The sequence below is a fragment of the Streptomyces sp. OZ13 genome (genome assembly GCF_052068155.1).
GTDB lineage: Bacteria > Actinomycetota > Actinomycetes > Streptomycetales > Streptomycetaceae > Streptomyces.
This window is the reverse complement of record NZ_JBQHCZ010000004.1, coordinates 171,359-228,031: the sequence shown is the minus strand read 5'-3', so window position 1 is coordinate 228,031 and position 56,673 is coordinate 171,359. Positions and strand designations below refer to the sequence as shown.

Sequence of the window (56,673 nt, the reverse complement as noted above, 5' to 3'; positions counted from 1 at the left end):
CCGGTACACCCGGCCCTTGTTGGTGAAGAACAGCAGCCAGTGGTGCGTTGTGGAGACGAAGAAGTGGTCGACGATGTCGTCTTCCTTGAGCTTCGTCCCGCGCACGCCCTTGCCACCGCGCTTCTGGGAGCGGTAGTCGTCGGTCTTGGTGCGCTTCACATAGCCGCCACGCGTGATCGTGACGACGATGTCCTCCTCGGCGATCAGGTCCTCGATGGACATGTCACCGTCGAAGGGCACCAGCTTGGAGCGCCGGTCGTCGCCGAACTTCTCGACGAGCGCGGCGAGTTCGTCGCTGACGATGCCGCGCTGCTTCTCCGGCGAGGCGAGGATCGCGTTGTACTCGTTGATCTTCGCCTGCAGTTCGTCGTGCTCCTGCACGATCTTCTGGCGCTCCAGGGCGGCCAGTCGGCGCAGCTGCATCTCGAGGATGGCGTTGGCCTGGATCTCGTCGATCTCGAGCAGGCCCATCAGGCCCTCTCGCGCGACGTCGACCGTGTCGCTGCGCCGGATCAGCGCGATGACCTCGTCGATCGCGTCCAGTGCCTTGAGCAGACCGCGCAGGATGTGCGCGCGCTCCTCCGCCTTGCGCAGCCGGAACTTGGTGCGCCGGACGATGACCTCGATCTGGTGCGTCACCCAGTGGCGGATGAACGCGTCGAGCGACAGGGTGCGCGGCACGCCGTCGACGAGCGCCAGCATGTTGGCGCCGAAGTTCGTCTGCAGGTCGGTGTGCTTGTACAGGTTGTTCAGCACGACCTTGGCGACGGCGTCGCGCTTCAGGACGATGACCAGGCGCTGGCCGGTGCGCGAGGACGTCTCGTCACGGACGTCGGCGATGCCGCCGATCTTGCCGTCCTTGACCAGATCGGCGATCTTCTGCGCGAGGTTGTCAGGGTTGACCTGGTAAGGAAGCTCCGTGACCACCAGGCACTGGCGGTTCTGGATCTCCTCGACCTCGACGACCGCGCGCATCGTGATGGAGCCGCGACCGGTGCGGTACGCCTCCTCGATGCCCTTGCGTCCCACGACGAGCGCGCCGGACGGGAAGTCCGGGCCCTTGATCCGCTCGATGAGCGCGTCGAGCAGCTCCTCGTGCGGAGCCTCCGGGTGCTCCAGCGCCCACTGCGCGCCGGCCGCGACCTCGCGCAGGTTGTGCGGCGGGATGTTGGTCGCCATACCGACCGCGATGCCGGCCGAGCCGTTGACCAGGAGGTTCGGGAAGCGCGCCGGCAGGACCGTCGGCTCCTGGTTGCGGCCGTCGTAGTTGTCCTGGAAGTCGACGGTCTCCTCGTCGATGTCCCGGAGCATCTCCATCGACTGCGGCATGAGCTTGCACTCGGTGTACCGCATGGCGGCGGCCGGGTCGTTGCCCGGGGAGCCGAAGTTGCCGTTGGAGTCCACCAGCGGCATGCGCATCGACCACGGCTGGGCCAGGCGGACCAGGGCGTCGTAGATCGAGGAGTCGCCGTGCGGGTGGTAGGTGCCCATGACGTCGCCGACGACGCGGGCGCACTTGTAGAAGCCCTTCTCGGGCCGGTAGCCACCGTCGTACATCGCGTACAGCACACGGCGGTGGACGGGCTTGAGCCCGTCCCTCACGTCCGGCAGCGCACGCGAGACGATGACGGACATCGCGTAGTCGAGATACGAGCGCTGCATCTCGGTCTCGAGCCCCACGGGCTCCACGCGCATGCCCACGCCCGGAACGATGGGCTCCTCTTCGGGCGTCACTGTCGTGTTCTCGTCGGCCATTGCTGGTCTTCAGTCCTTTCGTACGGTCAGCTGAGACCGACTCAGATGTCGAGGAAGCGAACGTCCTTGGCGTTGCGCTGGATGAACGAGCGCCGCGCCTCCACGTCCTCACCCATGAGCACCGAGAACAGGTCGTCGGCCTGGGCCGCGTCGTCCAGCGTGACCTGGCCGAGCACTCGGTGGTCCTGGTCCATGGTGGTGATGCGCAGTTCCTCGGCGTTCATCTCGCCGAGACCCTTGAAGCGCTGGATGGAGTCTTCCCTGATCCGCTTGCCGCTCCGCTTGCCCAGCTCGACCAGGGCGTCGCGCTCGCGGTCGGAGTAGGCGTACTCGAAGTCGTCCCGGCCCCACTTGATCTTGTACAGCGGCGGGCGCGAGAGGAAGACGTGGCCCGCTTCGACGAGCGGCCGCATGAAGCGGAACAGGAACGTCAGGAGCAGGGTGTTGATGTGCTGGCCGTCGACGTCGGCGTCCGCCATCAGAATGATCTTGTGATAGCGGAGCTTCTCGATGTCGAAGTCCTCGTGGACACCGGTGCCGAAGGCCGAGATCAGCGCCTGCACCTCGGTGTTCTGGAGGATCTTGTCGATCCGCGCCTTCTCGACGTTCAGGATCTTGCCGCGGATGGGCAGGATGGCCTGGTACATCGGGTTACGGCCGGACTTGGCCGAGCCGCCGGCGGAGTCACCCTCGACGATGAAGATCTCGCATTTCGTCGGGTCGTTGGACTGGCAGTCGCTCAGCTTGCCCGGCAGCGACGCCGACTCCAGCAGACCCTTGCGGCGCGTCAGGTCACGCGCCTTACGGGCCGCGACGCGGGCAGTCTGCGCCTGGATGCCCTTGCGGATGATGTCCGCGGCCTCGTTCGGATTGCGGTCGAACCAGTCGGTCAGGGTCTCGTGGACGACCTTCTGCACGAAGGTCTTGGCCTCCGTGTTGCCCAGCTTGGTCTTCGTCTGACCCTCGAACTGCGGCTCGCCCAGCTTGACCGAGATGATCGCGGTCAGGCCCTCGCGGATGTCCTCGCCGGAGAGGTTGTCGTCCTTCTCGCGCAGCAGCTTCTTCTCGCGTGCGTACCGGTTGACCAGGCCCGTGAGTGCGGAGCGGAAGCCCTCTTCATGGGTACCGCCCTCGTGCGTGTGGATCGTGTTCGCGAAGGAGTAGACCCCCTCCGTGTACTGCGAGTTCCACTGCATCGCGATCTCGACGGCGAGCAGCCGCTCCTTGTCCTCGGCCTCGATGTCGATGACCGTGGGGTGGATCAGCTCGCCCTTGCGGGAGTTCAGGTACTTCACGAAGTCGACGATGCCGCCCTCGTAGTGGTACTTGACCGTACGGGCCGGCTGCTCGAGGTCCTCCGGCTCCTGACCCGTCTCCGCGCCCGCGGTGGCCTTGGCCGACTCGCGCTCATCGGTCAGTGTCAGGGTCAGGCCCTTGTTGAGGAAGGCCATCTCCTGGAAACGGCGCGAGAGCGTCTCGAAGGAGTACTCCGTCGTCTCGAAGATGTCGCCGTCGGCCCAGAACGTGACCGAGGTCCCGGTCTCGGTGGTGGCCTCGTGCCGCTCCAGCGGCGCGGTGGGGACGCCCGACTTGTACTCCTGCGTCCAGCGGTAACCGTCCGTCCAGATCTCGACGGCGAGCTTGTAGGACAGCGCGTTCACCACGGAGACACCGACGCCGTGCAGACCGCCGGAGACGGCGTAGCCGCCGCCGCCGAACTTGCCGCCCGCGTGCAGCACGGTGAGCACGACCTCGACGGCCGGCTTCTTCTCGACGGGGTGGATGCCCACCGGGATGCCACGGCCGTTGTCGATGACGCGTACGCCGCCGTCGGCGAGGATCGTGACGTCGATGGTGTCGGCGTGGCCGGCCATCGCCTCGTCGACGGAGTTGTCGACGACCTCTTGGACGAGGTGGTGGAGTCCACGCTCACCGGTCGAGCCGATGTACATGCCGGGGCGCTTGCGGACCGCGTCCAGACCCTCGAGGACGGTGATCGCGCTGGCGTCGTACGAGGCTGTGACCTCGCCGTTCCCACCGGCAGGGGTGGACGGAGTGTTCTCGTTGGGGTTGCCGGAATCGGCCACGAAGCGCCCTTTCTGGCACAGCACGAGCCGTTCACCGGCAAGGCGGGAGCGGCTGCGTCGTTCGGCATCTAATCGACGTGTCCCGCAACAGAAGCGGGACTGTCGACCAGTCTACCGGTATCGCTGACACTAATGGCGGTTTGCCGGTAGCTGAGTCCGCCTGTGGCGCCCTGAACCATCACCGTCCGACTCCCCATATCCGGGAAGGGGCTCCAAGAGGCTCACACGGGCTTTGAGCGCTTCGGGCTGTCAACCTCTCGCTACCGTGAGGGACACCTCATCCGTGCCACCGGGTTCCTTGTGCCGCAAGGGCATCCGCGGTGACGGCCGGACATCAGCCGTACGTGTCCCCGGGGCCCGTGCTGCCCGGAGCCCGCAAGGGTCCGAACCGGCGCGCGGGGCCTCCCGGACCGAGCACCTTGATCGCGCGGACGGTCCCGTGCCCCAGGTCCTCGTTGAGCCTTGCCACCAGGCGCGGAGCCAGCAGCCGCAGCTGGGTGGCCCACGCCGTCGAGTCGCACTGAACGGTCAGCAGGCGCTCGTCCGGCGCCTCGTCGTACCGCAGCGGGACACAGTGATTGGCCAGGTCGTCGCCCACGATCTGCGGCCAGCGGCCCATCACCCCGCCCACGGCGGCCGGCGTCTCCCAGCCCCGCTCGGTGATCAGCCGGTTGATCGCCGCACCCAGCGGCAGCGGATCGCGCCCGTCGGCCCGGGCGCCGGACCGCAGCCCACCGCCCCGTCTGGCCTGCTTCTTCTGCTGCGCCGCCGCGCCACGGGCCTTGGCCTGCTCCTTCGCGGCGCGCAACGCCACGCGTGCCAGATCGACACCGGAGGACTCTCCGGCGCCCGAGGCTTCCGCCTCTGCCGGCCTTTCCCCGCTCTCGCCGGTCATACGCGCTGCACCGTCCCGCCCGAGACCTCGTAGCGGGCACCCGCCAGCACTGCCGGTACGTCGTCGTCCACGGCCGCGGTCACCAGCACCTGCTCGCCGGGGGCCACCAGCTCGGCCAGCCGCTCCCGGCGCCGGGCGTCGAGCTCCGCGAAGACGTCGTCGAGGACCAGCACGGGTTCGTTGCCCTCGGCCCGCAGCAGGTCGTACGAGGCCAGCCGCAGCGCCAGCGCGTACGACCAGGACTCTCCGTGACTCGCGTACCCCTTGGCGGGCAGTTGCCCCAGTTTCAGGACCAGTTCGTCACGGTGAGGACCGACCAGGGTCACGCCCCGCTCGATCTCCTGCTTGCGCACCTCCGCCAGCGCCGCCGTCAGCTGCTCGTACAGCGCTTCGCGGCCCTGAGCCTCGTCCATGGGGCCGGCCGAGGACCGGTACTCGAGCGCGACGGGACCGCCTCCTGGCGCGAGCGCCTCGTACGCCTTGTCCGCAAGCGGCTGCAGGGCGGCGATCAGGTCGAGCCGCTGAGCGGTCACCTCGGCGCCCGCGCGAGCCAGATGCTGGTCCCAGACGTCGAGGGTGGACAGGTCCATGCCACGGCCGCCGTGTCGCCGCGCCATGGCCGCCGACTTCAGCAGGGTGTTGCGCTGCTTCAGCACACGCTCGTAGTCGGAGCGCACAGCCGCCATGCGCGGCGAGCGCGCTGTGACCAGCTCGTCGAGGAACCGCCGGCGCTCGCCGGGATCGCCCTTCACCAGCGACAGGTCCTCCGGGGCGAAGAGCACGGTACGTACTATCCCCAGCACGTCACGAGGCCTGACCTGCGACGACCTGTTGATCCGGGCGCGGTTCGCCCGGCCGGGATTGAGTTCGAGCTCGACGAGCTGCGATCGCTCCCCCTGGGTCACGGCGGCCCGGATGACGGCCCGCTCGGCCCCCATCCGTACCAGCGGCGCATCCGAGGAGACGCGGTGGCTGGCCAGCGTGGCGAGATAGCCGACGGCCTCGACGAGATTCGTCTTGCCCTGCCCGTTCGCCCCCACGAAAGCGGTGACGCCCGGATCGAGAGGGACCTCGACCCGGGCGTACGAGCGGAAGTCGGCCAGCGACAGATGCGTGACGTGCATGGTGTGCGCCGACCTTCCCCCGGCATGGCTGTGCACCACTGGTGCACAGCCTGTGGACTACTTCTTGCTCTCCACCGCGTGGCCGCCGAACTGGTTGCGCAGTGCGGCGATCATCTTCATCTGCGGGGAGTCGTCCTGACGGGACGCGAAACGGGCGAACAGCGACGCGGTGATCGCAGGCAGCGGGACGGCGTTGTCGATGGCGGCTTCCACCGTCCACCGGCCCTCGCCGGAGTCCTGTGCATAACCGCGCAGCTGCTCGAGGTGCTCGTCCTCGTCCAGCGCGTTGACCGCGAGGTCGAGCAGCCAGGAACGGATGACCGTGCCCTCCTGCCAGGAACGGAAGACCTCGCGCACATCGGTGACCGAGTCGACCTTCTCCAGGAGCTCCCAGCCCTCGGCGTAGGCCTGCATCATCGCGTACTCGATGCCGTTGTGAACCATCTTGGCGAAGTGGCCCGCGCCGACCCTGCCCGCGTGGACCGAACCGAACTCGCCCTCCGGCTTGAGGGCGTCGAAGATCGGCTGCACCTTCGCGACGTTCTCGGCGTCTCCGCCGTACATCAGCGCATAGCCGTTCTCCAGGCCCCACACACCGCCGGACACACCACAGTCGACGAAGCCGATGCCCTTCAGGCCCAGCTCGACGGCGTGCTTCTCGTCGTCGGTCCAGCGGGAGTTGCCGCCGTCGACGACCACATCACCCGGGGAGAGCAGCTCGGCCAGCTCGTCGATCGTGGACTGCGTGGCGGCGCCTGCCGGGACCATGACCCAGACGACCCGCGGGCCCTTGAGCTTGCCCACAAGCTCCTCGAGGCTGTGGACATCAGCGACGTCAGGGTTGCGGTCGTACCCGATGACGGTGTGGCCGGCGCGGCGAATGCGCTCGCGCATGTTGCCGCCCATCTTGCCGAGACCGACGAGACCGAGCTCCATCAGATGATTCCTCAATCGTTGTGTGCAGTACCTACCCGTGTCCGAGCCTACGCCCGGACACGGGTGCACACCTGTGGGGTCAAGCGCTCAAAAGCCGCTGATCAGCCGCTCAGCCGCACGGGCATGATCAGGTACTTGTAGGCCTCGTCCGCCTCGGCGTCCACGGCCGGCCGGCCGCTCAGCAGCGCCGGCTTGGTGGAGGTGGTGAACGAGAGCTGGGCGACGGGCGAGTCGATCGCGCTCAGGCCGTCCAGCAGGAAGGTCGGGTTGAAGGCGATCGAGATGTCGTCGCCCTCGAGCTGCGCGTCGACCCGCTCCACAGCCTGTGCGTCGTCGCTGGAGCCCGCCTCCAGGATCAGGACGCCCTGCTCGAAGCTGAGCCGCACCGGGGTGTTGCGCTCGGCCACGAGCGCCACGCGCTTGACGGCCTCGACGAACGGCGCGGTCTCGATGACGGCAACCGAGTTGAACTCGGTCGGGAAGAGCGTCCGGTACTTCGGCAGGTCGCCCTCGAGCAGGCGCGTCGTGGTCCGGCGCCCCGCGCCCTCGAAACCGATCAGACCCTCACCGGCGCCGGAGCCCGACAGCGCCAGGGTGACGGTGTCACCGCTGGTGAGTGCCTTCGCCGTGTCCAGCAGCGTCTTGGCGGGCACCAGGGCGACCGCGGAGGCGTCCGGGTTCTCGGGCTTCCAGAGGAACTCGCGGACGGCGAAGCGGTAACGGTCGGTCGACGCCAGCGTGACGGTGTCGCCCTCGATCTCGATGCGCACACCGGTCAGGACGGGCAGGGTGTCGTCGCGACCGGCGGCGATGGCGACCTGGGCAGCGGCCGAGGCGAATACCTCACCGGGCACGGTGCCGGTCGCGGTCGGCATCTGCGGCAGTGCCGGGTACTCCTCCACAGGCAGGGTGTGGAGTGTGAATCGGGACGAGCCGCAGACCACGGTCGCTCGTACACCGTCTGTGGAAATCTCCACCGGACGGTTGGGGAGGGCGCGGCAGATGTCGGCGAGAAGACGGCCGGAGACCAGGACGGTGCCGTCCTCGTCCACCTCGGCCTCGACCGACACACGGGCCGAGACCTCGTAGTCGAAGCTCGAAAAGCTGACGGCGCCGTCCTCCGCCTTCAGGAGAAGGCCCGCAAGAACGGGCGCCGGCGGCCGGGCCGGGAGGCTACGGGCCACCCACGCCACCGCCTCCGCGAGTACATCGCGCTCCACCCGGATCTTCACCGGAACCGCCTCCTGCTGTTGCTGGCTCGCCCTGCTGGCCTTCTCGTCGGCTTGATGCCGGGGACCAGTCTGACGCACGACGCCGACAGTCGGTGCGGGTCGGGGTCAAGTCGTGGCAAGAGCTGCCCGGCGGTCCGGGCTCGAGTTGTGCACAGGGCCTTCTTCGAAGCGAATTCCCCGGTAACTCTAGGTGGGAGTAGTAGTAGGGGCTGTGGAAACGGTGGATAACGTCGTTTACCCAGGTCAGGCCCGCTTTTTTGTCCACCGCGCCTGTGGGCGGGGACCGTGGACAACTCGGCGCTTCTGTGGACACGCGAAAGTTCTGCACACCCGATGCACAGGCCCCAGGGACTTCTCCCCAGTCCCGTCCCCAGCTTTACCCCGGTTCCCCACAGGCCAACCGACCTCGTTGGTGTGACGGCTTTCACTCAACGCGGTGAGCGGGTGTGTTTCGTTGCCGAACAGTGGACAGGGGTGTGGAGAAGCTGTGGGCAACGGGCCGTTGCCTGTGGGGCGGCGGTGGACAACGACGATCACAGCCTGTGGATGTTTTCTGTGTCCACAGTCTGTGGAACCTGGTTTGCCACAAATCCCCAAGGGGCTGACCTGGGCCGACGGCCCGGTGATCCGTATGCCTGTGGACCGGTCGTGGACAACTTCCTGGTCCCCAGGTTGTGGACGGAAGAATCCTGGCTCCACTGTGGAGAACGGCTCGACGCCGGCTCGAAATCGAACAGAGCGGTGCGGGCGAAACGGCTGAGGGCGCCCCGGGAACCGTCCCGGAGCGCCCTCAGGAGCCGTCGTGGCCGGCTTGTCAGCCGTTCTTGATGCGGTTGGTGAGCTCGGTGACCTGGTTGTAGATGGACCGCCGCTCCGCCATGAGGGCCCGGATCTTCCGGTCCGCGTGCATCACCGTCGTATGGTCCCGGCCACCGAACTGTGCGCCGATCTTCGGCAGCGACAGATCCGTCAGCTCCCTGCACAGGTACATGGCGATCTGCCTCGCCGTCACGAGCACCCGGCTGCGGGAGGAACCGCAGAGGTCCTCGACCGTGAGCCCGAAGTAGTCCGCGGTGGCCGCCATGATGGCGCTCGCGGTGATCTCGGGAGCCGCGTCCTCTCCGCCGGGGATCAGATCCTTCAGCACGATCTCGGTGAGCCCCAGGTCCACCGGCTGCCGGTTGAGGGACGCGAACGCCGTCACGCGGATCAGCGCGCCCTCGAGCTCACGGATGTTGCGTGAGATGCGGGAGGCGATGAACTCCAGTACCTCCGGAGGGGCGTTCAGCTGCTCCTGGACAGCCTTCTTCCGGAGGATCGCGATGCGCGTCTCGAGCTCTGGGGGCTGCACGTCCGTGGTCAGGCCCCACTCGAACCGGTTGCGCAGCCGGTCCTCCAGCGTCATCAGTTGCTTGGGCGGCCGGTCGGAGGACAGCACGATCTGCTTGTTGGCGTTGTGGAGGGTGTTGAAGGTGTGGAAGAACTCCTCCTGTGTCGACTCCTTGCTCGCGAGGAACTGGATGTCGTCGACGAGGAGGATGTCCACGTCCCGGTAGCGCTTGCGGAAGGTGTCGCCCTTGCCGTCCCGGATCGAGTTGATGAACTCGTTGGTGAACTCCTCCGAACTCACGTACCGGACGCGGGTCCCCGGGTAGAGGCTGCGCGCGTAGTGCCCGATCGCGTGCAGCAGGTGCGTCTTGCCGAGTCCCGACTCCCCATAGATGAAGAGGGGGTTGTACGCCTTGGCCGGAGCCTCGGCGACAGCGACGGCTGCGGCGTGTGCGAACCGGTTGGAGGCGCCGATGACGAAGGTGTCGAACAGGTACTTGGGATTGAGGCGGGCGTGCGGCTCGCCCGGACCCGGCGCCGGTGCCGGCTGTGCGCCGAGCGGCCCGGGAGCTCCCGAGGGGCCGCGGTGCGGAGCCTGCGGCTCCTGCATCGAGTGGCGCTCCGGACGTGAGTCGTACTGCCGGCGCTCCGGCGGCTGCGGCGACCGGTAGTCGTGGTCAGGCTGCCGCTGGGGCGGGGAGGCGTAGGGGTCACGGTCCTGGAAGCCCCCGAGCCGCGGCTGCTGCCACGACAGGTCCTCCTGGGTACGCGGCCAGGAGCCCGGCTCGGGCCGCTGCTGGTACTCGGGGTAGGCGGGCCTGGCCGTCGGCAGACCGTCGTCGGAGGAGCGGTGGCCGTAGGTGTCGTACGGATCTCCGGGCCGGGGCTCGTCGTGCTGGGGCCCTTGGTACCGGGGCTGCTGCTGCGGAGGGCCTTGGGGGATCGGCCCCTCGCCGACGGAATCGTCGACGGTGATCGCGATTCGGATGGGACGGCCGCACTCACGGCTCAGCGTCTCGCTGATGAGGGGAGCGAGCCGGCCTTCAAGGACACGCTTGCCCCATTCATTGGGGACCGCGAGCAGTGCGGTGTCGGCGACCAGAGCGAGCGGCTGGCAGCGCTCGATCCACTGTTTGTCCTTCGGCTCGACGCCCTGCTGGCCCTCATCGAGGAGCTGCTCCAGCACTCGTGGCCACACTGCGGCAAGATCGGCAGGTACGTCAGCCACAAGGCACGCTCTCTCACAGGTCCCACGAATGTGTGGTTCTCGGGACGGGATGGGAAGACAGGCAGGAAAAGAATCCAAGTTCAGCCACGGTAGTCAGGGCGACCCGCGTGGTTCAAGTTGTTGTCCACAGCCTGTGCATAGTGGACCACGCCATAGGGTCGGTTTGACCGGATGGCGTAGCCGCGCGTACCGTGACCAGGTCGAGTTGTCGATGGCTGCTGCCGCCTGCCTCCGATGGGCAAAGATCACGATCTGTGATTGTGAAGCGGTGCACACGGGCGTAATCGCGAGCTTCTCGTGGGCGCACGGTGACAGCCAGGCGATGTCCCGCCGTCTACGAATCATTTCTGGAGCCCCCGAGTGAGCAAGCGCACCTTCCAGCCGAACAACCGTCGTCGCGCGAAGACCCACGGTTTCCGCCTGCGCATGCGTACCCGTGCCGGCCGCGCCATCCTGGCGAACCGCCGTGGCAAGGGTCGCGCCAACCTGTCCGCCTGATCGCGTACAGGTCATGACGTGCTGCCTACCGAGAATCGGCTGAGGCGGCGCGAGGACTTCGCGACTGCGGTACGGCGGGGACGCAGGGCAGGCCGCCCGCTTCTTGTCGTCCACCTTCGCAGCGGCACAACGGACCCGCACGCGCCTGGGGAGAGCGCCTCCCCGACGTGTGCGGGTTTCGTCGTGAGCAAAGCTGTGGGCGGTGCTGTGGTCCGCAACAAGGTCAAGCGGAGACTGCGCCATCTCATACGCGATCGGCTCTCCGAGCTGCCCCCCGGTAGCCTGGTGGTCGTACGGGCGCTGCCCGGCGCGGGTGACGCCGAACATGCACAGCTGGCCCGAGACCTGGACGCCGCTCTTCAGCGGTTGCTGGGAGGGGGCGCGCGATGAAGTACCCGCTGCTGGCTCTGATCAAGATCTATCAGTGGACGATCAGCCCGCTGCTGGGGCCCGTCTGCAGGTACTACCCGTCGTGTTCCCACTACGGATACACGGCCATCGACCGGCACGGCGCGGTCAAGGGCACGGTGCTGACCGCCTGGCGCATCCTGCGGTGCAATCCGTGGTCGCCGGGCGGGGTGGACCACGTGCCCCAGCGCAAGCGCCCACGGTGGCACGAAATGCTGCGTGATGCCTTGCGCGGCGACAGCAAGGGCGGGGACGCCGCCGTTGATCTGCCTGCCCCGGGATCGGCCTCCGCATCCCAGGGCCCGGCCGCAGAGACCTCGCCCAATGCTCAAGGAGCCTGATTAGTGGACACGATTGCCAGTCTGTTCAGTTTTATCACCACGCCTGTCTCGTGGATCATCGTTCAGTTCCACAGTCTCTACGGGGCGATCTTCGGCCCTGACACGGGATGGGCCTGGGGACTGTCCATCGTGTCGCTGGTGATCCTGATCCGGATCTGTCTGATCCCGCTCTTCGTGAAGCAGATCAAGTCGACCCGGAACATGCAGGCGCTCCAGCCGAAGATGAAGGCGATCCAGGAGCGCTACAAGAACGACCGACAGCGTCAGTCAGAAGAGATGATGAAGCTGTACAAGGAGACGGGCACCAACCCGCTCTCCTCGTGCCTTCCCATCCTGGCCCAGTCGCCGTTCTTCTTCGCGCTGTACCACGTGCTCAGCAAGATCGCCTCGGGTGACGAGATCGGGGTGCTCAACAAGGACCTCGTGAACAGCGCGCGTGAGGCGCACATTTTCGGTGCTCCCATCGCTGCGAAGTTCATGGACGACCCGGCGAAGGTCGAGGCACTCAACGCCTCCCTGACCGACGTCCGCATCGTCACCGCCATCATGATCATTCTGATGTCGGCCTCGCAGTTCTACACCCAGCGTCAGCTGATGCAGAAGAACGTCGACCTCACGGTCAAGACGCCGTACATGCAGCAGCAGAAGATGCTGATGTACATCTTCCCGCTGATCTTCGCCGTCATGGGCATCAACTTCCCCGTCGGTGTCCTCGTCTACTGGCTGACCACCAACGTGTGGACCATGGGCCAGCAGATGTACGTGATCAACCAGAACCCCACCCCGGGCAGCAAGGCCCAGGACCACTATCTGCAGCGGCTGCTCAAGAGCGTCACCGCCCACGGCGAGGTCCGCTCGCGGCGCAAGCGCAGTGTCATCCAGGCGATCGTGGCCAAGGGGACGGACCGCAACGACAACGAGCGCCGGTTCATCTCCGGTCTCGCCAAGGCCGGCCTGGCCGCGCAGGCGGACGGCACGGTGACCAAGAGCGAGGCGGCCGTGGCCGAGGCCGAGGGCGGTCCCGCACAGAGGCGTCAGCAGCCCAAGCGCCAGAGCAAGTCCAAGCGCCAGACCGCGACGGCCCAGCCGGGTGCCGCCAAGGGTTCCGACGCCGCAGGCGCCACTGCCAAGACCTCCCTGGAAAAGGACAAGCCGGCGGAGGGCCGCTCCAGGGCCGGTTCGTCCCAGGGCGACGCCAAGCAGGGCGCCGGCGGCGGCAAGGCCACCGGTTCCGCACGCCAGCCCAAGTCCGGACAGCGCAAGGGCCCGCAGCGGCCCAAGCACCCGTCGTCCAAGAAGTAAGAAGGAGCATCCGTGACGGAAGGCACCATCTCCGCCGCCGAGGGTGGCGACACCCTGACCCGCCTCGAGCAGGAAGGGGAGATCGCGGCCGACTACCTCGAGGGCCTGCTCGACATCGCAGACCTCGACGGTGACATCGACATGGATGTCGAGGCGGACCGTGCTGCAGTTTCGATCATCAGCGACACTGCCAGCCGCGACCTCCAGAAGCTCGTCGGCAAGGACGGTGAGGTTCTGGAGGCCCTTCAGGAGCTGACGCGTCTGGCCGTGCACCGGGAGACGGGCGACCGTAGCCGACTGATGCTCGACATCGCCGGCTTCCGGGCGAACAAGCGCACCGAACTGGCCGAGCTGGGCGCGAAGGCCGCCGCCGAGGTCAAGAGCAGCGGTGAGCCGGTGAAGCTCGACCCGATGACGCCCTTCGAGCGCAAGGTCGTCCATGACGCCGTCGCGGCGGCGGGGCTGCGCAGCGAGTCCGAGGGCGAGGAGCCTCAGCGCTTCGTCGTCGTGCTCCCTGCCTGACCGCTTTGTTCTGTCGGCCCCGTCTGTTCGCAGGCGGGGCCGATCTTTGTCAGCCTGTTAATCAGCCACCACAGTCCGCATTGCGGCAGTGCGGTACGGAAGGACGGTCCCCGTGACGGAGGCAGCACAGCTTCCCCAGGCGCCCGAGGCGGCACGGAAGGTGTTCGGAGAGCACTTTCCCGAAGCCGTGCGGTACGCGGAGCTGCTCGCGGACGCCGGGGTCAAGCGCGGTCTGATCGGGCCACGCGAAGTGCCGCGGCTGTGGGAGCGGCATCTGCTGAACTGCGCCGTCCTCTCGGAAGTGGTGCCGGAGGGCGTGACGGTGTGCGACGTCGGCTCCGGTGCGGGACTTCCCGGGATCCCGCTGGCGCTGGTGCGACCGGATCTGAAGATCACCCTTCTGGAACCGTTGCTCCGCAGGACGAACTTCCTGCAGGAAGTCGTGGAGCTGCTCGGCCTGGACCACGTGACCGTGGTGCGGGGACGGGCCGAGGAGGTCCTCGGGAAGGTTCCTCCGGTGCACGTGGTCACGGCGCGGGCCGTCGCCCCGCTGGACCGGCTCGCCGGCTGGGGTGTCCCTCTGCTGCGGCCCTACGGCGAGATGCTGGCTCTCAAGGGCGACACCGCCGAGGAAGAGATCCAGGGAGCGCGTGCGGCGCTCAGCAAGCTGGGTGTCGTGGAGACCTCGGTCCTTCATGTCGGTGAAGGCCTCGTCGATCCGCTGTCCACGGTTGTGCGGGTCGAGGTCGGGGAGAGCCCCGGTGGTGTGAGGTTCGCCGCAAAGCGGGCGAAAGCTGCTCGCACCAGTCGTACGCGCCGTCGTCGCTGAGCCATACACGTTGCCATACGTACTGATTTCGGAGTGTCGTCCCGGTCTGGTCATGCGGCTTGGGCATCGTGTTTCACGTGAAACGTCGCTCACTGCTGCAGGGAATCATCAGCCGCGGCCGTGCGGCCGCCCCGACCAAGGGTCGTAGGCCCCTCTTGAGGGCTACAGAGTTGTCCACAGAGGTGGATTCCTCCACAGATCCACGGGGCTCGCTGGTTCGCGACCCCGAAAGCATGGCAGGCTCTGCTCATTGCGAGCCTGATGTCGAGGAGAGTGAATCCTTGCGGTCCGACGCCAACATCGCGGGACCGATGACCGATCCGGTCCCCGGTCCCCGTACCGAGTCCGCGGGGGACGATGTTTCACGTGAAACACCGCCCCCCATGGATGACACCCCCATCGGCCGTGCTGCTCAGCTGGCCGTGGAGGCGCTGGGGCGTGCCGGTGAGGGTCTGCCCCGACCTGAGCAGACACGCATCATGGTCGTTGCCAACCAGAAGGGCGGCGTAGGCAAGACGACCACCACGGTCAATCTCGCTGCTTCGCTCGCCTTGCACGGCGCGCGCGTGCTGGTGATCGACCTGGATCCGCAGGGAAATGCCTCCACGGCTCTGGGGATCGATCATCATGCGGAAGTTCCCTCGATCTATGACGTCCTGGTGGAGAGCAGGCCTCTCGCCGAAGTGGTCCAGCCGGTCCCGGACGTCGAAGGACTCTTCTGCGCCCCGGCCACCATCGATCTCGCCGGTGCGGAGATCGAGCTGGTGTCGCTGGTGGCGCGGGAGAGCAGACTGCAGCGGGCGATCCAGGCCTATGAGCAACCGCTGGATTACATCCTCATCGACTGTCCGCCCTCGCTGGGCCTGCTGACGGTCAACGCGCTGGTCGCCGGCGCTGAGGTACTGATCCCCATCCAGTGCGAGTACTACGCGCTGGAGGGGCTGGGCCAGTTGTTGCGCAACGTGGACCTGGTGCGCGGCCATCTCAACCCGGCACTGCATGTCTCGACCATCCTGCTCACGATGTACGACGGCAGGACACGGCTGGCCTCGCAGGTCGCGGACGAGGTGCGCAGTCACTTCGGCGAAGAGGTGCTGCGTACGAGCATCCCGCGTTCGGTGCGCATTTCGGAGGCCCCGAGCTATGGGCAGACAGTGCTGACCTACGATCCGGGGTCCAGCGGTTCCCTGTCGTATCTCGAAGCCGCGCGTGAGATCGCGCTGCGTGGGGTCGGCGTGCAGTACGACCCGCACCATGCCCAGGTGGGCCAGAACAGTCAGCAGAACATGTCGGAGGGGATCCAGTGAGCGAGCGACGTAGAGGATTGGGGCGTGGGCTCGGTGCGCTGATTCCTGCCGCTCCGCAGGAGAAGCAGCCGACTGCGTCGGGATCGGAGTCGGCCCAGGGACCGTCCCCTGTACTGACCGCGGAACGGGGGGTGGCGGCGGCAAAGGTCGCCACGCTGCCCGCAGCGGTGGTCACACCGCAGGCGGGCGCTCCCGCCCACGAAGGGGAGGCCGCAAGCACGTCGGCGAGCGCTCCGGCTGGTGCGCACTTCGCCGAGGTACCGCTCGGTGCGATCACGCCCAACCCGCGTCAGCCGCGGGAAGTCTTCGACGAGGACGCCCTCGCGGAGCTGGTCACGTCCATCAAGGAAGTGGGGCTCCTTCAGCCGGTTGTCGTGCGGCAGTTGGGCCCGGACCGCTATGAGCTCATCATGGGTGAGCGTCGCTGGCGGGCCTGCAGGGAGGCCGGTCTCGAGCGGATTCCGGCGATCGTCCGGGACACCGATGACGAGAAGCTGCTCCTGGATGCCCTTCTGGAGAACTTGCACCGGGCGCAGTTGAACCCGCTGGAAGAGGCCGCGGCCTACGACCAGCTGTTGAAGGACTTCAACTGCACCCACGATCAGCTGGCGGACCGCATCGGGCGTTCTCGCCCGCAGGTGTCCAACACGCTTCGCCTGCTCCGGCTTTCCCCGCCCGTCCAGCGCCGGGTCGCGGCTGGAGTGCTCTCCGCCGGGCACGCCCGAGCCCTGCTCTCCGTGGACGACTCTGAGGAGCAGGACCGGCTGGCGCACCGGATCGTCGCCGAGGGTCTGTCGGTCAGGGCCGTCGAAGAGATCGTGACGCTGCTGAACTCGAACCCCAAGACCGCGCCCAAGCCGAAGGGTCCCCGTGCCGGCACGCGGCTGTCCCCGGCGCTCACGGACCTTGCCTCTCGGCTCTCCGACCGCTTCGAGACGCGAGTGAAGGTCGACCTCGGTCAGAAGAAGGGGAAGATCGTTGTCGAGTTCGCCTCGATGGACGACCTTGAGCGTATTCTCGGCACACTGGCCCCCGGCGAAGGACGCGTGCTGGAAAAGGGACTCGGCGAGGGCCCTGCCGAGGACGACGAGTCCTGAGCCTTCTGCTCGGCAGTGGCGGAGTCGTCTGAAGGGGCGGGTGGTGTTCCGGAGCGCGGAACACCACCCGCCCCTTCGGCTTGGCGCGGTATCCGTGCCGGGGTCGGGTGGATACGATGCGTTCTGGTATGACGCATCCTCCTTGAGCCACTTCGGAAAGAGGGCAAGGCCATGCGATCGGTGAGCTGCGGCCAACTGGTGACGGCAGGCCTGGGTCTCGGGGCGGTGAGCGGCTTTGTCAGCAGCTTCCTCCTCGAGCGGAACAGGCTGGCAGATGCTCGCAGCGCGGCACACGAGGGAAGTGAGGAAAAGCCTCCATGGGGCGTCGGCTCGTACCGCTCACGCTGGACAACCTTTCGGACCTTCCCAAGCGTTGTCGTGCGTGCGTCTTCTGGGAACTTGACCCGGTCAGCGGTGAAGCCGCAGTAAAGGCCGGCACTCCTGAGCTCGAGAAGGAGGCCTGGATCTCGGCCGTACTCCTCGAGTGGGGGTCCTGTGGTCGCGTGGTCTACGTGGACGAGGTTCCGGTGGGCTTCGTTGTCTATGCCCCGCCTGCCTACGTACCGCGCTCCACTGCCTTCCCGACGAGTCCTGTGGCGGCCGACGCGGTCCAGTTGATGACCGCGTGGGTCATGCCCGGCTATCAGGGGCAGGGCCTTGGGCGGGTCATTGTCCAGACGGTCGCCAAGGACCTGCTCCGCCGGGGGTTCCGCGCGATCGAGGCATTCGGTAATGCCCGGTGGCAGGAGCCGGCCTGTGTCCTGCCGGCCGACCATCTCCTCGCGGTCGGCTTCAAGACGGTCCGACCACATCCCACATATCCGCGCCTGCGGTTGGAGCTGCGCACGACACTCTCCTGGAAGGAAGATGTGGAGCTGGCTTTGGACCGTCTGCTGGGAGCCGTACAGAAGGAGCCGGCGCTCCGGCCTCTCTGACTGCGCACGCGAAAATGGGCCCACCCCCAGGGGGATGGGCCCATTCGTGTTTCACGTGAAACAGCGGAGGCGTTTCTACTCTCCGATGAAGCTCTCAAGGTCACGGACGATCGCGGCCTTCGGCTTGGCGCCGACGATGGTCTTGGCAACCTCGCCGTTCTGGTAGACGTTCAGCGTCGGGATCGACATGACGCCGTACTTGGCTGCGGTGGCCGGGTTCTCGTCGATGTTGAGCTTCACGACCTGGATCTTGTCGCCGTGCTCGGCCGCGATGGCTTCGAGGGACGGCGCGATCTGGCGGCAAGGACCGCACCACGCGGCCCAGAAGTCCACGAGCACGGGCTTGTCGCTCTTGAGGACGTCCTCCTCGAAGGAGTCATCAGTCACGTTCTTCAGGGCGCCGGCCACGGCGGCCTCCTTACTTCTCTGCGGGGTGTGGGGTGGGGTGGTCCAGAGGTGGGTCAGACCACGGGGGTCTTCTCCGGCTCGGCTGCCTTCTCGCTGTCCGAAAGAGCGGCGAGGAAGCGCTCGGCGTCCAGGGCGGCGGCGCAGCCGGTCCCGGCGGCCGTGATGGCCTGACGGTAGGTGTGGTCGACCACGTCACCGGCGGCGAACACTCCGGTGACATTGGTGCGGGTCGACGGGGCGTCGACCTTCAGGTAGCCCTCGCCGTCCAGTTCGAGCTGTCCCTTGAACAGCTCGGTCCGGGGGTCGTGGCCCACAGCGATGAACAGACCCGTCACCGCGAGCGGGGACTTCTCGCCCGTCTTGGTGTTGTTTAGGGTCAGACCCGAGAGCTTCTGGTCACCGTGGATCTCGACGACCTCGCTGTCCCAGGCGAAAGAGATCTTCGGGTCGGCGAAGGCTCGCTCCTGCATGGCCTTGGAGGCCCGCAGGGTGTCACGTCGGTGGATGATCGTGACCGACTTGGCGAAGCGGGAGAGGAAGGTGGCTTCCTCCATCGCCGTGTCGCCACCGCCGACGACGGCGATGTCCTGGTCCTTGAAGAAGAAGCCGTCACAGGTCGCGCACCAGGAGACACCGCGGCCGGAGAGCACGTCCTCGCTGGGAAGGCCGAGCTTGCGGTGCTGGGAGCCGGTGGTGACGATCACGGCCTTCGCGCGGTGAACGGTGCCGGCCGTGTCGGTCACGGTCTTGATGTCGCCGGTGAGGTCGACGGACACGATGTCGTCGGGCACGAGCTCGGCCCCGAAGCGTTCGGCCTGGGCACGCATGTTGTCCATGAGGTCGGGCCCCATGATGCCGTCGCGGAAGCCCGGGAAGTTCTCCACCTCGGTCGTGTTCATCAGCGCACCGCCGGCGGTGACAGCTCCCTCGAACACCAGCGGCTGAAGCGATGCCCGCGCGGTGTAGAGCGCGGCTGTATAGCCCGCGGGCCCGGAGCCGATGATGATCACGTTACGGACGTCGCTCACGGGTTTGTTCCTCGTCTCTGCAGACTGCCTACTGCCTACGGGGCGGCTTCATGGACTCTCACCCCACCCAACGGATCCTACGGGGCGTGCATTCCCAAGAAGCCGGAGCGGCACAGACGATGTCTCAAGGGCGGGGATAGGACTCCGTGAGGAGCAGCTCTCCGGGCGAGTTCGCCGCGTCCTCCACGCATGCCGCATCGACGACGTAGGCCTGGACCTGAGTGCTGTCCTTCGCGTGTGTCATCAGGACGAGGAAGGCGTTGACACCTTCGTAAGTGCCCCGCTCAGCGGCGATGGGGCCGTCTGTGCGGCCGGTCCCCTGCTGAATGCAGGCAGGCACCGCGGCGTCCGACGCGTCCTTGGGCGACATCGTGGTGGGATCGCTCTGGAGGGAGGGTGCCTTCTCGATCCTGGGCTCTGCCTCATGTGTCGGTGCGGCCGCCAGCAGGGACTGGACCCGACTTCCGAGGGCGCTGCCGGAGAACTCCGCGCTGTCCCGCGCCGCGGAGCTCACACTCGTCTCCTTCTTGGCAGCCGAGGCGTCGTTGGCGGTATTCGTCTGGGCCGACTGGAGGAACATCACCCCGACACCTACTGCTGCAGCCCCGAACACGGCGCCCAGGAGGGCACCGCGTCGACGACGTGCCCGGCCGGTCCGCCCCGGACCGGTGGCCGCGCGGGGGTGCCCTGCCGGCCGGGCGGATGGCGAAGCAGTCACTGCTGCCGGCGAGCGGGGCACTGTTTCACGTGAAACATGCTCTCGATCTTCAGGTGCCGTGGCTTGGAGCAGAGCCTCTGCGGCCAGCGCCGCATCGATTCGGCCGGCGATGTCGGCGGGCATCCGTGGAGGACCCGGCAGGGTGCCCAGCAGGCCACGGATCTCTTCCAGAGACGTCTGCACGTCGGCGCACAGCGGACAGTCGTCGAGGTGAAGGCGCACCTCGGCCGTGCGTGCGGGCGGGAGAAGGCCTTCGATGAGGTCGGAGATTTCCGAGACGTGCGGGTGCCCAGTCGTGTCGGTCGATGTCACGCGCGCCCACCTCCGCCCTTCACTGCCGCAGGGTCACTCGGCCCTGTCTCTCTTGGTCCCGACGCCGGTGGGACGGATGTCCCCGGCGTCCGGTTCCTTCCCATGGTGAGGTCGGTGTTATCCCCGGCCTGACCACGCAGATGCGTGAGCATGGGCAGGAGACGTGCGCGGCCCCGGGCACATCGGCTCTTCACCGTTCCCGTGGGGACATCCAGCAGACGGGCGGCTTCGGCGACCGGATACCCCTGCATGTCCACGAGCACCAGCGCCGCACGCTGATCGACAGGGAGTTTCGCCAGGGCGGCCAGCAGCTCCCGGTGGAGGTCGTGACGCTCGGCGGGAGCCTCTGCCGACTCGTGGGGCTCCAGGAGCTGCTCCAGACGCTCCGTGTCGTCCACGGGCGAGGTCTTACGGGAGGCGGCCTTCCGCGCGCGGTCCAGGCAGGCGTTGACCGTGATGCGGTGCAGCCATGTCGTGACGGCCGACTGACCTCGGAAGGTGTGTGCCGCGCGGAAGGCCGAAACGAGTGCGTCCTGGACCGCGTCGGCGGCCTCCTCACGGTCCCCCAATGTGCGCAGCGCCACGGCCCACAGCCTGTCGCGATGGCGACGCACGAGCTCGCCGAAGGCGTCGGGGTCCCCGTCGACGTGGCGTGCCAGCAGATCCTGGTCGCTTACGTCTCCGAGTGTCGCGTCGTCCAACGGTGAGCCCCCTCCCATGCCTCCGTGTCAGCCGGTGAAGGCGACGTCCGTGATGCCCTGCTTGTAGCCGGGGTCGCTGTACTCGTCCTGTGGCGAGTACGGCATCGCCGTCATCCAGATCAGCACGTACCGGCTATTCACCGGCTCCTTGGCGGTCACCTTCAGAGTGGAATCGCTGGTACGACCGGTTGCGATCTGCTGCATGGAGCCGACCGGCCCGGACGGATTCAGCGAATCAACGGCATAGACGCTGATGGTGGTGTGGTCGCCGCCGTAGCGCAACGCTATGGACGCGCCGGCGATGTCTTTGTCGGAACCGAGGTCGTAGACGATGCCGACGCCCTGCTTCACGGACGGCACCAGGTCCGGTCCGTCGAAGTAGCTCCGGCTCCGCCAATAGGTGGTGCTGTCCGAGTCATGAGTGGCCCCGACGTTGTTCGCGTTCTGCGGCGACCCGTCCGGTGCGTACTCCTGGGCGTCCTGGATGGCGAGAGGCACGGGTGCGTCGGGCTTGTCGCCGCCCTGGTTCGTGGTCTCGGTCTCCGAGGTCTTCGGCTCCTCCGAGCCGTTGCGGTTGTCCAGCAGCTTGTCGGCGACTTGCCAGCTACCGAGTCCGAGAGCGGCAATGAGGAGTGCCGATACGGCCCACTTGAGGGCCTTGCCCGTGCGGGTCTGCAGGGGCGGCGGCGGCGTCGGCGTCGGCTGGGTGGTGCCGGCTCCCGGCATGGCAGCGGGCCGGGCGTAGTTGCCCTGCTGATAAGTGGTGCGCTGGTACTCGGGCGGTGCCGTGAAGGCCGGCTCCGGCGGGCGGATGCGCGGCATTGCAGCGACGGCCTTGGCCAGTTCGTCCGGTGTCGTGCACGGCGGTTCCTGGCGGGACGCGGTGGCGCCGTCGTTGACCAGGGCCCGCATGGCCAGCTCGGACAGACCGCGGTGGACGCCGGCCCGCACCTGGTCGGGAGCGACCAGACCGACTCCCTTGGGGAGGCCGGTGAGGCCGTACGCGTCGTTCTCGTAGGGCCAGCGCTGCGTCAGTGCCGCGTACAGGAGGGCACCGATGGCCTCGGTGTCGGTGCGCTGGGGGCCGTCGACGGAGATACCGCGCAGGGCGGCGTTCACCGCCAGTCCGCGGATCCGGTACTGCCCCGTCGAAGTGCGCAGCACAGCCCCGGGAGTGAGCCTCAGGTGAGCGAGTCCCTCCCGGTGTGCGGCGGCCATCGCCTGGGAGACCTGGTCGACGAGCTGGTACGCGTCGTGCGGCTCGAACGGGCCGGCGGCCAGGAGGGCGGTCAGCTCGACGGCGTCGGGCAGCCATTCGTGCACGACGTATACGAGGTCGTTCTCCTCGACCGCGTCGAGGACCTGGACGAACCGGGGGTCGCCGAGGAGGGCCGAGGACCTGGCGGCCGCCAGAACCGAGCGTGCTCGGGGGTGGTCGGCCGGCAGGATGTGCACGCCGACCGCGCGCCGGAGCTTCTCATCGACGGCGCGCCAACTGCTGAAACCGTCCAGACGGGTGACGCACTCCTCGAGCCGATAGCGTCTGGCGAGCTTGTGGCCGCTGTGCAGTTCGGGCGTCGAGTAGGACGGTTCCCCGCCCTGCCGTTCGCCGTCCCTGTCGAGCACGGCCTTTTCCGCCGCGCCTTGAGAGCCCGCTGCCGGAGACTCTGCCGCCTGGGTGTCTGCCGCCCCGTCGGTCGTGGCCTTGCCCGCCTTCGCGGTCAGCGGTTCGTCCCCGCCGTTGTCGGCCACGTCGACGGCAGCCGTGCTACGTTCCGCCACCGTCGTTCCTGCCTCCCCATCCGTTGCGCCATGTCCAACAGCCATGCCAATTGTGCCCACAGTCCGACGCTATGCACGACACACGGCGTCCGACGATGGTTGTGCGGAACCGGCCCGAAGCCGGTCGTCGGCGTACTTGTGACGACTTCTAGCGGCCGAGCCGGCCACGGACCATGCCGACCATGGCGTTGAGTTCCTCGATCCGCATCCGCTTCGCAGCCACGAAGAAGACGCCCAGCAGTGCGATGCCACCGGCCACGAGCGCGACCACGGAGCCCCCCGCGCCGCTGCCGAGTCCCGTCAGGATGCCGTAGGCCACGGCGCCGCCGACCACCGCCGCGGGGACGGACGCCATGGACAGCCGGGCATAGGTGCGCATGACGTGAGCGCCGTCCAGGTCGCCGCCGAGACGGTTCTTGAGCCTCCGCCAGGCGACGCCGACACCGACGGCGTAGGCGAGGCCGTAGGAGGCGGCCATGCCGACAACGGCCCACTGGGCGGGCAGCAGCACGTAACAGAGGGCGGAGGCACCGGCGTTGACGACGGCGACGATGACGGTGTTGTAGAAGGGCGTCCGGGTGTCCTCGTAGGCGTAGAAGCCACGCAGCACCACGTACTGCACGGAGTACGGGATGAGTCCGAGTCCGAAGGCCATGAGGATGAAGCCCATGCCCCGGGCCGCCTCGGTACCGGTGGAGGCGAAGAGCAGCGTCGACATGGGCAGGCCGAGCGCGAGGAACGCGAACGACACGGGAACGATGGCGACGGCGGAGTTGCGCAGGCCCTGGGAGATGTCGTCGCGGACGGCACCGGGATCGTTGTCGTGGGCCGCACGGGAGATGCGCGGCAGCAGGGCGGCCATGACGGAGACGGTGATGATGGCCTGCGGCATGCCCCAGATCAGCTGGGCGTTGGTGTAGGCGATGAAGCCCGCGCCCTGCTTTCCGGACGCCTCACCCGCGGCCGTGGCGAGCTGGGTGACGACCAGAACGCCCGCCTGGTTGGCCAGGACGAAGAGGACGGTCCACTTGGCCAGCTTCACGGTCTTGCCGAGCCCGTGCCCCTTCCAGTCGAACCGGGGACGGAAGCGGAAGCCTGTCTCCCGCAGGTACGGGATCATCGCCAGAGCCTGGACGACGAGACCGAGCAGCGTCCCGATGCCAAGCAGCCGGACGCCCTCAGCGGGAATCGTCTGCACGCCCATCTGGGATTCGGCGGAAGTGCCGTACACCCAGATGAACAGCCCGAAGGTGGTGATCATGACGATGTTGTTCAGGACCGGAGTCCACATCATCGCGCCGAACCTGCCGCGGGCGTTGAGGATCTGCCCCATGACGACATGGACGCCCATGAAGAAGATCGTGGGCAGGCAGTAGCGGGCGAACGTGACCGCGACGCTGTTGGCCGCCTGATCGCTCGCGATCGTGTCCGACATCAGCCGGATCAGCAGCGGTGCCGCGAAGACGACGACCGCGACGATCGCGCCGAGCGCCACCATCACCAGCGTGAGCAGACGGTTGGCGTAGGCCTCGCCGCCGTCATCGTCGTTCTTCATCGCGCGGACCAGCTGCGGAACGAAGACGGAGTTGAGCCCGCCGCCGACCGTGAGGATGTAGATCATCGTCGGCAGCGTGTAGGCGACGGTGAACGTGTCGCCGAGGAGCGCGGCGCCGAGGGCTGCGGTGATCACGAGACTGCGTACGAAGCCCGTGAGGCGGGAGACCAGGGTTCCGGCCGCCATCACGGCACTCGACTTCAGAAGTCCCGTAGCCCGGCCCGCCGGCTTCTTCGGGGCAGGCGGCGCCGGCACCGGTTCGGAGGCGGGCGGTGGCACCGAGGACTGCTGGTCCTTGAAGAGATGAGCGAAAGCGTCAGGCTCCGGCTTCTCCTTGCCGGCCCGCGTGACCAGGTCGTCGACCCCGGTGAACTGTGTGGTCCGCGCGTCGTCGCCGTACGGGAGGTGGCGGGAAGGGCCCTCGGGCTCCGGTGGCGGAGTCTGTGCCCAGATGCGGGGGTCCGGGGCGTACTGGGGCGTCGCCGGCTGCTGGTAGAGCGGCTGCGGCTCCTGGTAGGTGCCCGGGGGCGGCGGCGGGTGCGCGGAGCGGTCGTAGAACGCCTCGTTCACCGGGTCCTGGGCGGAGAGGTCCTGAGCCTGGAAGGGATCCGGGGCGTAGGCGTCCTGGACATAGGGGTCCTGCGCATACGGGTCCGACGAGGGCTGCTGGGGCGGGAAGGAGCCCGCAGGGTCACCGCCCGCGCCCTGACCACGGTCACCGTCGTACGGCGCGTTCATGACTACCCCACCTCATCGTCCCCGGCCGACCGGCCACGACATCGCTCAACGGTCCACTTTCTCACCAGCGCCGGACGGGTTGCCGCTTTCCGGTCCGGTGTCAGGGGCGAGGTCACTCGGCTGCCCTGGATCCGAGCCGCTGCCGCCACCCTCAGTGTCCGGCGTATCCGACGTCCCGGGGTCTCCGGCATCGGCGGTCTCCGCGGCGGCAGCGCGCTTGCGCTGGGTGTACATCCTGATGCCTGCGAGGACGAGCAGGAGAACACCGCCCGCGAGGACGAGCATGACGGTCGGAGTGATCTCGGAGACCCTCACCGTGAACGACATCTCGGGGCCGTACGGTGTGCCGTCCTTCGTGAAGAGCTGGGCGGTCATCTGGACCTGACCGTTGGCATTGGCGGCGGCCGGGAACTTCACGGACTGGCTGTGGCCTCCCTCGACCTTGATCGGCTGCTCCGCCATGCCCTCGTCCCCATCGAAGTGGAGACGGTTCGGGTTGTTGGACTTCAGCCGCAGCACAAGGTCGTCGATGCCCTGGACCAGCTGGTTCTGCACCGTGACCGGGATGGTCGCACTGCGACCGGACAGGGTCACATCCGACTTCTCGATCAGCCGGACCTCTTCGGTGAGGTTCCGCAGATACGACTGGACCTCGTCGCGGTAGCGCTGAGCCGCTTCAGGCTTGCCCCGCCACGCCGTCGACAGCTCACGGTCGATCGCCCTGCCGAAGGGGGCTTCGACCCGGTCGGCGAAGGTGAGGACGACCTTGAACTTGTCCAGTGTGCTCTGCGTCTCGCTGATGTCCTCGAATGCCTCGACCGGCAGCTCCTGCCGGCGCAGCCCGGCGGGGTACTGGGAGGCACTGGGCACCTTGGTGTTCGCGTCGGCGTCCGGTTCGGCGGACGCCGCCGCCACCAGATCCAGCGGCTGTGTCCAGCGCTTGGGCTCGAGAGCACGCAGGGCGCGGGCCATGGACTGGGCCTGGGCCACTGTGGGCACGCGCTGCGGAGCGACCACGATGCTCCGCTGCTTCTCGGGGTCCTGGAGGGCGAGGGCCAGCGACTGTGCCAGGAATTTCTGTACCGCGAGCGTGGAGTCGCCGGCGTCCGTCATGTCGCCCTGGAAGGCGGTCGACAGGCGGGTGTCGGCGACCACGGCCGTGGTGCCGCCACCGATGGGACGGGCTGCGGTGGGGGTGTACGACAGATTGTCCTGGAGGCTGTCGCTCCGGGCGATCACCTTGTGTGCACCGGCCGAGGTGGCCACGTCCACGATCGACGAGTCGATCGCGCCGTCCACCGGCCAGGCGAAATCGACGGAGGGCTTCACATGGAGAATCGTCTCCACTGTGATCTCCGCCACTTGTGTGGCCGGCTGCAGATGGCTGAGCGAACCGGAGACCGACTTGCCCGTGTGCGCCAGCGAGGCGAGGTCCGGGTCCGCGAACGGGAGAGCAACGACCTTCTTGCCCTGTACTGCGTCTTCGACAGAGCTCAGCCATCGCTTGGCGACGGCCTGGTTCCTGCCGGCCACCGTGGAGTCCCCGCTCTTGACCCGGTAGCTCCGTGTCATGGCGTCGACGGTGGCCAGAAGGTCCGGGTCGATGACCCAGGTGACCGGCAGCTCCTTGCCGAGTGACACCAACTGGTCGAGCCGCCCGCCGGGAGCGAGTTCGGCCGCCAGCGCCTCGTCCTCGAAGACGGGGGTCTGCTGTTCGTCCGAGCCGGTTTCCGACGTGAGGTGGGTCGAGGAGATCAGCGGCCAGAGATAGGTGAGTCGTGTCTTCTTCTCCATGGCCCCCGGCTGCCAGGGAAGGAAGGTCCGCTCGATGCCGAGGACACGCTCGAAGGACTGGCTCGAGGTCTGACCCGTCAGGGACACACCGAGCTCGTAGACGCCGCCGTTGTCGTCGTCGAGATCGAGTTCGTCGGCGGGCACCGAGAGCTTGAAGTCGTAACTGATACCCGAGGCGAGCTTCGGAAGGTCGACGCTGTACTTGTCGTCGACCGTCGGGCCGTCCACACCGTAGGTGTAGCCGGTCCTCTCAGCGGCCCGGTCGATGCCTGTTCTGCCGGCCAGCTTGGGGCCCACCCGGAGATCGACATGTGCGCCTGTGATCGTCCGCGGGCCCTCGTTGACCACGGTCCCCGAGACCGTGATCGTGTCGTCCTTACCGGGCGCTTCCGGCGTCACCGTGTCCAGCGACACATCAACGGTCCGGGATCCGTTGGGTTCCGCGGCCTGTGCGACGGGTGCGGCCGGGCCGCACAGCAGTCCGGTCAGGAGTGGCACGCCGGTGATCAGGGAGGCTGTGCGACGCAGCCACCGGCGCGCAGGAGAACTACGCATCCCCTGGAAGTCTGCCGCCTCGGCCACGCGCTCGCCCGTCCCTCGTCGTCTGCTGTCCTTGGTGGTTCTCTGTTCTTGCGTCCACGCATGGTAACGAGGCCCGCTGTGTTCAAGTGCCGCGGAGTGCCCCACAAGATCGGAGCGGACCGGCGAGGCACCGGAAACGGGGACGACCCGGTCGGCCCGGGCACGTACCCTTTTCTGTTGTGCCGAACGCCAATGAAGACAACCCCACTGCCCTGAGCCAGGCGCAACACCGCGCGGTGAGCGAACTGCTGCGGGTGTCACCCGTCGCCGACGACCTGGCGCGCCGTTTCCAGGATGCCGGATTCAGTCTTGCCCTGGTCGGCGGGTCGGTCCGCGACGCGTTGCTCGGTCGGCTCGGCAATGACCTCGACTTTACGACGGACGCCCGTCCCGAGGATGTGCTGAAGATCGTCCGTCCATGGGCGGATTCGGTGTGGGACGTCGGTATCGCCTTCGGCACGGTCGGTGCTCAGAAGGCCGGACGCGTCGGCGACGCGGTTCAGCCCTTCCAGATCGAGGTGACGACATACCGCTCGGAGGCATACGACCGGACGTCACGTAAGCCGGAGGTCTCCTACGGCGACTCCATCGAGGAGGACCTGGTCCGGCGCGACTTCACGGTCAATGCGATGGCCGTGGCGCTGCCGGCCAAGGAATTCATCGATCCCCACGGGGGCCTGAAGGACCTTGCCGCGAAGGTCCTGCGCACGCCCGGTACACCCGAGGAGTCCTTCTCCGACGACCCGCTGCGGATGATGAGGGCCGCCCGGTTCGCCGCGCAGCTCGACTTCGAGGTGGCGCCGGACGTCGTCGCCGCCATGAAGGCGATGGCGGAGCGTATCGAGATCGTTTCCGCCGAACGGGTGCGTGACGAGTTCAACAAGCTGCTCCTGTCCGGACACCCCCGCAAGGGACTGTCGCTCCTCGTCGACACCGGCCTTGCCGCCCATGTGCTGCCCGAGCTGCCGGCGCTCCGTCTGGAGAGTGACGAGCACCATCGGCACAAGGACGTCTACGAGCACTCGCTCACCGTGCTGGACCAGGCCATCGCCCTCGAGGAGGACGAGCCCGATCTGGTGCTCCGGCTGGCCGCACTGCTGCACGACATCGGGAAGCCGAGGACTCGCCGCTTCGAGCAGGACGGCCGGGTCTCCTTCCATCACCACGAGGTGGTGGGCGCGAAGATGACCAAGAAGCGCATGACGGCGCTGAAGTACTCGAACGAGATGGTCAAGGACGTCTCGCGGCTCGTGGAACTGCACCTGCGTTTCCACGGCTATGGAACCGGCGAGTGGACCGACTCCGCTGTGCGACGGTATGTGCGCGACTCCGGACCGCTTCTGGACCGCCTCCACAAGCTGACCCGCTCCGACTGCACCACGCGGAACAAGCGGAAGGCGGCAGCCCTCTCACGCGCCTACGACGGCCTTGAGGACCGCATTGCCCAGCTTCAGGAACAGGAGGAGCTGGATGCCATCAGGCCAGACCTGAACGGCAACGAGATTCAGGAGATCCTGGGCATCGGCCCTGGCCCTGTGATCGGCAAGGCGTACGCGTTTCTCCTCGAGTTGCGGCTGGAGAACGGGCCGATGGAGCGCGACGCTGCGGTGGCGGCGCTCAAGGAGTGGTGGGCCAAGCGAGGCTGAGCGTGAAACGGCGCGATGTTTCACGTGAAACATCGCGCCATCGACACGAGCCGAGTGGGCTTGTTTCACGTGAAACAAGCCCGCGGGAGCGGCTACTTCTTGATCTCGTTCAGGCAGAGCACGAACGACTTGCCGGAGCTGCGCCGTCCGCTGGTCTGCTCGTAGTAGCCGATGTCGGCCTTGCCTTCGCAGATCGTCTGGTCCGTCGTGTCGCTGTGCACGGAGACCACCTTGTAGGCCGCCTCGGTACCGCCGCAGTCGACGACCTGCAGATCCGGGTTGATGTCGTTACCGCTGTTCTTGAGGCAGTCGCCCGCCTTCGCTGTGTCGGCATCGTCGCGGCCCATGAACCAGAACACCGCGAAAGCGATGACGGCCAGAACGCCCACGACTATCTGGAACTTCTTCTTGAGGCTGAGGCCACCGCGCGAGGGTGCAGGGGGCGGCGTCGGCGCTGTTCCCCACTGCTGCGGCTGAGTCTGTCCGTAACCCGGCTGGGGCTGCTGCATGTGCGGCTGCTGCGGGTAGCCGTACCCCGGCTGCGGCTGCTGGGGCGGCTGTCCGTAGGGGCCCTGCCCCTGCTGCGGCGGATAGGTCATGCGGGATTCCCCCTGAGAGAGTGCTCTTGTGTTTGACGCGGGCACGCTATAGCACTCGGTCGACACGGCCCCAACGCACCAGGCCTGCGGCTGCCGTTGCATAGATCCCCGCCACCATCAGGACCAGCGGAACCGACCGGCCGTCAGGGGGAAGCATCAACGCGGCGACGCCCGCCGCGCCGACGAAGGCGACGTTGAACAGCACGTCGTACAGGGAGAAGACCCGGCCGCGGAACGCGTCTTCCACGGAGGTCTGCACCACCGTGTCCGTCGCGATCTTCGCCCCCTGCGTCACGAGCCCGAGCAGGAAGGCTGCGACAAGCATCGGGCCGGGCCTGAACGGCAGTGCCAGAGAAGGCACGAGGACTGCGGCGGCCGCCGCGCAGGCGGTCATCCATCCGTACCGGCCGAGCTTCCCGATCCCCCAAGGGGTCAGGACGGCCGCCGCGAAGAAGCCGGCGCCCGAGGCGGCCAGGGCCAGGCCCAGCAGCGCAAGTCCGTCCGACTCGTCGGTGGACCAGGAGTAGCGGCAGAGCATGAGCACCATCACCGTCAGCGCTCCGTAGCAGAAACGGAGCATTGTCATCGCGGTGAGCGCGTAAGTCGCCGCAGGGCGCCGGCTCAGGTACCGAAGCCCTTCGAGCAGTCCCCGCGCCGTGGAGGCGATCGCGGCACCCAGGCGGGGCTGAACCACGTCAGGGTCCGGGCCGAGCAGGTCCCTCGCCATCCGCAGGGAAGCCAGGGCCGAGCCGAGGTACAGCGCCGCTCCGAAAAGGACGACAGCGGCGTCCGAGTCCGATGCGACCAGTCGCACAAGGAAAGCGAGACCGCCGCCGGCTGTCGCGGCAAGCGTTCCCGCGGTGGGCGAGAGGGAGTTGGCCATGACGAGGTGCTCGGAATCCACGACGCGTGGGAGCGCCGCGGAGAGCCCGGCCAGAACGAAGCGGTTGACGGCCGTGACCGACAGGGCCGAGGCGTAGAAGAGCCAGTCGGGGACGGTAGCGAGGATCAGCAATGCGGTGCAACAGGCGAGGAGTGCACGCAGCAGGTTCCCGTACAGGAACACCTGGCGGCGTTGCCACCGGTCGAGCAGCACCCCGGCAAAGGGGCCGACCAGGGAGTAGGGGAGGAGCAGGACGGCCATGGCGGACGCGATCGCGGCCGGAGAAGTCTGCTGTTCCGGGGAGAAGACCACGTATGTGGCCAGAGCGACCTGGTAGACGCCGTCGGCCGCCTGAGAGAGCAGGCGCACGGTCAGCAGCCGGCGGAAGTCGGCGAGGCGCAGGAGTACGCGCAGATCACGTACGACGGGCATGCGAGTAAGGGTCACACACGCGGAGGGTCCCCGGGTGTACGACCCGGGGACCCTCCGCGACGGCAGGTGGAAGCGCTTAGCGCTCGACCTCACCCTGGATGAACTTCTCGACGTTCTCGCGGGCCTCGTCGTCGAAGTACTGAACCGGCGGGGACTTCATGAAGTACGAGGACGCGGAGAGGATCGGGCCGCCGATGCCGCGGTCCTTGGCGATCTTCGCGGCACGCACGGCGTCGATGATGACACCGGCCGAGTTCGGGGAGTCCCAGACCTCGAGCTTGTACTCGAGGTTCAGCGGGACGTCGCCGAAGGCACGGCCCTCGAGGCGCACGTAGGCCCACTTACGGTCGTCCAGCCAGGCCACGTAGTCCGACGGCCCGATGTGGACGTTCTTCTCGCCCATGTCGCGGTCGGGGATCTGCGAGGTGACGGCCTGCGTCTTCGAGATCTTCTTGGACTCCAGGCGCTCACGCTCGAGCATGTTCTTGAAGTCCATGTTGCCGCCGACGTTCAGCTGCATCGTGCGGTCCAGGATGACGCCCCGGTCCTCGAAGAGCTTGGCCATCACGCGGTGCGTGATGGTGGCGCCGACCTGCGACTTGATGTCGTCGCCGACGATCGGAACACCGGCCTCGGTGAACTTGTCCGCCCACTCCTTGGTGCCGGCGATGAACACCGGGAGAGCGTTGACGAACGCGACCTTGGCGTCGATGGCGCACTGCGCGTAGTACTTCGCAGCATCCTCGGAACCGACGGGCAGGTAGCAGACCAGGACGTCGACCTGCTTGTCCTTGAGGGTCTGGACGATGTCGACCGGCGCCTCGGCGGACTCCTCGATGGTCTCGCGGTAGTACTTGCCGAGACCGTCGAGCGTGTGGCCACGCTGAACGGTGATGCCGGTGTTCGGCACGTCGCAGATCTTGATGGTGTTGTTCTCGCTGGCGCCGATGGCGTCCGAGAGGTCGAGGCCGACCTTCTTGGCGTCCACGTCGAAGGCGGCCACGAACTCGATGTCACGGACGTGGTAGTCGCCGAACTGGACGTGCATCAGACCCGGCACCTTGCCGGCCGGGTCGGCGTCCTTGTAGTACTCGACGCCCTGCACCAGCGAGGCGGCGCAGTTGCCCACGCCGACGATGGCTACGCGAACCGAACCCATTGGCGGTTGCTCCCTGTGTGTTATCGGTGTTCCGGATGAAACCCTGCGGTGCGCGGGGTTTCACTTGGCGGGGTCGTCGGACGGATCCGGCGGGGTGGAGTCATCGGGAGGCGTCCCTCCGGAAGACTCGGCACCCCTGTGCCGGGGCAGGCCGCCCGTCGCTCCAGATGTGTTGTCCTGCTGCGCGGTGCTCTCGGGCGAGGATCTCTGATCCCGCCCTGCCCGCTCGCTCTCGATGAGCTCGTTCAGCCAGCGCACTTCACGCTCCACGGACTCCATGCCGTGCCGCTGCAGCTCGAGGGTGTAGTCGTCGAGACGCTCGCGGGTGCGGGCCAAGGAGGCACGCATCTTCTCCAGACGCTCTTCGAGCCGGCTGCGGCGGCCTTCCAGCACCCGCATCCGCACTTCGCGCTCCGTCTGCCCGAAGAAGGCGAAACGTGCCGCGAAGTGCTCGTCCTCCCAGCTGTCGGGGCCGGTGTGGGAGAGCAGCTCCTCGAAGTGCTCCTTACCTTCCGCCGTCAACCGGTAGACGATCTTTGCGCGCCGGCCGGCGAGCGAGGCTGCGAGGGCGTCCTCGGGAGCGTTTCCCGGTTCCTCGATCAACCAGCCGTTGGCGACCAGCGTCTTGAGGCAGGGGTAGAGGGTTCCGTAGCTGAAGGCGCGGAAGATTCCCAGTGACGTGTTGAGCCGCTTGCGCAGCTCGTAACCGTGCATCGGGGCTTCGCGGAGCAGACCGAGGACGGCGAACTCGAGGATGCCGGAGCGCTTGCTCACGGTCGCCTCCTTCGCCGGTCCCGGTCCTGTATGTCGTGCTGATGTATCGACTCGATACATCAGCACGATAGAGCGGCTCGACTGTCCCGACAAGGGCGGCCATGGTGAGCGGCGTCACATCGTCAATTCATAGGGAGAGAGTTGCCTGAAATGGGGTGAACTTCAGGCCTAGGCGGGTTTTGGCCGTGCGTAGTCTGTGCGGATGCAGACCACCGGGAACCATGTGACGCCTCCATGCGTCATCGCCGTGGATGCACAGCGGATGAGCCCTTCCCAGAGCTCGTCCGTATCCATTTCGGGGGGACCGGAACTCAACTGCCGCTTCCAGGCGTCTCGCCTGCCCGAGGAGTAGTCGTTCGATGAGCGAGCACCGTCGCAAACCGCCGCAGCCACAGGGTGGCGGGCGCGCCGCGGCCAGACGCGCCGCCCAGCAGTCTTCAGGCCGCCGGGGCGTCCCACCCCGGGGCGCCACGTCGGCCTCACCTGCCGCTTCACATGGTGAGGAACGGCCCTACAGCAGTCGCGCCGAGGCGCGCCGCGCCGCGCAGCGCGGTGGCGGCCACGGAGGGCGCGGTGGCCGTCGCGGCGGAGGCGGCGGTGACGGCGGATACGACGGTGCCGGCCGCCGTGGTGGACGGCCGGGTAAGAAGAGGCTGATCGACTACCCGCGCCACGGCAAATACGGGTGGCGGCGCTGGGTCCCCTCCTGGAAGCTCGTGACCGGGCTGTTCCTCGGGTTCCTCGCCAGTCTGATGACGGCGGGCACCATCGCCTACGCCATGGTGGGCGTGCCCGAGCAGGCTTTGATCGCCGGGGCGCAGAACAACGTCTACTACTGGGACGACGGCACCCAGATGGTGGCCACCGGTGGTGAGGTCAACCGGCAGATCATCCCCATCTCGAAGATCCCCATCGAGATGCAGAACGCCGTCATCTCCGCGGAGAACAAGACCTTCCGCGAGGACTCGGGCATCGACCCGATGGGTATCGGCCGGGCCGTGTTCAACATGGCACGGGGCGAGCAGACCCAGGGTGGTTCGACGATCACCCAGCAGTATGTGAAGAACGCGCGGCTGGACAACCAGGACCAGACCCTCAGCCGTAAGTTCCAAGAGCTTTTCATCTCCATGAAGATCGACTCGGAGATGAAGAAGGAAGACATCATGGAGGGGTACCTCAACACCTCCTACTACGGCCGAGGCGCTTACGGCATCCAGGCCGCGGCCCGCACGTACTTCAACAAGGACGCCGACAAGCTCGACGTGAGCCAGTGCGCGTTCCTCGCGTCGCTCCTCAAGGGTGCGACCTACTACGACCCGGCCGGCGCCACGGCGATCGATCCGTCGGCGACGGAGGAAGCCAACACCAAGCGGATGAGGATCCGCTGGAGCTGGATCCTCGACGAGATGGTCAAGGACAAGTACCTCGACGCGGCGGAGCGTCAGAAGTACACGGACCTTCCCGCGTCGGAGTCGCCCCGAAAGAACGCCCAGCTCGGCGGCCAGATCGGTTACCTGGTGGACCTGGCCAAGGCCAACTTCCTGAACAACTACGACCAGGAAGTCGACCTGTCCAAGGGCGGATACGAGATCTACACGACCTTCAACAAGAAGCGGGTCGCTGCCCTCGAGAACGCGGTCAAGAAGGTCCGTGACGAGAACATCGACCCGAAGAAGCGCCCGGATGATGACACGCACGTCCAGTTCGGCGGCGCCTCGGTCGAGCCCGGGACGGGCAAGATCGTCGCGATCTACGGCGGTGAGGACGCCACCAAGCACTTCACCAACAACGCCGATGCCACCGGTGCCCAGGTCGGATCGACGTTCAAGCCCTTCGTCCTCGCTGCGGCCATGCGCGACGGCGTCCGCAACCCCGAGCTCCAGGAGGAGCAGGGGCCCGACGACCGCCGGATTGTCGATCCCGACAAGAGCCGGTACAGCGGCAAGAACAAGCTGAAGATCAAAAACTACGACGGTTCCGTCTGGCGCGACGAGAAGGGGAAGGAGTGGAATCAGACCAACGACGGTCAGCAGAACTACGGCAACATCAGCCTGCGCGAGGCGATGATCCACTCCGCCAACTCCCCCTACGTGCAGCTCGGCATGGACATCGGCATCCCGCAGGTGAGGGACGCCGCCATCGACGCCGGTCTGCTCGAGTCCAGCCTGAGCAAGTCGAACGTGCCCTCCTTCTCGCTCGGTATCTCCGAGCCCAGCGCCATCCGTATGGCAGGCGCCTACGGCACCTTCGCCGCCGAGGGTGAGCAGCGTGACCCGTATTCGGTGACGAAGGTCAAGCACGAGGGCCTGACCGTTTACGAGCACGAGGACAAGGCCGAGCAGGCCTTCGACAAGAACATCGCCAACAACGTGACCGATGTCCTCAGGGATGTCGTCGAGCATCCCGAAGGCACGGGTAACAACGCCCAGGTCAAGGGACGGCAGGTCGCCGGCAAGACCGGTACGACCGACTTCAACAAGTCCGCCTGGTTCGTCGGATACACGCCCCAGCTGTCGACCGCCATCGACATGTACCGCTTGGACGACAACGAGAAGAACAAGAAGCGCGAGTTCCTCGAGATGTACGACACCGGTGGACAGGACAAGATCCACGGTTCGTCGTTCCCGTCCGAGATCTTCCAGGACTACATGACGGAAGCGCTCAAGGGCACCAAGGTCCTCAACTTCCCGAAGCCGGAGCCGATCGACGGTGAGGCGGTCTGGGGCGGCGGTGCGGTCAGCCCGTCCCCGACGCCCAGCAGCAGCCCGTCCTCGTCTCCGTCCCCGTCTCCGTCCACGTCCCCCAGCCCGCCCCCGTCGAGCAGCCCCGGTCCCTCGGAGTCCTGCAACCCGTGGGAGGACTGGACCTGCGGCGTCGACGGTGGCAGCGGCAACGGCGGCGGTGACGGTGGCGGCGGCAACGGCGGCGTGACGTCGAGCCCGTCGACGTCGACCGGCACCGACGGCGGTGCCGACAGCGGCGGTGGCAACGGTAACGGTGGCGGCAACGGCGGCGGCGGCCTCTTCGGAGGCACCGACGGCGAAGGCTGACGGTCACCCGCGTCGGCCATGACGAGGCCGCCGCACCGGGAAAGGACCGGCATTCGTGCCGAGCCCCCGGGGCGGCGGCCCTCGTCGTATCCCCCTCCCTGTACGGCAGGATGTGCACCATGCCCAGCGCAGAAGAGACGAGCGTGTACGAGGAAAAGCCCGACGTACGCCCCGAGGCTCCCGACGTACGTCCCACACGGCGTGACCGGATCGCCGCGGCAGGCAGCGAGCTGATCGGTGGCCCGGCCGGGCGCTGGGCGTCGCGCAGCGAGGGCGGCCCGCTCACACCCGTGCGTGTGGTGGCGCTGGTCGCCATCGGCATGTTCGCGCTGGGCATGGTGCAGAAGCTGCCCTGTTACAACTGGGCGTGGTTCAGGGGCACCAGCTCGCAGTACACCCACGCGTGCTACTCGGACATCCCGCATCTCTTCGTGGGCCGCGGCTTCTCCGAGGGCCTGATCCCGTACTTCGACCGGCTGCCCGGCGACATGGAGTACCTCGAGTACCCCGTGCTGACGGGCCTCTTCATGCAGGTCGCCTCCTGGATCGGCCGCCTCGGTGGTGGCTCCGGCCAGGCGCCCCAGCAGATGTACTGGATGATCAACGCGGGGCTGCTGATGATCTGCGCAGCGGTCATCGCCGTCTGCGTCGCCCGCACGCACCGCCGGCGCCCCTGGGACGCGCTGCTCGTCGCTCTCGCCCCCGCCTTCGCGCTGACCGCCACCATCAACTGGGACCTGCTCGCGGTGGCTCTCACCGCCGCGGCGATGCTGATGTGGTCACGCGGCAGGGTTGTCGCTTTCGGCGTCCTGATCGGACTCGCGACCGCCGCCAAGCTGTATCCGGTGCTGCTGCTCGGCCCACTGCTCGTCCTGTGCTGGCGGGCGGGCAAGTGGCGGGAATTCATCACGGCGACGCTCGGCGCGGCGGCAGCCTGGCTCGTGGTCAATCTGCCCGTGATGCTGTTCGCGCCGGAGGGCTGGAAGAAGTTCTACACGTTCAGCCAGGAGCGCCAGGTCGACTTCGGATCGTTCTGGCTGATCATCACGCAGCGCACCGGTGAGTCCATCGACGTGGAGAACGTCAACACCTACGCCACCCTGCTGATGATCGTGGCCTGCGCGGGCATCGGCCTGCTCACGTTGCGGGCCCCGCGCCGCCCCCGCTTCGCCCAGGTCGCCTTCCTGGTCGTGGCCGCGTTCATCCTCACCAACAAGGTCTACTCGCCGCAGTACGTGCTGTGGCTGATCCCGCTCGCCGCCCTCGCCCGTCCCCGCTGGCGCGACTTCCTCATCTGGCAGGCGTGCGAGGTCATGTACTACCTGGGCATCTGGATGTACCTCGCCTACACGACCAGCCCCAAGCACCAAGGGCTGCCACAAGAGGGCTACCAGTTGGCCATCGCGCTGCATCTGCTCGGGACGCTGTACCTGTGCGCCGTGATCGTGCGCGACATCCTCATGCCGGAACGGGACGGGGTTCGTCAGGACGGCTCCGACGATCCCGGCGGGGGTGTGCTCGACGGTGCTCCGGACGCGTTCGTGCTGGGGCCGGCGGCGCATCCGCCGCGGCACGCCGCTCACGCCGAGGAAGGTCCGCGCGTGGAGTGGGGCGTTCAGGCCGGGAGCGGCCCGGAGACCGGACCGCATCCTTCCGTCTGAAACCGTCTGCGGGCCCGAGCCCGGCCGGCGGGGGACGGGGCGGCGTGCCCGTCCCCCGGACAGGGGCCTTGCTAGCGGTCCACCAGCCGGTCGAACTGCGTCGTCGTGTGCCTGAGGTGCGCCACCAGCTCGTCACCGACCTTCGGCTCCTGCGCGTCGGCGGGCACGAACAGGATCGAGACCTGCATGTGGGGCGGCTCGGCGAACCAGCGCTGCTTGCCCGCCCACACGAACGGCGACAGGTTGCGGTTGACCGTCGCCAGTCCCGCCCGTGCCACACCCTTCGCACGCGGCATCACACCGTGCAGCGCCTTGGGCGCCTCGAGGCCGACGCCGTGCGAGGTGCCGCCCGCCACCACGACGAGCCAGCCGTCCGAGGCGGCCTTCTGCTGGCGGTAGCCGAAACGATCCCCCCTGGCCACGCGGGTGACGTCGAGCACGGCGCCGCGGTACTCGGTGGCCTCGTGGTCGCCGAGCCACAGCCGCGTCCCGATCCGCGCGCGAAAGCGGGTCTGCGGGAACTGCTGCTGCAGCCGGGCCTGCTCCTGGGCGCGCAGATGACTCACGAACATCGTGTGCAGCGGCAGCCTGGCCGCACGCAGCCGGTCCATCCAGCCGATGACTTCCTCGACCGCGTCGGAACCGTCGGTCCGGTCCAGCGGCAGGTGCAGGGCGAAGCCCTCCAGCCGCACGTCCTCGATGGCGGCGTGCAGCTGGCCGAGGTCCTGCTCGGAGATGCCGTGGCGCTTCATCGAGCTCATGCACTCGATGACGACCCGGGCTCCCACCAGCGCGTGTACGCCGTCGACCGAGGAGACGGAGCGGACCACCCTGTCGGGCAGCGGCACCGGTTCCTCACCGCGCCGGAAGGGCGTGAGCACCAGGAGATCGCCGCTGAACCAGTCCTTGATCCGTGCGGCCTCGTACGTCGTGCCCACGGCGAGCATGTCGGCGCCGAAGCGTGACGCCTCCTCCGACAGCCGCTCGTGGCCGAAGCCGTAGCCATTGCCCTTGCAGACCGGGACGAGACCGGGGAACTGGTCGATCACCGACTTCTGGTGCGCCCGCCAGCGAGCGGTGTCGACGTAGAGGGAGAGCGCCATGGCCGGCCCGGAACCTTTCTGGTGGCTGCGGTGTATCAGAGATATGTACGAGACTACGGAGTCGGCCGCGGCGTCGTCAGCGACGCGACATGTAGATGTCGAGCGCCTTGTGGAGGAGCTTGTTCAGCGGGAAGTCCCACTCACCGACGTACTCGACGGCCTCGCCGCCGGTCCCGACCTTGAACTGGATCAGGCCGAAGAGGTGGTCCGTCTCGTCGAGCGAGTCGCTGATGCCCCGCAGGTCGTAGACCGTCGCGCCCATGGCGTACGCGTCGCGGAGCATCCGCCACTGCATCGCGTTCGAGGGCCGGACCTCGCGCCCGATGTTGTCCGAGGCGCCGTACGAGTACCAGACATGACCGCCGACGACCAGCATCGTCGCCGCGGACAGGTTGACCCCGTTGTGCCGCGCGAAGTACAGGCGCATGCGGTTCGGGTCCTCGTTGTTCAGCACCGTCCACATGCGCTGGAAGTACGAGAGGGGGCGCGGCCGGAAACGGTCCCGCTCAGCAGTGATCTCGTACAGCCGCTGCCATTCGGCGAGGTCCTCGTAGCGGCCCTGCACGACCTCCACGCCGGCCTTCTCGGCCTTCTTGATGTTGCGCCGCCACAACTGGTTGAAGCCCTTGAGGACATCGTCCAGCGAGCGGTTGGCCAGCGGCACCTGATAGACGTACCGGGGCTGGACGTCGCCGAAGCCGGCGCCGCCGTCCTCGCCCTGCTGCCAGCCCATCTTCCGCAGCCTGTCGGCCACTTCGAACGCGCGCGGCTCGATGTGGGTCGCTTCCACGTCGCGCAGTCGCTTCACGTCCGGGTCCTGGATACCGGCCTTGATCGCCGGCGCGTCCCACCGGCGGATCACGACCGGTGGCCCCATCTTCACCGAGAAGGCGCCCTGGTTCTTCAGGTGCGCCAGCATCGGCTGGAGCCAGTCGTCCAGGTTGGGGGCGTACCAGTTGATCACCGGGCCCTCGGGGAGGTACGCCAGGTATCGCTTGATCTTGGGGAGCTGGCGGTAGAGCACCAGGCCCGCGCCGACGAGCTCACCGTTCTTGTCGAACCAGCCGAGGTTCTCCGAGCGCCACTCCGTCTTCACGTCCGCCCACGCCGGGACCTGGCAGTGACTCGCCGAGGGCAGGGTCTGGATGTATGCCAGATGCTGCTCACGGCTGATGGTCCTCAGGGTCAGGCTCATGCGGGGCGCTCCTCGGCAGGTGTGTCCCCATGGGTCAGGGGCTCCGGCTCTCGCGCCGAAGCCTACTGGTCCGTGGCTGGGGCCCGAATGGCTGTGTGCGGGAGCGGGCCGCCGGCCGGCCCGCTCCCGTCCCCGCCCCTGGGTTCGACGCCCCCCGGCCTCAGCCGAGGACGCCACCGAAGAGTCCGCCGTGAGCCATCCCGAGGAAGAACCCCACCGCGGATGCGCCCAGCCCGACGATCAGCAGGAACCGCTCACGGGTCGTCGCGGAGATGAACTGTCCGTACGCGCCCGTCCCGATTCCGATGAGCCCCGCCCATGAGCTGAGCAGATGCAGATTGTGGAACATCGCCGAGATGAACGCGAGAGCGCCCAGTACCAGCGTCACCGCCATCAGGGTGTCCTGAAGGGGATGAGGCTTGCCGTCCGTGGCGAACAGCGAGACAGAGGAGTGACGTCGCATTGCCTGTGCCATGAGGCACCTCCTGGCTTTGCCGGAAGGCGGCGCATCGTAGCGCCGCGTCCACCCGATGTGTACAGATTGCGGCCAGGGGCCACCGGATTTCAACCGGAAGCCGGAGTGCGGGTACTCTGTACGGTCTGCACCGGTGTCTGCCCAGGGCCACGACGCGATCGCCACTCGACGAGGGGGGATTGTCAGTGGCGGCCGATACCGTTGCTCACGCATCACGACCCTCCTGCCACGGAACGACCGTGGCCGCTGAGTCCAAAGGAGGTGGGTTCCACATGCGTCACTACGAGGTGATGGTCATCCTCGACCCCGATCTCGAGGAGCGCGCTGTCTCCCCGCTGATCGAGAACTTCCTCTCCGTCGTCCGTGAGGGCAACGGAAAGGTCGAGAAGGTCGACACCTGGGGCCGTCGTCGTCTCGCTTACGAGATCAAGAAGAAGCCCGAGGGCATCTACTCGGTCATCGACCTGCAGGCCGAGCCTGCGGTCGTCAAGGAGCTCGACCGCCAGATGAACCTGAACGAGTCGGTCCTCCGGACCAAGGTCCTCCGTCCCGAGACCCACTGAGCACCTAGCTCAGAGGTCATCGGGTTTCGAGTAGCAACAAGCAGCCAGCAGCAATCCCGCCGAGAGGTTCACCCATGGCAGGCGAGACCGTCATCACGGTCGTCGGCAATCTCGTCGACGACCCCGAGCTGCGCTTCACCCCGTCCGGTGCGGCGGTCGCGAAGTTCCGTGTCGCGTCCACTCCCCGCACCTTCGACCGCCAGACCAATGAGTGGAAGGACGGCGAGAGCCTCTTCCTCACCTGCTCGGTCTGGCGTCAGGCGGCGGAGAACGTCGCCGAGTCGCTCCAGCGCGGCATGCGTGTCGTCGTACAGGGCCGGCTCAAGCAGCGGTCCTACGAGGACCGCGAGGGCGTCAAGCGCACGGTCTACGAACTGGACGTCGAGGAAGTCGGCCCCAGCCTGAAGAACGCCACGGCCAAGGTCACCAAGACCACCGGTCGCGGCGGCCAGGGCGGCTACGGCGGCGGTGCCGGCGGTCAGCAGGGCGGCGGCGGCTGGGGCGGCGGCCCCGGCGGTGGTCAGCAGCAGGGCGGCGGCGGTGCTCCCGCCGACGATCCCTGGGCCACCAGCGCGCCGTCCGGCGGCGGCCAGCAGGGCGGGGGCGGCTGGGGCGGAAGCTCCGGCGGCTCCGGGGGCTCTGGCGGCGGCTACTCGGACGAGCCGCCCTTCTAGGGCAGCTCGTACCCCACTTCTTGATCACACAGGAGATACACCATGGCGAAGCCGCCTGTGCGCAAGCCTAAGAAGAAGGTCTGCGCTTTCTGCAAGGACAAGACCGCGTACGTGGACTACAAGGACACGAACATGCTGCGGAAGTTCATTTCCGACCGCGGCAAGATCCGTGCCCGCCGCGTGACCGGCAACTGCACGCAGCACCAGCGTGACGTCGCCACGGCCGTCAAGAACAGCCGTGAGATGGCGCTGCTGCCCTACACGTCCACCGCGCGATAAGGGAAGGGTGACCGAAACATGAAGATCATCCTCACCCACGAGGTTTCTGGCCTCGGTGCCGCCGGCGACGTCGTCGACGTCAAGGACGGATACGCTCGCAACTACCTGGTCCCGCGCGGTTTCGCGATCCGCTGGACCAAGGGTGGCGAGAAGGACGTGGCGCAGATCCGCCGCGCCCGCAAGATCCACGAGATCGCGACCATCGAGCAGGCCAACTCCATCAAGGGTCAGCTCGAGGCCGTCAAGGTGCGCCTTGCCGTTCGCTCCGGCGACGCCGGCCGCCTCTTCGGCTCCGTCACCCCGGCCGACATCGCCTCGGCGATCAAGGCCGCCGGTGGTCCGGAGGTCGACAAGCGTCGCGTCGAGCTCGGTTCGCCGATCAAGACCCTGGGCTCGCACCAGGTGTCTGTGCGTCTGCACCCCGAGGTTGCCGCGCAGCTCGGCGTCGAGGTCGTCGCCGCCTAAGCGCTGACGCTCGACAGAGCAGTAGAAAGGGCCGCACCCCATCGGGGGCGGCCCTTTCGCCGTCTGTGCGGTGGCGGGTCCTTCATGGTGGCGCCGTTTCACGTGAAACGGCGTTCAGCGCGCAGCCCCCGTCACGATCCACCGGCCGGAACGTGCCCTCCACCACAGGGTCATCAACCGGACGGTCATCATCAAGGTCATCGCCCACCACAGAGTGGTCAGTCCACCTCCGAGAGTGGGAACCAGCAGGGCGACCGGGGCGAACACAGCCAGGGTGAGCAGCATGGCCGCTGCCAGATAGGGGCCGTCACCGGCGCCCATCAGGACACCGTCCAGCACGAACACCACACCGGCGATCGGCTGGGACACCGCGACGACCAGCAGCGCGGGGAGCAGCGTGTCACGGACAGCCTGATCACCAGTGAACAGGGGGACGAAGAGGGGCCGGGCGGCCACGATCAGGATCCCGAGCACCACACCCGAGACCACTCCCCACTGCACCATCCGCCGGCAGGCCTGTTTGGCGCCCTCCGCGTCACCGGCTCCCAGATAGCGGCCGATGATGGCCTGTCCGGCAATAGCGATCGCGTCCAGCGCGAAGGCCGTCAGGCTCCAGAGGGACAGCACGATCTGGTGAGCGGCGATGTCCGTGTCACCCAGCCTGGCCGCCACGGCAGTGGCGATCATGAGGACCGCTCGCAGCGAGAGCGTACGCACGAGCAGTGGTACCCCCGCCTGGGCGCTCGCCCGGATCCCCGCCGCGTCGGGCCGGAGCGAGGAACCGTGCTTACGTGCTCCTCGGACGACGACGACCAGGTATGCGGCCGCCATTCCGCACTGTGCGATCACGGTGCCCCAGGCCGATCCGGCGATACCGAAGCCGGCTCCGTAGACCAGTCCGGCGTTGAGCCCCGCGTTGGCGGCGAAACCGCCGACCGCGACATAGAGAGGGGTACGGGTGTCCTGGAGACCCCGGAGCACTCCGGTGGCCGCGAGGACGATCAGCATGGCGGGGATGCCGAGACTGGAGATGCGCAGATATGTGATCGCGTGAGGCGCGGCGGTATCGGAAGCTCCGAAAACCTCCACCAGCCATGGGGCCGCGGGAAGAGTGACCGCGATCACGGCGATACCGAGAGCCAGTGCCAGCCAGATGCCGTCCATTCCCTGCCGGATCGCCGACTGCAGGTCACCCGCCCCGACGCGGCGGGCAACCGCGGCCGTGGTCGCATAGGCCAGAAAGACGAAGACGCTCACTGCCGTCATCAACAGGGCAGCCGCGACGCCGAGACCCGCCAGTTGCGGGGTACCGAGATGGCCGACGATGGCGCTGTCGACCATGACGAACAGCGGCTCGGCGACAAGGGCGCCGAAGGCGGGAACGGCGAGCGCGATGATCTCCCGATCGTGCCGCCGCAGACGTTCCTTCGGCCCTGCCGGTAGCTGTGTCATGGGCGCCAATCTAATCTTCCACAGGTAAGTGACGCAAGCAGTAGGCAGTCCTTACCTTGGAGGGTGCTGCTCCTCGGTTCGGGCGCCGTTTGTTCTGATCTTGATCCGGTGAGGAAAGTTTTTCTCCCCCACAGGCGGTGGATGCGATAACCCCAGGTGAGAGGGGCCAAGAGGGGGAGGACGTGAACTTTTCCACAGTGCTGTCCCCCGGTCCGTGCACAGGTTGCGGAGGGTTCTCCACAGCATCTGATCCTTCGTCCACAGGGCCTGTGGATAACCAGATTGGCTGAGGCTCCCGCCGGGCCTACCGTGGACCGTCGCCCGACGTGCGGAAGCCCCTGCTTCAAACGGAGTCCGGCGACTCGATCTGTCAGTGCCGTGGCATAGAAAAGACTGCCATGGCGTAGGTCCGTGGAGCGGACGGGAGGAGGTGGCCCGGGTGAGCATTTCCGAGCCCTTGGACGACCCGTGGGCGGCCGACAGTCCGGGGGACCGTCTCCCCGCCTCCCGTCAGCGGCGCCATGAGGGGCGCGGTCGTGAGGACCAGCACGACCGCGGCAGGGAGAGCGGTGGCTGGGACGGGGGCTCCCCCGGATTCGAGCGCGTCCCGCCGCAGGACCTGGACGCTGAGCAGTCGGTTCTCGGCGGCATGCTGCTGTCCAAGGACGCGATCGCCGACGTCGTCGAGATCATCAAGGGCCACGACTTCTATCGGCCGGCCCACGAGACGGTCTACCAGGCCATCCTCGACCTGTACGCCAAGGGCGAGCCGGCCGACCCCATCACCGTGGCGGCCGAGCTGGTCAAGCGTGGCGAGATCACCCGGGTCGGCGGTGCCCCGTACCTCCACACGCTGGTCCAGTCGGTTCCGACGGCGGCCAACGCCTCGTACTACGCGGAAATCGTCCACGAGCGGGCCGTGCTGCGCAGGCTGGTGGAAGCCGGCACCAAGATCACGCAGATGGGTTACGCCGCCGACGGTGACGTCGACGAGATCGTGAACTCCGCCCAGGCCGAGATCTATGCCGTCACCGAGCAGCGCACGAGCGAGGACTACCTTCCGCTCGGCGACATCATGGAGGGCGCGCTCGACGAGATCGAGGCGATCGGTTCCCGCAGCGGCGAGATGACCGGTGTGCCGACGGGCTTCACCGACTTCGACTCCCTGACCAACGGCCTGCACCCCGGCCAGATGATCGTGATCGCCGCGCGTCCCGCGATGGGTAAGTCGACCCTGGCGCTCGACTTCGCGCGAGCCGCCTCGATCAAGAACAACCTGCCCAGCGTGATCTTCTCGCTCGAAATGGGCCGCAACGAGATCGCGATGCGACTGCTGTCCGCGGAGGCCAGAGTCGCCCTGCACCACATGCGGTCGGGCACGATGACGGACGAGGACTGGACGCGGCTGGCCCGGAGGATGCCGGACGTGTCGCAGGCGCCGCTCTACATCGACGACTCACCGAACCTCTCGATGATGGAGATCCGCGCGAAGTGCCGTCGGCTGAAGCAGCGGAACGACCTCAAACTCGTCGTCATCGACTACCTGCAGCTGATGCAGTCGGGCGGCTCGAAGCGGGCGGAGAGCCGTCAGCAGGAAGTCTCCGACATGTCCCGTAACCTCAAGCTCCTCGCGAAGGAGCTCGAGGTTCCCGTGATCGCGCTCTCCCAGCTGAACCGTGGCCCCGAGCAGCGCACGGACAAGAAACCGATGGTGTCCGACCTCCGTGAATCCGGCTCGATCGAGCAGGACGCGGACATGGTCATCCTTCTGCACCGTGAGGACGCCTACGAGAAGGAGTCCCCCCGCGCGGGCGAGGCGGACCTGATCGTGGCCAAGCACCGTAACGGCCCCACTGCGACGATCACCGTGGCCTTCCAGGGCCACTACTCGCGGTTCGTTGACATGGCGCAGACCTGATCGGCTGAAGGGCAGCGGGAGAAGGCGGCGGTTGGTGCCGGCGCTCTGAGGTAGCGTCCCGGCACATGACGGCCGACGGCGAGCGGTACCTGCAACTCCGGCCCTGGTACGGGGCGGAGGCCGCGGGCGCACCGGGGAGGCCGGAGGCCTAGCAGGGGGCGCCGGCGGCCCCGGGGGAGTCGGAGGGCCGTGACGCCGACCGGCCCGTCAGGGGCTCACTTCCCCAGGGGCTGGGTGAAGCGCAACAGGTTGCCGGCAGGGTCGCGGAATCCGCAGTCACGAACGCCGTAGGGCTGGTCCATCGGCTCCTGCAACACCTCGCCGCCCGCGGCGCTGATGCGCTCGAAGGTGGCGTCGCAGTCGTCCGTCGCGAAGATGACGCCGCGCAGCAGGCCCTTGGCCATCAACTCCGCCATGGCCTCCTTGTCGGCCGGTGAGGCGTTCGGATCGGCGACGGGCGGCTCCAGGACGATGTTCACGTCCGGTTGAGAGGGCGCGCCGACGGTCACCCAGCGCATCCCCTCGAACCCCACGTCGTTGCGTACCTCGAGGCCGAGCATGTCGCGGTAGAAGGCGATTGCCTTGTCGTGGTCGTCGACGGCGATGAAGCATTGGGACAGCCTGATGTCCATGCCGTCACGCTACGGCCGGGCGGCAGGGTTCGCTTCTCCATTCCTGACCGGCCGAGTGTGGATCTTGGCCATGCATGCCGGGATGGCGGCGCCCTGTTCGTGGTTGCGGGCCCGGTAGGCGCTCGGGGTCTCGCCGACCAGCTCGGTGAAGCGCGAGCTGAACGACCCGAGCGACGAACAGCCGACCGCGAAGCAGACCTCGGTCACCGTGAGGTCGCCGCGGCGCAGCAGTGCCTTGGCGCGCTCGATGCGGCGTGTCATCAGGTAGCTGTACGGGGTCTCGCCGTAAGCGGTGCGGAAGCTGCGGGAGAAATGCCCCGGCGACATCAGGGCGTCATGTGCGAGCGCGGGGACGTCGAGCGGCTCGGCGTAGTCGCGGTCCATCCGGTCGCGGGCCCGCCGCAGGCGTACGAGGTCGTCGAGATCTTGCCGTCTCACCTGAGCATTTTCCCACAGCACTGCGGCCGGCGATGGGTAAACGGGGACGATGCGCGGTGCCGGAGCCGGAGAAACAGGTGGCGGCCGGAGCGGCGACCGGATCGATCAGGAATCGAGAAGCGAGGGCCGTTGCCCCGTCACTAGCGTCATCGCCATGGACATCAGCATTCACTGGGCCTTCCTCCCGCACAACGACCCGGACGCCTCCCTGGCGTTCTACCGCGACACCCTCGGCTTCGAGGTCCGCAACGACGTCGGGTACGGCGACATGCGCTGGATCACGGTCGGCCCTGCCGACCAGCCGGGGACGTCCATCGTCCTGGAGCCTCCGGCCGCCGACCCGAACATCACCGACGACGAGCGCCGCGCCATCGCCGAGATGATGGCCAAGGGCAGCTACGCCCGCATCACCCTGGCCGCCGCCGACCTCGACGGCACCTTCGAGAAGGTGCGGGCCGGCGGTGCCGAGGTTGTTCAGGGACCGACCGAGCAGCCGTACGGCATCCGCGACTGCGCGTTCCGCGACCCCGCCGGCAACCTGATCCGTATCAACGAGCTCCGCTGAGCCGACCGGCGATCGCCGTCATGGCCTTGCACGGACGGGGCCGTGCGAGGCCGCGCACGACGCCGGTGGCACGCCTGGAGGCCTGCGGCACCGAGGATCGTCGACTCGGCCGCGCCGGCGAAGGAGAAACAGACATACTGCTCGAGCCGAGCAGGCGACGCCGACGGGGACCGCGAAGGCGGCCCGCCCAACAGATGGAGACACGATGAGCAAGGCCACGAGGACGGACACGCGATCGCCTGCGCTGCACGTTGCCGACAGCCACGATCTGATCCGGGTGCACGGCGCGCGCGAGAACAACCTCAAGGACGTCAGCATCGAGATCCCCAAGCGCCGTCTGACGGTGTTCACCGGTGTCTCCGGCTCGGGCAAAAGCTCGCTCGTGTTCAACACGATCGCCGCCGAATCGCAGCGGATGATCAACGAGACCTACAGTGCCTTCGTCCAGGGCTTCATGCCGACGCTGGCCCGCCCCGAGGTCGACGTACTCGACGGGCTGACGACCGTGATCACTGTCGACCAGCAGCGGCTGGGGGCCGACCCCCGCTCCACGGTGGGCACCGCCACGGACGCCAACGCGATGCTGCGCATCCTCTTCAGCAGGCTCGGGCAGCCGCACATCGGCCCGCCCAGCGCCTACGCGTTCAACGTCCCATCGGTCCGGGCGAGCGGTGCGATCACCGTCGAGCGCGGTGCCAAGAAGGCGGTGAAGGCGACCTTCACCCGCACCGGCGGCATGTGCGAGCGCTGCGAAGGCAGGGGCTCGGTCTCCGACATCGACCTCACCCAGCTCTACGACGACTCCAAGTCGATCGCCGAGGGCGCGTTCACCATCCCCGGCTGGAAGTCGGACAGCTTCTGGACCGTGCGGCTGTACGCCGAGTCGGGCTTCCTCGACCCGGAGAAGCCGATCCGGAAGTTCACCAAGAAGGAGATGCAGGACTTCCTCTACCGGGAGCCGACCAAGGTGAAGGTCGAAGGAGTGAACCTCACCTACGAGGGGCTGATCCCCAAGATCCAGAAGTCGTTCCTGTCCAAGGACAAAGAGGCGATGCAGCCGCACATCCGGGCGTTCGTGGAGCGTGCCGTCACCTTCACCACCTGCCCGGAGTGCGACGGGACCCGGCTCAGTGAGGGAGCCCGGTCGTCGAAGATCAAGGGGATCAGCATCGCCGATGCCTGCGTGATGCAGATCAGCGACCTGGCCGCATGGGTCCGCGGCCTCGACGAGCCGTCAGTGGCGCCGTTGCTGACGACGCTGGGCGGAACCCTCGACTCGTTCGTGGAGATCGGGCTGGGATACCTTTCGCTGGACCGGCCGTCGGGCACGCTGTCGGGCGGCGAGGCGCAGCGCGTCAAGATGATCCGCCACCTCGGTTCCTCTCTCACCGACGTCACCTACGTCTTCGACGAGCCGACCATCGGCCTGCACCCCCATGACATCCAGCGGATGAACGACCTGCTGCTGCGGCTCCGGGACAAGGGCAACACGGTGCTCGTCGTGGAGCACAAACCGGAGACGATCGCGATCGCCGACCACGTGGTCGACCTCGGTCCCGGCGCCGGTACGGCGGGCGGCACCGTCTGCTTCGAGGGCACCGTCGAGGGGCTGCGGGCCGGTGACACCATCACCGGCCGCCATCTCGACGACCGTGCGGCTCTCAAGGAGACGGTGCGGAAGCCCACCGGCAAGCTGGAGATCCGCGGCGCGACGGCGAACAATCTGCGTAACGTCGACGTCGACATCCCGCTCGGCGTACTGGCCGTCGTCACGGGCGTCGCCGGTTCCGGCAAGAGCTCGCTCCTGCATGGGTCGATCCCGGTCGGCGAGGATGTGGTGTCGGTGGATCAGGGTGCGATCCGTGGCTCGCGGCGGAGCAACCCGGCCACGTACACCGGGCTGCTCGACCCGATCCGCAAGGCCTTCGCGAAAACCAACGGCGTGAAGCCGGCGCTGTTCAGCGCCAACTCCGAGGGCGCTTGCCCGAACTGCAACGGCGCCGGCGTCACCTACATCGACCTGGCGATGATGGCCGGCGTCGCAACACCCTGCGAGGAGTGCGAGGGCAAGCGGTTCCAGGCCTCGGTGCTGGAGTACCACCTCGGCGGCCGCGACATCAGCGAGGTCCTGGCGATGTCGGTGACCGAGGCGAAGGACTTCTTCGGCGCCGGCGAGGCGCATACGCCTCCCGCGCACAAGATCCTCGAGCGGCTCGCCGACGTCGGCCTCGGCTACCTGACCCTGGGGCAGCCGCTCACCACGCTGTCCGGCGGCGAGCGGCAGCGGCTCAAGCTGGCCACACACATGGCAGAGAAGGGCGGCGTCTACGTCCTCGACGAACCGACCACCGGCCTCCACCTCGCCGACGTCGAGCAACTGCTCGGTCTGCTCGACCGGCTCGTCGACTCCGGCAAGTCGGTCATCGTCATCGAGCACCACCAGGCCGTGATGGCGCACGCCGACTGGATCATCGATCTCGGTCCCGGCGCGGGTCACGACGGCGGCCGGATCGTCTTCGAGGGCACACCGGCCGACCTCGTCGCCGCGCGTTCCACCCTCACCGGTGAGCACCTCGCGGCCTACGTCGGCAGCTGACCGCGGCTTCACGGACACGGTGGGACGAGATCGCTCGACAGACCGCTCGACGACCTCGTCCCCGTGTCGCCGATCAGTCCCCGTCTCACCGTTAATGCGGTCGACGCGGGTGGACGGCACCGATAGACCTGATCCATGACTTCAGCCATGGAAGAACTGCTGCCGAGTACCCGGCGTTCCCTTCTGCACCGCATCGCCGTAGCCCAGAGCGAAGGGCGCGCACCGTCGCTCGCCGCCGCGGTGCAACGTCACGGGCACCTGGTGTGGGCGGGATCCCGTACGTCCGTCGATGGGCATGCGCCGGACGCGGACACCCAGTACCGCATCGGTTCCATCACCAAGACGTTCACCGCGGTCCTTGTGATGCGGCTGCGGGACGAGGGGCTGCTCGGTCTCGACGACCCGCTGGAGAAGCATCTGCCCGGCACGGGGGTGGGTGAGGTGACCATTGCCCAATTGCTGGGGCACACTGCCGGCCTCAGCGCTGAGACGCCGCCTCCGTGGTGGGAGCGAACCCCTGGTTCCATGCGCCCTCAGCTCTCGGACGTGCTCGGTGAGGGGACGGGGATGCACCCTGCCGGCCGGCGGCACCACTACTCCAACCCTGGCTACACCTTGCTGGGATCGCTGGTCGAAGCGGTCCGAGGGATGTCATGGGAGGAGGCACTGAGGCGGGAGATCCTCGAACCTCTGGGACTGGAGCGGACGAGTGCACAGCCGCAGGCTCCGCATGCCGGCGGATGGGCCGTTCACCCATGGGCGGACGTGATGCTTTCCGAGCCTGTCGAGGACCTCGGGCTCATGGCCCCTGCCGGGCAGCTCTGGTCCACCCCTGCCGACCTGTGCCGGTTCGCCGCATTCCTTGCCGAGGGGGACGAGCGGGTGCTTGCTGCTGAGTCCGTGCGGGAGATGCGGGTGCCGTCCGTGCCGCTGGAGGCGGAGGAGTGGAACGGCACCTATGGGCTGGGACTCCAGATCGTGCGGCAGGAGGGGCGGACTCTCGTCGGTCATTCCGGCTCGTTGCCCGGGTTCGTCGCGGGACTGTGGGTGAGCGTGGACGACGGCGTCGCTGCCGTGGCGCTGGCCAATGCCACCTCCGGGCTGCCGGCGGCGACGGTCGCCGCAGACCTGGTGCGCATCGTCGCCGACGCCGAGCCGAAGATTCCTGAGCCGTGGCGCCCGCTGCCCGAGGTCGACCAAGAGCTGCTGGGGCTGACCGGCCCCTGGTACTGGGGGACCTCTGCCTATGTCCTGCGCCTTGTCGCGGATCGGGGCGTGGAGCTGGAGCCGCTGCGCGGAGGGGGCCGCCGCTCGCGCTTTCTGGCCGGCGCCGACGGGACGTGGGTCGGTCTGGATGGTTACTACGCGGGAGAGACGCTGCAGGTGGTGCGCCGAGGCGACGGTTCGGTGAGCCACCTGGATCTGGGCTCATTCGCCTTCACGCGGGAACCTTACGAGCCCGGCGACGCTGTTCCCGGGGGTGTGGACCCCGAGGGCTGGCGAGGATTCCGGTTCTGAACCGCATATGACGTTTCACGTGAAACCGGACATCGGTGGGGTTTCACGTGAAACGTCGACCGGTCGTACGGGGCGCGGACACCAGCAGTAGTTCGAGCTTTCGCCCGCCAGGTCTATGCCGCGACGGTCGGCGCCTTGAGCTCCTCGACGGCTCTGACCAGCGGGGCGAGCTCCGGGTCCTTCGCTGCCTCGTCGAGTGCCTCGCGAAGTGCCGCATCGTTGGTGGGCCGGGCTTCCGCCAGCAGTTGCAGGCCCGCTTCACTGACGTCGGTGTAGATGCCCCGGCGGTCGGTAGGGCAGAGGTAGCGAGCCAGAAGTCCGCGGTCCTCGAGTCGGGTGACCAGCCGGGTGGTGGCGCTCTGGCTGAGGACGACGGCGTCGGCGACCTGCTTCATCTGGAGATGGCCGCCTTCGCCGCTGTGCTGACGGCTGAGAACATCGAGGAGGGAGTACTCGCGGACGCTGAGGTTGTGCTTCGCCTCGAGGGCCCGCCCGATGTGGGTCTCGATACGGCCATGGAGCAGCGAGAGAGCGCACCACCCCTGCGCGAGGGCGGTAAGGGCGGGGTCGGTCGCTGTCATCTGTCTCCTCCTCGGTACCGGAGCGGCTTACCACAAGGGTAGGCCATAACCGCAATAGACCGCGTATGCAATCTTAAGGCGCGTGCAACTATGCGCCGTCGGGCCCCGTCGTGTCCGACTAGCCTGCCGCGACCGTCAGCGGAGCGAAACGGCGGGTCCAGTCTCCCGGGAGCTCCGCTGTGCCGAGGGTCATCACGGCGTTGAAGGCGATCGGCTCCAGGCCCCGCTCCTTCACCCAGTCGAGAAGGTCCTTGTGGCGCACGTCGATGTCGGTGCGCAGCGGACGGTCCGTTTCGTCGGCCAGTGAGGAGATCAGAGCCTTCGCGGTCTCCGTGTCCCGGGCGATCAGAGGACCGATGACATGGGTGTCCATGTTCGGCCAGGCCGCCGCGTAGCCCGTCAGTCTGCCGTCCTCCTCCGCGACGCGGAGCTGGTCGGCGAACGAGGGAAGCCGCGTGATCATGTGGGTGCGGTCGAGGCCGAAGACCTCGGTGTCCAGACGCACCACCGCGGCCAGGTCCTCGGCGGTCGCAGGGCGGGTCGACACCTGCGGTCGTGGGCCCGAGGCGGTGAAGCGGCCCCGGACCATCTCGGCGCGGCCGGTCGTGGTGAAACCCAGTTCTTCGTAGAGCGGCTGTCCGTAGGGCGTGGCATGGAGGGTGAGGGGGGTGCTGCCCATGTCCTGAAGCACGTGCTTCATCAGGCGGCGCCCGATGCCCCGGCGGGAGTACCGCTCAGCGACCAGCACCATGCCTACGGCGGCGAGGCCCGTGCCGTAGTGGGTGACGATGCAGGAGGTCACAAGGCCCTTGCCGTCGGGATCATCGATCCCGTATCCCGTGCCTGCTGTGAGGAGCAGACCCCACTTGTGCTCCTCCCGCGGCCATCCGCGGTCCTCGGAGAGATCGGCACACGCGGCCAAGTCGTCCTTGGTGAGACGCCTGATGGGGAGTTCGGACAGCGGTGTCTGCATGAGGTCAGGCTGTCTGACGCGTTGATCGTTCGTCCACCACTTTTCGTGAACTGGTCGAGACGCGGAGCCGGCGGCCGCGCCGAGTGGGACCCCACGGCTTGAGGACCGAGATGACGGTCATGAACACATAGGCGGTCAGGGAGACCGCCGGCCCCATCAGAAGGTCGCGAGGTTCCGCGACAACACCGCCGGAGGCCACGGTTTCGGCTGCCCTGCCTACCCCGGGGCGGAGCACGAGGACGGACGCGGTGGTGGTCGCAAGGGTGAGCCAGAACTTGATGAACACCCATCGATGGCGCGCCAGTCCCCACGGCGTGCCAAGTGACAGCACGAGGCCACTGGTCAGGGTGAGCAGCGCCAAGGGCAGCACCAGCCAGTCGGCGAAGACCTCCATCGATCGATACGACGCTTCGGCCATGGAAGCGGATTCCGAGGTGTACGCCGCGAGCGCAAGGGCCAGCAGGCCGAGAGTGAGACCGAGCCAGCCGGCCGATGCGGCGACATGGACGACGAGTGTGGTCCGGCGAACGGGACGCTTGAGTGGTTTCACGTGAAACACGGTGCCTGTCGCCATGGTCCTGCTGCGTCTGACAGCGGGAGTAACCACGGGTACTAACCTCGGCGTACATGAGCAGACGGCCAAGGCTTCACATCTTCGATCTGGACGGCACCCTGATCCGCGGCTCGGCGGCCCCGGTCGAGATATCACGCCAGCTCGGGTTGCTGGAGGAGATCGGTGAGGTGGAGCGGGACCTGATCGCAGGCAGGATCGGACCGCCGGAGTACGCGGTGCGGGTCCACGCTCTGTGGACGGATCTCACCGAGGCCCATGTGGCGGCTGCCTTCGAGTCCGCTCCCTGGCTCACGGGCATCCGGGAGGTGTGGAGCGAGATCCGGTCGCGTGGTGACTACTGTGCTGTGATCTCCCTGTCGCCGTCGTTCTTCGTGGAGCGGCTGCTGGACTGGGGCGCCCACGCGGCCCATGGATCACGATTCCCCGACGTTCCCTTCACGCAGCCCGTGGATCCGGCAGGCATCCTCAGCGCGGCCGCGAAGGTGGAGATCGCCGACCGGCTCTGCACAGGTTTCGGACTGGGGCTGGACGACTGCGTCGCCTACGGGGATTCCCTGTCGGATGCCGCGATCTTCGCGGCGGTGCCCACGGCGGTGGCCGTGAACGCCGACCACCACGTCGCCGGACTGGCCAGCCACACCTATGTGGGAAGCGATCTTCGTGAGGCGTATGAACTGGTGTGGTGCGCCGGATAGTTCGATCCGGAGGATCAGCCGAGGTCGGGTGCGTGCATGGCCCTGACGCCTTCGATGTTGCCGTCCAGATAGTGCCGCAGTGACAGCGGCACCAGATGGACGGCGGCGATTCCGACGCGGCTGAACGGCACGCGCACGATCTCGTACCCTCCGCAGGGTTCGTCGACCTCTGGGCCGTGCCGCAAGGAGGGGTCCATGGATTCCAGGCGGCAGACGAAGAAGTGCTGCACCTTCACCCCCGTCACGCCGCCGTCGGCGATGTGCTCGACCGTGTCGACGAAGCACGGAACGACATCGGTGATCTTGGCGCCGAGCTCCTCGTCGACCTCCCGGTGGAGGGCGTCGACGACGGTGGCGTCTTCGGACTCGACCCCGCCGCCGGGCGTGAGCCAGTAGGGATCCACGCCGGGCTTGGTCCGCTTGATCAGGATGAGGTCGTTCCCGTCGAGCAGGATGGCGCGTGCGGTGCGCTTGACCACTGGTCGTTCGGTCATGGCAAGAGAGTGGCCCATGTCTTCGCTCTTGAAACTCCTGTGGGCGTTCTGCGCCGTGTGTTCACCACTCGGCCGCGGTGCGCAACAAGGCTTCGTGCGCCCGGGCGATATGGGGGTGGGCGAGGGTGCCGGTGCGTATGACCAGGAAGTACGTGCGCAGAGGGGGCACGGGTGGTTCGAGGAGAGCGACGATGCGACCGCGTTCGAGGGCGTCCTCGCACAGATAGCGCGGCAGTACGGCGAGCCCGGCCCCCGATGCGGTCGCTTCCAGGGCGGCCCTCAGATCGGGCGCGATGACGGTGCCTGCTGCGGCCGGCCGTGAATCGAAGACGGAGTGCCAGTACCTCGAGACGAACGGCAGGGACTCATGGACCTCGACCACAGGGAGCTGTTCGAGGACGACATGCCCCTTGCGTAACACAGAGGGCCCCAGGTGGACCGCCCAGCGGGGCGCCGCGACGAGGACATGCTCCTCGTCGCACAGCGGCGTGGCGGTGAGGAGCCGGCCACGGGGCCGGGCGGTGGCGATGGCGAGGTCGTGGTGGCCCGCGGCGAGCCCTTCGAGGGCCTCCTCCGCGTTCCCGAAGGAGGCGCGCAGGGTGAATCCCTGGCCGATCAGGGGCGTGAGCGCGGGAAGTGCGCGCGCGGAGGTGAACTCGGGCGGCCCGGCGAGATGGACCGTGCGGATGCCGGTCTCGGTGTCGAGACCTACTTCGGCTATCTCGAGCAGGGCGTCCAGATGCGGTGCCGCGCGGTGTGCGAGTTCGTCCCCGATGGTGGTTGGAGTTACGCCGCGCGCCTGTCGAAGGAAGAGCGGCCGGCCGAGCTGCCGCTCCAGTGTGCGGATCTGACCGGTGACCGCGGGCTGGGAGAGTCCGAGCAGTGCGGCGGCGCGTGTGAACGACCCGGCCCGGTGCACTGTGACGAATGTGCGCAGTAGGGCCAGATCCATGCCATGCCCTTCCCGATCCGACGTTGCCCCCGAACCCGGCCAACTATAAATAAGTCGATAGGTCTCTGTCGCTAGCGTGATTGGACACTGACGCTGAGTCAACTAGCCTTGTCGGCACGGTTCTTCGCGCGCAGGAGCCGAGGGCGGTCCGAGCCATGAGGGGGGAGGCTCGGACCGCCCGTTCACCAGGCTCAGCCGGTGAGCGTGGACGTGGGCACGTCCCCTGCCGCGGCGGCCGCCTCGTCCAGTGCCCGCAGCACGTCCGCCACCAGGTCGTCGCCGTCCTCGGCGCCGGCGGAGAAGCGGATGAAGCCCTCGGGTACGGCGTCACCGCCCCAACGGCCTCGGCGTTCGGCGGTCGAGCGCACCCCGCCGAAGCTGGTGGCGTCGTCGACCAGGCGCAGACCGTCGAGGAAGCGCTCCGCGTGGGCGCGGTCGGGCAGGTTGAAGGAGACGACGCATCCGAAGCGCCGCATCTGCTGCGCGGCGATCTTGTGCGAGGGGTCGTCCGGCAGTCCGGGATGACGCAGACCGCTGACCTCGTCGCGGCCGCTCAACGCCCGCGCGACGGCCAGCGCGTTCGCGCTCTGCCGGTCCGCGCGCAGTTGCAGTGTGGCGAGCGACCGGTGCGCGAGCCAGGCCTCCATCGGTCCCGGGATCGCCCCGACGATCTTGCGCCAGCGCCGCACCCCGGCCGCGAGCTGCGGATCGCGGCAGGTCACGTGCCCGAGCAGGATGTCTCCGTGGCCGGTCATGCCCTTGGTGTCGCTGGCCACCGAGAAGTCGGCGCCCAGCTCGAGCGGACGCTGTCCGAGGGGGGTGGCCAGTGTGTTGTCCACGGCGACGAGCGCGCCTGCCGCATGGGCGAGATCGGCGAGCCGCCG

52 protein-coding genes and 1 pseudogene (2 of these 53 only partly in view) are annotated in these 56,673 nt (G+C 67.7%); 21 read left to right on the top strand and 32 right to left on the bottom strand.

Translation table 11 applies throughout. The features are described 5' to 3' along the window. The 7 genes from gyrA to dnaA form a co-directional block, all read right to left on the bottom strand. On the bottom strand, nucleotides 1-1,755 hold the 5' portion of the coding sequence (gyrA, locus tag ACTMTU_RS11305) for a DNA gyrase subunit A (protein WP_441263339.1). 870 nt of this gene lie to the left of the window's left edge; 1,755 of the gene's 2,625 nt are visible here — the first part of the coding sequence; it begins with the start codon at nucleotides 1,753-1,755; the stop codon falls past the left edge of the window. A 41-nt stretch (nucleotides 1,756-1,796) separates the two neighbouring features. Next, nucleotides 1,797-3,866 (bottom strand): DNA topoisomerase (ATP-hydrolyzing) subunit B, encoded by a 2,070-nt coding sequence (gyrB, locus tag ACTMTU_RS11300; protein WP_441263338.1) that lies wholly within the window; start codon nucleotides 3,864-3,866, stop codon nucleotides 1,797-1,799. Nucleotides 3,867-4,176: 310 nt separating this feature from the next. Further along, nucleotides 4,177-4,737 (bottom strand): DUF721 domain-containing protein, encoded by a 561-nt coding sequence (locus ACTMTU_RS11295; RefSeq protein WP_441263337.1) that lies wholly within the window; start codon nucleotides 4,735-4,737, stop codon nucleotides 4,177-4,179. Further along, on the bottom strand, nucleotides 4,734-5,861 hold the full coding sequence (gene recF, locus ACTMTU_RS11290; protein WP_441263336.1) for a DNA replication/repair protein RecF: 1,128 nt from the start codon (nucleotides 5,859-5,861) through the stop codon (nucleotides 4,734-4,736). Before recF ends, ACTMTU_RS11295 begins: the two co-directional genes overlap by 4 nt. A 57-nt stretch (nucleotides 5,862-5,918) precedes the next feature. After that, a complete protein-coding gene (gene gnd / locus ACTMTU_RS11285; protein WP_159689825.1) occupies nucleotides 5,919-6,797 on the bottom strand; it encodes a phosphogluconate dehydrogenase (NAD(+)-dependent, decarboxylating) in 879 nt (292 codons plus the stop codon). A gap of 101 nt (nucleotides 6,798-6,898) precedes the next feature. Further along, nucleotides 6,899-8,029, bottom strand: a complete 1,131-nt coding sequence (gene dnaN, locus ACTMTU_RS11280; protein WP_005314958.1) for a DNA polymerase III subunit beta — start codon at nucleotides 8,027-8,029, stop codon at nucleotides 6,899-6,901. Between the two features lie 814 nt (nucleotides 8,030-8,843). Continuing rightward, nucleotides 8,844-10,586 (bottom strand): chromosomal replication initiator protein DnaA, encoded by a 1,743-nt coding sequence (gene dnaA, locus ACTMTU_RS11275; protein ID WP_441263335.1) that lies wholly within the window; start codon nucleotides 10,584-10,586, stop codon nucleotides 8,844-8,846. A 360-nt stretch (nucleotides 10,587-10,946) separates the two neighbouring features. Here dnaA and rpmH point away from each other — a divergent pair, with 360 nt between their 5' ends. The 9 genes from rpmH to ACTMTU_RS11230 all read left to right on the top strand — a co-directional run bounded on the left by rpmH (nucleotide 10,947) and on the right by ACTMTU_RS11230 (nucleotide 17,825). Continuing rightward, nucleotides 10,947-11,084: a 50S ribosomal protein L34 gene (gene rpmH / locus ACTMTU_RS11270; RefSeq protein ID WP_014047156.1), complete on the top strand. Its 138-nt coding sequence runs from the start codon at nucleotides 10,947-10,949 to the stop codon at nucleotides 11,082-11,084. Between the two features lie 18 nt (nucleotides 11,085-11,102). Further along, nucleotides 11,103-11,474: a ribonuclease P protein component gene (gene rnpA, locus ACTMTU_RS11265; RefSeq protein ID WP_005314963.1), complete on the top strand. Its 372-nt coding sequence runs from the start codon at nucleotides 11,103-11,105 to the stop codon at nucleotides 11,472-11,474. Further along, nucleotides 11,471-11,833: a membrane protein insertion efficiency factor YidD gene (yidD, locus tag ACTMTU_RS11260; RefSeq protein ID WP_441263334.1), complete on the top strand. Its 363-nt coding sequence runs from the start codon at nucleotides 11,471-11,473 to the stop codon at nucleotides 11,831-11,833. The genes rnpA and yidD overlap by 4 nt, the downstream gene beginning before the upstream one ends. Before the next feature lie 3 nt (nucleotides 11,834-11,836). Beyond that, entirely contained in the window at nucleotides 11,837-13,135 is a 1,299-nt protein-coding gene (yidC, locus tag ACTMTU_RS11255) for a membrane protein insertase YidC (RefSeq protein WP_441263333.1), read from the top strand. A 12-nt stretch (nucleotides 13,136-13,147) separates the two neighbouring features. Further along, complete coding sequence (locus ACTMTU_RS11250; RefSeq protein WP_441263332.1) at nucleotides 13,148-13,657, top strand: Jag family protein; 510 nt, start codon at nucleotides 13,148-13,150, stop codon at nucleotides 13,655-13,657. Between the two features lie 112 nt (nucleotides 13,658-13,769). Then, entirely contained in the window at nucleotides 13,770-14,486 is a 717-nt protein-coding gene (gene rsmG / locus ACTMTU_RS11245; protein ID WP_441263331.1) for a 16S rRNA (guanine(527)-N(7))-methyltransferase RsmG, read from the top strand. Nucleotides 14,487-14,719: 233 nt separating this feature from the next. After that, a complete protein-coding gene (locus tag ACTMTU_RS11240) occupies nucleotides 14,720-15,793 on the top strand; it encodes a ParA family protein (protein ID WP_189473153.1) in 1,074 nt (357 codons plus the stop codon). Beyond that, entirely contained in the window at nucleotides 15,790-16,890 is a 1,101-nt protein-coding gene (locus tag ACTMTU_RS11235) for a ParB/RepB/Spo0J family partition protein (protein ID WP_441263330.1), read from the top strand. Before ACTMTU_RS11240 ends, ACTMTU_RS11235 begins: the two co-directional genes overlap by 4 nt. A gap of 317 nt (nucleotides 16,891-17,207) precedes the next feature. After that, nucleotides 17,208-17,825 (top strand): GNAT family N-acetyltransferase, encoded by a 618-nt coding sequence (locus ACTMTU_RS11230; RefSeq protein WP_189473151.1) that lies wholly within the window; start codon nucleotides 17,208-17,210, stop codon nucleotides 17,823-17,825. Between the two features lie 75 nt (nucleotides 17,826-17,900). On the opposite strand, the gene trxA is transcribed toward ACTMTU_RS11230, so the two are convergent. The 8 genes and pseudogenes from trxA to ACTMTU_RS11190 form a co-directional block, all read right to left on the bottom strand. Then, complete coding sequence (gene trxA, locus ACTMTU_RS11225) at nucleotides 17,901-18,233, bottom strand: thioredoxin (protein WP_100108089.1); 333 nt, start codon at nucleotides 18,231-18,233, stop codon at nucleotides 17,901-17,903. A 53-nt stretch (nucleotides 18,234-18,286) separates the two neighbouring features. After that, nucleotides 18,287-19,261: a thioredoxin-disulfide reductase gene (gene trxB / locus ACTMTU_RS11220; RefSeq protein WP_441263329.1), complete on the bottom strand. Its 975-nt coding sequence runs from the start codon at nucleotides 19,259-19,261 to the stop codon at nucleotides 18,287-18,289. A gap of 124 nt (nucleotides 19,262-19,385) precedes the next feature. Further along, nucleotides 19,386-19,841 (bottom strand): hypothetical protein, encoded by a 456-nt coding sequence (locus tag ACTMTU_RS11215; protein ID WP_441263722.1) that lies wholly within the window; start codon nucleotides 19,839-19,841, stop codon nucleotides 19,386-19,388. A 339-nt stretch (nucleotides 19,842-20,180) separates the two neighbouring features. Next, nucleotides 20,181-20,291 (bottom strand): annotated as a pseudogene (locus ACTMTU_RS11210) (hypothetical protein); the annotation flags it as partial. Further along, nucleotides 20,288-20,992 (bottom strand): RNA polymerase sigma factor SigM, encoded by a 705-nt coding sequence (sigM, locus tag ACTMTU_RS11205; RefSeq protein ID WP_441263328.1) that lies wholly within the window; start codon nucleotides 20,990-20,992, stop codon nucleotides 20,288-20,290. The pseudogene ACTMTU_RS11210 and the gene sigM, both read right to left, overlap by 4 nt. 27 nt (nucleotides 20,993-21,019) lie before the next feature. Continuing rightward, nucleotides 21,020-22,774 carry a protein kinase family protein gene (locus ACTMTU_RS11200; RefSeq protein WP_441263327.1) on the bottom strand — a complete coding sequence of 585 codons (1,755 nt, stop codon included), beginning with the start codon at nucleotides 22,772-22,774 and terminating at the stop codon, nucleotides 21,020-21,022. Between the two features lie 148 nt (nucleotides 22,775-22,922). After that, the gene (gene murJ / locus ACTMTU_RS11195) at nucleotides 22,923-25,067 is read right to left on the bottom strand and encodes a murein biosynthesis integral membrane protein MurJ (RefSeq protein ID WP_441263326.1); all 2,145 of its coding nucleotides are present in this window, start codon (nucleotides 25,065-25,067) and stop codon (nucleotides 22,923-22,925) included. 45 nt (nucleotides 25,068-25,112) lie between these two features. Beyond that, nucleotides 25,113-27,443 carry a DUF6049 family protein gene (locus ACTMTU_RS11190; RefSeq protein WP_441263325.1) on the bottom strand — a complete coding sequence of 777 codons (2,331 nt, stop codon included), beginning with the start codon at nucleotides 27,441-27,443 and terminating at the stop codon, nucleotides 25,113-25,115. Nucleotides 27,444-27,622: 179 nt separating this feature from the next. Between ACTMTU_RS11190 and ACTMTU_RS11185 the strand changes: the two genes are divergently transcribed. Further along, nucleotides 27,623-29,089 (top strand): CCA tRNA nucleotidyltransferase, encoded by a 1,467-nt coding sequence (locus ACTMTU_RS11185; protein WP_441263324.1) that lies wholly within the window; start codon nucleotides 27,623-27,625, stop codon nucleotides 29,087-29,089. 92 nt (nucleotides 29,090-29,181) lie between these two features. Here the strand turns inward: ACTMTU_RS11185 and ACTMTU_RS11180 are convergent, their stop codons facing one another. The 5 genes from ACTMTU_RS11180 to ACTMTU_RS11160 form a co-directional block, all read right to left on the bottom strand. After that, entirely contained in the window at nucleotides 29,182-29,688 is a 507-nt protein-coding gene (locus ACTMTU_RS11180) for an LppU/SCO3897 family protein (protein WP_441263323.1), read from the bottom strand. Nucleotides 29,689-29,734: 46 nt separating this feature from the next. After that, nucleotides 29,735-31,003 (bottom strand): MFS transporter, encoded by a 1,269-nt coding sequence (locus ACTMTU_RS11175; protein ID WP_441263322.1) that lies wholly within the window; start codon nucleotides 31,001-31,003, stop codon nucleotides 29,735-29,737. Between the two features lie 76 nt (nucleotides 31,004-31,079). After that, entirely contained in the window at nucleotides 31,080-32,162 is a 1,083-nt protein-coding gene (locus ACTMTU_RS11170) for an inositol-3-phosphate synthase (protein ID WP_441263321.1), read from the bottom strand. A gap of 60 nt (nucleotides 32,163-32,222) precedes the next feature. Continuing rightward, complete coding sequence (locus tag ACTMTU_RS11165) at nucleotides 32,223-32,936, bottom strand: helix-turn-helix transcriptional regulator (protein WP_441263320.1); 714 nt, start codon at nucleotides 32,934-32,936, stop codon at nucleotides 32,223-32,225. Nucleotides 32,937-33,427: 491 nt separating this feature from the next. Next, nucleotides 33,428-33,610, bottom strand: coding sequence for a hypothetical protein (locus tag ACTMTU_RS11160; RefSeq protein WP_441263721.1), 183 nt, complete (start codon nucleotides 33,608-33,610; stop codon nucleotides 33,428-33,430). On the opposite strand from ACTMTU_RS11160, the gene ACTMTU_RS11155 reads away from it, so the two are divergent. Together ACTMTU_RS11155 and ACTMTU_RS11150 are read left to right on the top strand one after the other, a co-directional pair. Continuing rightward, nucleotides 33,590-35,986 (top strand): transglycosylase domain-containing protein, encoded by a 2,397-nt coding sequence (locus ACTMTU_RS11155; RefSeq protein ID WP_441263704.1) that lies wholly within the window; start codon nucleotides 33,590-33,592, stop codon nucleotides 35,984-35,986. The genes ACTMTU_RS11160 and ACTMTU_RS11155 overlap by 21 nt on opposite strands. 119 nt (nucleotides 35,987-36,105) lie before the next feature. Continuing rightward, nucleotides 36,106-37,647 (top strand): glycosyltransferase family 87 protein, encoded by a 1,542-nt coding sequence (locus tag ACTMTU_RS11150; protein ID WP_441263319.1) that lies wholly within the window; start codon nucleotides 36,106-36,108, stop codon nucleotides 37,645-37,647. Nucleotides 37,648-37,718: 71 nt separating this feature from the next. Here the strand turns inward: ACTMTU_RS11150 and ACTMTU_RS11145 are convergent, their stop codons facing one another. The 3 genes from ACTMTU_RS11145 to ACTMTU_RS11135 all read right to left on the bottom strand — a co-directional run bounded on the left by ACTMTU_RS11145 (nucleotide 37,719) and on the right by ACTMTU_RS11135 (nucleotide 40,420). After that, nucleotides 37,719-38,750, bottom strand: coding sequence for an alanine racemase (locus tag ACTMTU_RS11145; protein WP_159689867.1), 1,032 nt, complete (start codon nucleotides 38,748-38,750; stop codon nucleotides 37,719-37,721). Between the two features lie 76 nt (nucleotides 38,751-38,826). Further along, complete coding sequence (locus tag ACTMTU_RS11140) at nucleotides 38,827-39,945, bottom strand: lipid II:glycine glycyltransferase FemX (RefSeq protein ID WP_005315017.1); 1,119 nt, start codon at nucleotides 39,943-39,945, stop codon at nucleotides 38,827-38,829. 160 nt (nucleotides 39,946-40,105) lie between these two features. Next, nucleotides 40,106-40,420, bottom strand: a complete 315-nt coding sequence (locus tag ACTMTU_RS11135; RefSeq protein WP_441263318.1) for a hypothetical protein — start codon at nucleotides 40,418-40,420, stop codon at nucleotides 40,106-40,108. Between the two features lie 272 nt (nucleotides 40,421-40,692). Between ACTMTU_RS11135 and rpsF the strand changes: the two genes are divergently transcribed. The 4 genes from rpsF (at nucleotide 40,693) to rplI (ending at nucleotide 42,401) form a co-directional block, all read left to right on the top strand. Continuing rightward, a complete protein-coding gene (gene rpsF / locus ACTMTU_RS11130) occupies nucleotides 40,693-40,983 on the top strand; it encodes a 30S ribosomal protein S6 (protein ID WP_004950685.1) in 291 nt (96 codons plus the stop codon). Nucleotides 40,984-41,057: 74 nt separating this feature from the next. Further along, nucleotides 41,058-41,657: a single-stranded DNA-binding protein gene (locus ACTMTU_RS11125; protein ID WP_441263317.1), complete on the top strand. Its 600-nt coding sequence runs from the start codon at nucleotides 41,058-41,060 to the stop codon at nucleotides 41,655-41,657. A gap of 42 nt (nucleotides 41,658-41,699) precedes the next feature. Further along, entirely contained in the window at nucleotides 41,700-41,936 is a 237-nt protein-coding gene (rpsR, locus tag ACTMTU_RS11120; protein WP_005315025.1) for a 30S ribosomal protein S18, read from the top strand. Between the two features lie 18 nt (nucleotides 41,937-41,954). Further along, on the top strand, nucleotides 41,955-42,401 hold the full coding sequence (rplI, locus tag ACTMTU_RS11115; RefSeq protein WP_005315027.1) for a 50S ribosomal protein L9: 447 nt from the start codon (nucleotides 41,955-41,957) through the stop codon (nucleotides 42,399-42,401). A gap of 114 nt (nucleotides 42,402-42,515) precedes the next feature. Here the strand turns inward: rplI and ACTMTU_RS11110 are convergent, their stop codons facing one another. Continuing rightward, nucleotides 42,516-43,853 (bottom strand): MATE family efflux transporter, encoded by a 1,338-nt coding sequence (locus tag ACTMTU_RS11110; RefSeq protein ID WP_441263316.1) that lies wholly within the window; start codon nucleotides 43,851-43,853, stop codon nucleotides 42,516-42,518. Between the two features lie 439 nt (nucleotides 43,854-44,292). Here ACTMTU_RS11110 and dnaB point away from each other — a divergent pair, with 439 nt between their 5' ends. Continuing rightward, entirely contained in the window at nucleotides 44,293-45,771 is a 1,479-nt protein-coding gene (dnaB, locus tag ACTMTU_RS11105) for a replicative DNA helicase (RefSeq protein WP_005315032.1), read from the top strand. Between the two features lie 215 nt (nucleotides 45,772-45,986). Here dnaB and ACTMTU_RS11100 read toward each other — a convergent pair whose 3' ends face one another. Together ACTMTU_RS11100 and ACTMTU_RS11095 are read right to left on the bottom strand one after the other, a co-directional pair. Then, on the bottom strand, nucleotides 45,987-46,403 hold the full coding sequence (locus tag ACTMTU_RS11100) for a VOC family protein (RefSeq protein ID WP_441263315.1): 417 nt from the start codon (nucleotides 46,401-46,403) through the stop codon (nucleotides 45,987-45,989). A 9-nt stretch (nucleotides 46,404-46,412) separates the two neighbouring features. Further along, on the bottom strand, nucleotides 46,413-46,787 hold the full coding sequence (locus ACTMTU_RS11095; RefSeq protein ID WP_441263703.1) for a helix-turn-helix transcriptional regulator: 375 nt from the start codon (nucleotides 46,785-46,787) through the stop codon (nucleotides 46,413-46,415). A gap of 208 nt (nucleotides 46,788-46,995) precedes the next feature. On the opposite strand from ACTMTU_RS11095, the gene ACTMTU_RS11090 reads away from it, so the two are divergent. The 3 genes from ACTMTU_RS11090 to ACTMTU_RS11080 all read left to right on the top strand — a co-directional run bounded on the left by ACTMTU_RS11090 (nucleotide 46,996) and on the right by ACTMTU_RS11080 (nucleotide 51,520). Next, nucleotides 46,996-47,406, top strand: coding sequence for a VOC family protein (locus ACTMTU_RS11090; protein ID WP_441263314.1), 411 nt, complete (start codon nucleotides 46,996-46,998; stop codon nucleotides 47,404-47,406). A 205-nt stretch (nucleotides 47,407-47,611) separates the two neighbouring features. After that, nucleotides 47,612-50,002: an ATP-binding cassette domain-containing protein gene (locus tag ACTMTU_RS11085; protein WP_441263313.1), complete on the top strand. Its 2,391-nt coding sequence runs from the start codon at nucleotides 47,612-47,614 to the stop codon at nucleotides 50,000-50,002. 135 nt (nucleotides 50,003-50,137) lie between these two features. Beyond that, the gene (locus ACTMTU_RS11080; protein WP_441263312.1) at nucleotides 50,138-51,520 is read left to right on the top strand and encodes a serine hydrolase domain-containing protein; all 1,383 of its coding nucleotides are present in this window, start codon (nucleotides 50,138-50,140) and stop codon (nucleotides 51,518-51,520) included. 113 nt (nucleotides 51,521-51,633) lie between these two features. On the opposite strand, the gene ACTMTU_RS11075 is transcribed toward ACTMTU_RS11080, so the two are convergent. From ACTMTU_RS11075 to ACTMTU_RS11065, 3 genes are all read right to left on the bottom strand, one after another. Beyond that, the gene (locus ACTMTU_RS11075; protein ID WP_441263311.1) at nucleotides 51,634-52,101 is read right to left on the bottom strand and encodes a MarR family winged helix-turn-helix transcriptional regulator; all 468 of its coding nucleotides are present in this window, start codon (nucleotides 52,099-52,101) and stop codon (nucleotides 51,634-51,636) included. A 118-nt stretch (nucleotides 52,102-52,219) separates the two neighbouring features. Next, nucleotides 52,220-53,074: a GNAT family N-acetyltransferase gene (locus ACTMTU_RS11070; protein ID WP_441263310.1), complete on the bottom strand. Its 855-nt coding sequence runs from the start codon at nucleotides 53,072-53,074 to the stop codon at nucleotides 52,220-52,222. Between the two features lie 4 nt (nucleotides 53,075-53,078). Next, nucleotides 53,079-53,624, bottom strand: a complete 546-nt coding sequence (locus tag ACTMTU_RS11065) for a DUF2269 domain-containing protein (protein WP_441263309.1) — start codon at nucleotides 53,622-53,624, stop codon at nucleotides 53,079-53,081. Nucleotides 53,625-53,701: 77 nt separating this feature from the next. On the opposite strand from ACTMTU_RS11065, the gene ACTMTU_RS11060 reads away from it, so the two are divergent. Beyond that, a complete protein-coding gene (locus tag ACTMTU_RS11060; RefSeq protein WP_441263308.1) occupies nucleotides 53,702-54,343 on the top strand; it encodes an HAD family hydrolase in 642 nt (213 codons plus the stop codon). Between the two features lie 14 nt (nucleotides 54,344-54,357). Here the strand turns inward: ACTMTU_RS11060 and ACTMTU_RS11055 are convergent, their stop codons facing one another. From ACTMTU_RS11055 to ACTMTU_RS11045, 3 genes are all read right to left on the bottom strand, one after another. Further along, on the bottom strand, nucleotides 54,358-54,837 hold the full coding sequence (locus ACTMTU_RS11055; RefSeq protein ID WP_441263307.1) for an NUDIX domain-containing protein: 480 nt from the start codon (nucleotides 54,835-54,837) through the stop codon (nucleotides 54,358-54,360). A gap of 61 nt (nucleotides 54,838-54,898) precedes the next feature. Continuing rightward, complete coding sequence (locus ACTMTU_RS11050) at nucleotides 54,899-55,789, bottom strand: LysR family transcriptional regulator (protein ID WP_441263306.1); 891 nt, start codon at nucleotides 55,787-55,789, stop codon at nucleotides 54,899-54,901. A 191-nt stretch (nucleotides 55,790-55,980) separates the two neighbouring features. Then, a protein-coding gene (locus ACTMTU_RS11045) for a cystathionine gamma-lyase (protein ID WP_441263305.1) crosses the window boundary here: on the bottom strand, nucleotides 55,981-56,673 show its 3' portion. The gene runs 474 nt beyond the window's last position; only the last 693 of its 1,167 coding nucleotides appear in the window; its start codon lies off the right edge, out of view — the gene reads right to left on this strand; the stop codon is at nucleotides 55,981-55,983.

Excerpts from the sequence above, each read along its gene's own strand:
- ACTMTU_RS11295 (WP_441263337.1), bottom strand. The coding sequence starts at position 4,737 with ATGACCGGCGAGAGCGGGGAAAGGCCGGCAGAGGCGGAAGCCTCGGGC.
- recF (WP_441263336.1), bottom strand. The coding sequence starts at position 5,861 with ATGCACGTCACGCATCTGTCGCTGGCCGACTTCCGCTCGTACGCCCGG.
- gnd (WP_159689825.1), bottom strand. The coding sequence starts at position 6,797 with ATGGAGCTCGGTCTCGTCGGTCTCGGCAAGATGGGCGGCAACATGCGC.
- yidD (WP_441263334.1), top strand. The coding sequence starts at position 11,471 with ATGAAGTACCCGCTGCTGGCTCTGATCAAGATCTATCAGTGGACGATC.
- ACTMTU_RS11240 (WP_189473153.1), top strand. The coding sequence starts at position 14,720 with ATGGCAGGCTCTGCTCATTGCGAGCCTGATGTCGAGGAGAGTGAATCC.
- ACTMTU_RS11230 (WP_189473151.1), top strand. The coding sequence starts at position 17,208 with ATGGGGCGTCGGCTCGTACCGCTCACGCTGGACAACCTTTCGGACCTT.
- ACTMTU_RS11215 (WP_441263722.1), bottom strand. The coding sequence starts at position 19,841 with ATGTTCCTCCAGTCGGCCCAGACGAATACCGCCAACGACGCCTCGGCT.
- murJ (WP_441263326.1), bottom strand. The coding sequence starts at position 25,067 with ATGAACGCGCCGTACGACGGTGACCGTGGTCAGGGCGCGGGCGGTGAC.
- ACTMTU_RS11180 (WP_441263323.1), bottom strand. The coding sequence starts at position 29,688 with ATGACCTATCCGCCGCAGCAGGGGCAGGGCCCCTACGGACAGCCGCCC.
- ACTMTU_RS11175 (WP_441263322.1), bottom strand. The coding sequence starts at position 31,003 with ATGCCCGTCGTACGTGATCTGCGCGTACTCCTGCGCCTCGCCGACTTC.
- ACTMTU_RS11170 (WP_441263321.1), bottom strand. The coding sequence starts at position 32,162 with ATGGGTTCGGTTCGCGTAGCCATCGTCGGCGTGGGCAACTGCGCCGCC.
- ACTMTU_RS11150 (WP_441263319.1), top strand. The coding sequence starts at position 36,106 with ATGCCCAGCGCAGAAGAGACGAGCGTGTACGAGGAAAAGCCCGACGTA.
- ACTMTU_RS11145 (WP_159689867.1), bottom strand. The coding sequence starts at position 38,750 with ATGGCGCTCTCCCTCTACGTCGACACCGCTCGCTGGCGGGCGCACCAG.
- ACTMTU_RS11140 (WP_005315017.1), bottom strand. The coding sequence starts at position 39,945 with ATGAGCCTGACCCTGAGGACCATCAGCCGTGAGCAGCATCTGGCATAC.
- ACTMTU_RS11135 (WP_441263318.1), bottom strand. The coding sequence starts at position 40,420 with ATGGCACAGGCAATGCGACGTCACTCCTCTGTCTCGCTGTTCGCCACG.
- rpsF (WP_004950685.1), top strand. The coding sequence starts at position 40,693 with ATGCGTCACTACGAGGTGATGGTCATCCTCGACCCCGATCTCGAGGAG.
- ACTMTU_RS11125 (WP_441263317.1), top strand. The coding sequence starts at position 41,058 with ATGGCAGGCGAGACCGTCATCACGGTCGTCGGCAATCTCGTCGACGAC.
- rpsR (WP_005315025.1), top strand. The coding sequence starts at position 41,700 with ATGGCGAAGCCGCCTGTGCGCAAGCCTAAGAAGAAGGTCTGCGCTTTC.
- rplI (WP_005315027.1), top strand. The coding sequence starts at position 41,955 with ATGAAGATCATCCTCACCCACGAGGTTTCTGGCCTCGGTGCCGCCGGC.
- ACTMTU_RS11110 (WP_441263316.1), bottom strand. The coding sequence starts at position 43,853 with ATGACACAGCTACCGGCAGGGCCGAAGGAACGTCTGCGGCGGCACGAT.
- ACTMTU_RS11100 (WP_441263315.1), bottom strand. The coding sequence starts at position 46,403 with ATGGACATCAGGCTGTCCCAATGCTTCATCGCCGTCGACGACCACGAC.
- ACTMTU_RS11095 (WP_441263703.1), bottom strand. The coding sequence starts at position 46,787 with ATGGACCGCGACTACGCCGAGCCGCTCGACGTCCCCGCGCTCGCACAT.
- ACTMTU_RS11090 (WP_441263314.1), top strand. The coding sequence starts at position 46,996 with ATGGACATCAGCATTCACTGGGCCTTCCTCCCGCACAACGACCCGGAC.
- ACTMTU_RS11085 (WP_441263313.1), top strand. The coding sequence starts at position 47,612 with ATGAGCAAGGCCACGAGGACGGACACGCGATCGCCTGCGCTGCACGTT.
- ACTMTU_RS11080 (WP_441263312.1), top strand. The coding sequence starts at position 50,138 with ATGACTTCAGCCATGGAAGAACTGCTGCCGAGTACCCGGCGTTCCCTT.
- ACTMTU_RS11075 (WP_441263311.1), bottom strand. The coding sequence starts at position 52,101 with ATGACAGCGACCGACCCCGCCCTTACCGCCCTCGCGCAGGGGTGGTGC.
- ACTMTU_RS11070 (WP_441263310.1), bottom strand. The coding sequence starts at position 53,074 with ATGCAGACACCGCTGTCCGAACTCCCCATCAGGCGTCTCACCAAGGAC.
- ACTMTU_RS11060 (WP_441263308.1), top strand. The coding sequence starts at position 53,702 with ATGAGCAGACGGCCAAGGCTTCACATCTTCGATCTGGACGGCACCCTG.
- ACTMTU_RS11055 (WP_441263307.1), bottom strand. The coding sequence starts at position 54,837 with ATGACCGAACGACCAGTGGTCAAGCGCACCGCACGCGCCATCCTGCTC.
- ACTMTU_RS11050 (WP_441263306.1), bottom strand. The coding sequence starts at position 55,789 with ATGGATCTGGCCCTACTGCGCACATTCGTCACAGTGCACCGGGCCGGG.